Origin of the sequence: Flavobacterium paronense, assembly GCF_030409795.1 — a bacterium.
GTDB classification, from domain to species: Bacteria; Bacteroidota; Bacteroidia; order Flavobacteriales; family Flavobacteriaceae; genus Flavobacterium; species Flavobacterium paronense.
Window position 1 is genome coordinate 519,043 of record NZ_JAUFQN010000019.1, and the last position, 57,671, is coordinate 576,713.

Here is a 57,671-nt window from a genome sequence, read left to right on the forward strand (position 1 = left end):
ATGGAATGACGATGTAGTAGTTCATTATTGCCCGGGTTGATAGGGTAAAAATATAAATTTGAAAGCATAAAAAAAGGATTTCAGTTAAGAAATCCTTTTAATACTAATTATAACTATTTAACTATTCAAACTATTCAGCATTGGCTAACTCTGTATTTTTCTTTTTATTTTTAGTGAAAGCTTCAATGGTGTCATAAATTACCGGAATAACTTCTTTACCTGTTTTATCGATAAATCCAAGTTTTTCTTTTCTGCTTTTTACTAAAGCCCAATTTTTTCTAACATCATCAAATTTCGAAACTTCTGTATATTTTAGTGGCACTACAATGTTTCCATCTTTATCAATAAATCCTTTTAGACCTTGACTTTCAACAAGTATCCATTCTTTTGAAAAGTCACCAAATTTTCCGATTTTATCATAAATTGGCGGAACGATTTCTTTTCCTGATTCATTCATAAAGCCATATTTGCCATCTTTAACTATCATGGCCCAACCATCATTGTATTCATCATAATTATCAATAGTTTGATATTTTGGTTCAACAACAATTTTACCGCTTTTATCAACAAAACCATATAGGTTTTCAAGTTCAACTTTTGCCCAATTTGGATGCATCTTGTCGAAGTCTTCTATTGAATTATATTTTGGTGGAATAACTTCAACACCAGATTCGTTTACAATCCCGAATTTTTCATCGGATTTAACAATAAATAATTTTTGACCGAATGAAAAAGTAAAAACAGTCAACATTGAATAGGTAAATAATTTTTTCATAATAATAGATTTTAGGGTTTTGTTTAATTACATGTCAAACATAATAATATTATCGATTAAAACACAAATAAAGTCGATGAAATACATGTTTTTGATAAAAAAGTAAGAAATACATATAAAATTACTTACAACAACAATGTTTTTTTTAAGCAAGATTTAAGCAATTTTAACACTGACTCTTAACATAAATAATTAGATTTAATTTAATGATTTAACCTATTTTGGAAACAACCCATAAACATAGAATTGGATAGATCTGCAGCACAATCAAACTATGTACAGCTGCAAAATGCTACTTACAGCGCAAAAAAAAATCATCTTACTACAGATGATTTTACGTTATACTTAGAAATCGGAATACTACTTAATTTTTTCCGCATAAACCATATAATATCGTGGGGTAAAAAACCTTAATAAGGGTCGGAAACCTACCTTTTTTACTGGATGAGTGAATTTTTGACGGTCAATTATTTTCCAACCTGTTTTTTCTAAAAGCCAATCCAACTGCCAATCTTCAAATTCGTGATAGTGTCTATCCCATTTATCGGTCTTACTTCTGTAAGCTGAAGAAAACCATAATCGCAACGGAATTGAAATCAATAATTTGTTGCATTTTACATTTTCTAAAATAGTATATGGATTTAACAGGTGCTCAAATATTTCAAAACCAGTGAAGACATCATAGCTTTCATTTTGCAAAGCCTTCTGGTCGTTGTCTAAATCTTCTCCGGTAGTATTGATAACCGTATAGCCGTTTTCTTCCATGATTTTTGAAAATGGATTGGGCACACCAAGGTCAAAAATGGTTTCAGATGTTTGAATGTGTTTTTGTAAAAAGGCTAACGTTAAAGTGAAACGTTTGCTGGGATATGTTTTTTCATACATGATTGAAGAAATTGGATTGCAAATCTACTTTTTTCTTTCCATTACTAACTTCCAACTTCTTTAAATTTTATAAACGATGGCATTGACATTCATTCCGGCACCAACAGAAGCAAAAAGAATGATATCACCTTTATGGAGACTTTGATTTTCAATTTCACCTCTAATAAGAGAATCATATAACGTTGGAACAGTTGCCACGCTAGAATTTCCTAATTTGTGAATGCTCATCGGCATTATTCCTTCGGGAACTTCCTGCTTGTATATTTTGTAAAATCGTTGGATTATAGCTTCGTCCATTTTTTCATTAGCCTGATGAATCAGGATCTTTTTTATGTCACCAATAGCTACACCACTTTTGTCAAGGCAAGCTGCCATGGCTTTAGGAACTTGACTTAAAGCGAATTCGTATATTTTTCTTCCATGCATTTTGATGTATCGAACATCAGGATCATGGCTTTTATTAAAGGAGTTTCCAAAGAACAAATAATAGGCTTCGTCATAAGTGAAAGTAGCAGTTTCATGAGCTAAAATCCCACCTTCTTCCTCTGTTGCCTCAATGATAGTGGCACCTGCTCCATCTGAATAAATCATAGAATCTCTGTCGTGCATATCAACCACACGGGATAGTGTTTCTGCACCAATCACTAAACATTTTTTTGCCATTCCTGCTTTTATAAAGGCTTGTGCCTGTATAACACCTTCAACCCAACCAGGACAACCAAAAAGCATGTCATAACAAACACATTTTGGGTTTTTTATGCGTAAATCAAATTTTACACGAGTTGACAAACTTGGTAATAAATCAGTTTGAATAGTTCCTTTTTTTACGTTTCCAAAGTTGTGAGCAAAGATGATATAATCTAATGTTTCGGGGTCAATTTTGGAATCTTCAATCGCTTTTCTGGCAGCAATTGTCGCTATATCTGAAGTGTTTAAATCATCAGTAACATAACGACGTTCTTCAATACCTGTTATTTCTAGAAATTTTTCAGCTACCACATCATTAGATTGCGGAAAAGGGGTACCGTCTTCATTCAGAAAAACGTGTTGAGCGAAATCTATATTGGATACGATTTGAGTTGGAATATAACTTCCGGAGCCCGTTATTTTTATATTCATTATTTTGATGCTAATTCATTGCGAAATTATAAATAAATGCTTTTTAATGTTATCAAAAGGTAAAGAAACAACATTGAATTATGAATATTTCTATTATTCCTTACAAAAATTATTAAAATCACAGTTTTTGTGCTTTTTCCTGCATAATTTTTACCTGCATAATGGTGGAAAGACTTAATGCCTGGGTTTTTATCTGTTCAGCTTTTTCACCTTCAAAATTCTCATCAACGGTTTGGTTAAAATGATGCAGCCAAATGGTAAACAATTCAGGAGTTAGTGGCTCTTTTGCATTGATGTCTAAATGTATTTGCGTCAGATTTTTAACATAACCGCCTGTTCCCAATATGGCCTGAGACCAAAACGTGACTAAAATGGGCAAGTGCTCTTCGATTCTTATTTTGACAACCTCAGTAAAAATGTAACTTATAGAAGTATCTGATAGCAACTTTTTATAGAACTCATCAACTAACAAATATAAATCGTCTTGGTTTTGGATGTCGCGCATTGTCATAAATTGAGTTGCAAAGATACCTTATAGTATTTTCCCGTAATCTGATTTTAATCATTTTTTTAGTTGAAAAAGAGGTCCAATTCTATTGCTTGAATTGGTATGGTTTTTTTCGGAGTGTGTCCGATGTGTGTGCGATGTGTGTGCGATGTGTGTCCGATGTAAATGAGTTTTAATCGGATACACATCGCATAGAACACGCATACAACCCGCACACACCCCGAAGGAGAATGGCATGATTTATGTATAAAACCAAGCTAAAGCCCTAAGGACAAGTAGATTGAATAGGGCATATTATTTAACTTAAATTTTATACTATCATGGCAATTCTAAATCGAAAACAGCAATTTGTGGGACTTATTGGTCCCGTGTATACCCGTAACCTAAATGGTAAACCAATAATGCAACCCCGACCTGTAAATCCGAAACAAAGTAAGGCTACTCGAGCCAGTTCAGCTGACTTTAGGTATGCTGTTGACCAATCTAAGGCGATTAAAAATGAGTTGCGTCCTTTGTTGCAAGTGGGTACCGATCCGTATGCCAGCCAACGTTTAACAGGGGCATTGCATAAAGCTTTTCATTTTACGCAAGCGAATGAGGTGCACGCTACATTGTTCTCAGCGGACTTATCGGCGCTTGTGGGGTTTGAATTTCATAGGGACACCCCACTGCAGAAATTCCTCCCAATGACATTGCCTTTTAGTATTACGCAAAGTGGTACGATGCAACTACCAACAGTGGCTCTTGCACCTATTTTGTCTCAGTTAGTGCCTTTTCGCTATTTAGGGGCAGAACTGGCTTTAATGGTGATAGGTTTTTCTGCTGAAGCGGAGAAGACTGTTAGTAAAGAGGTTTTTGGGTTTGCCCTAGAGGAGCGTCTTCCAACAACCCTAAGCATAGAAACTCAATCTTTTGCGACAGGTACAAGGATTATTGTAGCGGCCCAGTTGTTATTATGGGATACTCGTACGGTATTAGGTGCTAAGAATTATTGTAATAGTAAAGTGTTTAACCCGGTGCAGGTTATGTTTAGTGGGGTGGTGTAATTATCACGCGAAAGGATTGCTTTGCCAGTAGCTTTGCTCTAGTCGCGTGGGGAGTTTTGCACGAATTGCAAATCCGCTCCATCAGAATAAAGGTTATATTTATTTTTATAAATAAAGAAGTTTCTTTTAATTTGTAAAAAGATAACTAATGAAACATATCTACTCGCTACTGATTTGCTGTTTTTTTTCAATAGCAATCTACTCTCAGAATGATTTGTGTGACAATGCCATCACTGTTACTCCTACACTAACATGCATTAGCCAAATTGCAGGAACATTTAATGGAGCAACTATAAGCAGTGCGGCACCAAGTTGTGCTCCAAATTCATCTCAAGATGTTTGGTATAAATTTGTGGCAACTGATAAAACTATGAATATTTCCGTTGGAATAGCTTCTAACAGTTTTGTAAATATTGGACTCGAAATACTACAAAATAATTGTACTGGGACAAGTATTGCTTGTGTAAATTTGAGTGGTATCAATCTTGGTGAGAATTATTTTAATAATGATTTCATTATTGGAGAAACTTATTATTTAAGAGTGTTTAATGTTTCTTCCGGACTATCTGCAGCCAATTTCACGCTTTGTACTCAAACATTTCCTGCGCCTGCTAATGACGAATGCGCAACTGCTACAACAGTTACCCCAACGCTAAATTGTGTTAGTTTAATTCAAGGTGCGTTTAGTGGAGCCACCATCAGTAGTGCCGCGCCAAGTTGTGCACCAAACTCGTCTCAAGATGTTTGGTATCAATTTGTAGCTACCGATGTGACTATGAGTATCGCACTAGGAGTTGCTCCAAATAGTTTTTTGAATGCCGGAATGGAAGTCTTGCAAAACAATTGTAACGGAACGAGCATACTGTGTTTAAATGCCAGTGGTGTTAATATTGGTGAGACCTATTTTAATAATGATTTTATCATCGGTGAAACCTATTATGTAAGGGTGTTTAATGTGTCAAGTGGATTTACTACAGCTAATTTCACGCTGTGTGTTCAAAAGTTTCCTCCCCCTGCGAACGACGAGTGTATAAATGCTACTACGTTAACGCCGTCAATAAACTGTCTTCCTATCAATGCTACCTATAGTGGGGCAACAATTGGTAGCGCACCTCCAAATTGTGCACCAAACTCGTCTCAAGATGTTTGGTTTAAATTTATTGCTACAGATGCAACCATGAACATTACTCTTGGGCCAACTAGCACCTTAGATATTGGCTTTGAAGTCTTGCAAAACAATTGTACGGGTACGAGTATCGCCTGCGTGAATGCATTGGGAGCCGGATTTGGCGAAAACTATTTTAGTAATGAATTTATAGTGGGTGAAACGTATTATGTTAGAGTGCTAAACGCATCTACCGGTTTTACCACAGCAAATTATTTTATTTGTGTCCAAAAATATCAATCACCAGCCAACGATTTATGTGCTAATGCTATTCAAATTACAGAAAATAATTTGTGCAACGGGACATTGGTAACTATGGGTGGAGCATTGAGAGAAAATACGCTGCCTAGTTGTGCCTTAAATGCCTCTCAAGATGTGTGGTATAAGTTTACTGCATTGACGACTGCTGCTACTATTTATGTTGGACCAGATTTAGGAATTGATAATGGTTTTGAAATCTACGATGGTAGCTGTACCGGAACCGCTATGCATTGTGTAAATCAAGGTGGTTTTAACACTAGTGAATCAAATTCATTTATCGATTTTGTTATAGGAAACACCTATTATATCAGAGTTTTTAATGCCAGTGCTACTATATCAACATCGACTTTTACGGTTTGCGTGTATGATCCTACCTTGGGATTATCAGAGGTTCAAAACTATAGTTTTAAGGTATATCCAAACCCGGCATTCGACTTTGTTACTATTTTAAATGCCACAGAAACAATACAATCGATACAGATTTATAACCAATTAGGGCAATTTATTAAAAACGGGACACTAATCGGTGATCAGCTAGATATAAGAGATTTGCAAACCGGACTTTACTATATTAAAATCAGTAAAGCCGACACATCAGAAATAACTAAGCTTATTAAAAGATAAAGGGACTGTATCGTCTCTTTATCTTATAACTACTTCAGAATAGTTATACATCATGTTATTATAGGTATTCGCTTGTTGTTAATGGATATCCACAAGTTGTTGGGGACTAATGATTACTGTAATAATAAATAATTTAACCTAATACATGTGGTTTAGGGGAGGGAATCATAATCCCAACTCGTACGGTACTATTCGCTAAAAATTACTGTAATAGTAAAGGGTTTAATCCGGTGCAGGTGTTGTTTAGTGGGGTGGTGTAGGGAGTTGCGACCGTAAAAGTACGGATTTCAAATCCGCGCTATCGGGGCCCACTTTTGCCAAACCCATGTTATCGGCTGCCCTTCTGTCTACCAACAAATTTTTCATCGGAGTTTATACCTATACAAGCAACTCCCGCCTTTTTCAGAAGGAAGTTTTCCAGCAGTCCAATAGAGATATTCTTCTTTATCATCAATGGCGGTATTTGAAGTAAATTCAGGTGTTTGAATGTGAGCCAAAAGAATGCCTTTGGGTGAAAAAAACCAAACACCACCACAGCCAGCAGCGATTACAACACCTTCTTTGGAAACTGCCATGCCGTCCCAAGCCTTCCAGCCAATTTTAGTTGATGGAATCATATGCTCCCATACTTGTGGTATGTTAAAAAAGTTTGCGGCTTTTACGATGTCCCCATTAGTGTCTAATTCATAACAATATAAATTTTGCCTGTTTGTTACGTATAATAATTTGTCATTTGGTGATATACCAATCCCATTTGGTCGGTTCAATGTGTCAATTAGTAGTTTTGCTTTTCCGTTTTCGTATTTAAAAACACCATTAAAAGACAACTCTTTTTCCTTATCTGAATCACCATCTTTCAACCCCAAAGGTGGGTCAGTAAAATAAATAGTACCCTTTGAGTTTATGCTAGCATCATTTGGGCTGTTAAATTTCTTTCCTTCATAATTTGTTACAAAGTCAGTTATTGTTTTATTCGATTTAGGGTTAACAATTTTACCAATCTGCCTCTTTGTTTGATGAGTTACATTATGATTCCCCTGCATTAAAAGTAAACTGCCATTCGCATCAAGCAGTAATCCATTTGTGTATCCAGAAGATTCAAGCCAAAGGGACAGTCCTTTCTTTTTATTCCAGAAATAAATCTTGTTTTCATTCATGTCAGTGAATAAAAGACCTTTTAATGATGCTACCCAAACAGGTCCTTCGAGAAATGTTTTGTCCGAAACTATTTTTTCGATTTTGTTTTTGCTTGAAAAGTAATTTTCAAATTCGTTAGAGAATACCAAAAGTTCAGGAAATGCAAGTTTCTCTTTTTGCTTTACAGAAATATTATTTTGTGCAGAAACTTTTGTACACAATATGAATGAAAAGAATAACAGGAATAAGTTTTTCATAATGTGCTATTTTTAAATTGTCTTTTTATTGATGATATTTATTGTCAATGAGGTTTTTCTGTTAGGTCTGTTAGGGTTGCCGATACCTCACAAATTGTCGCAAGTCACTACCCAAAGATAAACTTTTTCTGAATAATTACCTCATTGTGGATAGTTGTTATCCATGCTCTAGTGCACCCGATAGCGCGGATTTGCAACCCGTGCTCAAGTTAATGAGATGCTTCCTGCGTTAGCATGACAAGGTTATTTGTCCGTTGCCATTTTTTGTAAACTGCCGTCCAATACCTGAGTAATTGCCTTTTTTACGTCTTCTAAGGGTATGGCATCCGTTTTCCAGCCATAGGGATAGGTAAAGTGGGCTTCTCCTTTTACTTCAGAAAGCAAGTGCTTAAATCCATTAGCCACCTGGATGGTTTTTTCAACAGTGAATTCCCGGGCTACTTTATCTCCGCCAGGGTTAAACAGTTTAATCTTATAGGTAACATCGAGCACTTCTTTTGGGTCTTCAAGCGCTTTATAAATCGTTAGTTTTTGTTTATTATATTCTAATTCATCAACGGCCACCGTATTAGATTTCATAAGCTCTTTGGGAAGTTCGTTGTTTTTATAGGCGGTTTTCATCAAATCAAAAACAGCATCTGCCTTTGCATACTCTTTTGCCGCATTATAGGCTTTAATGAGTTTGGGGTAATTTTCATAATCCTTTGGCCTTAGTGCAATTGCTTCTGCATAGGCTTTTGCCGATTTTTGGTAATTTTGGGTATACGTATACTCCAATTGACCAATGCATAAAAGGGTATTTACATAATACGTATTTTGTTTAGGTACTTTTTCGGCAGCAACGTAATACAGTTTCAGGGCCTTTTCATACTCCTGATTTCCGTGATAAATGTAAGCCACCCAGAAAAAGGGTTCGCCAAAAGTATTGGGGAAACGGGTGGCTTCCTCAAAATAGTCAAGCGCTTTGTCTTCCTTACCCTGGAATTTATAAATAAGGCCTTTTTGATTCATGTACTCCTGATTGTTGGGTTCCTTTTTTAGAGCCATATCCACTTCAATAAGTGCATCCTGATATTTTCTCAGAAAAGTAAGTGCTATTCCTTTGTAGAAATGGGTAGGAGCATTGTCAAAACCTTTAGCAATAGCCTTATCATAAAAAGAAACGGCCTTGTCATCTTTTTCCAATTGAAAAAAGGCAAAGCCCACCTGGCATAATTCTTCGCCGGTTAGTGCATCAGCTTTGTCCTCTAGTTTAGTAAGTGCTTCATAGTCTTTGTGGTCATATAGCTCAGCAACCGTTTGCCCATAAAATACAGGGTACACAAAAACGGCAATAATAGATAGTATTATTTTCCTCATAGCTTGTGTTTTAAGATTGGCACGATAGTAGTTCAAAGTATCCAGTCCGGATAATCTGCAAAGTAAAGATATAATTTTTTTATCAAAATCACACAAGTATTTGGTTAATAGGATTTTGTGTTGTTTAACACCTAAAAAGTTTATAGTAATTACCACTTAATTCTTTACATTTATAATTAGGGATAAATGGATTCGTCGAACCTTCGGTTTCATGCAGAAGCTGGTAATATTTGTTGCTTTACATTGTTATGATTTCTGAAAGTTCCGCTTCTAATTGTTCGGGATTTTCAAAATGAATGGCGTAAAAACCAAGTTCTAGGGCTGCTTTTACATTGTGGATATTGTCGTCTATAAAAATGCTTTCTTCCGCTTTTATTGAATATCTGTCCAGCAACAATTGATAAATCCTTTTGTCGGGTTTTATTAGTTTTTCTGTTCCGGAAACTATGATTCCTTCAAACTCCTTAAAAAAAGAAAACCTTTTATAGGCAATACCAATGGTTTCCGAAGACCAGTTTGTCAAACCATAAAGAGTATACGTTTTTTTTAGTTGATGCAGTAGTGCAACTGTTCCGGGGATTTCGCCTTTCAGCATCACTTCCCATTTGTCATAGAAAAGCGCAATGGAAGCACTATGTTCCGGGAACTTCTTTTGCAATTCAATAGTGGCATCCGAAAGAGAACGTCCTCTGTCTTGCTCTATATTCCATTCTTCTGTACAAATATTTTTTAGAAAGGACTCCATTTCAGCAGTATCCTGAAAATGACTTTTATATAAATGCCTTGGATTCCAGTCTACTAAAACACCTCCAAAGTCGAAAACAATGTTTTTAATTTTCATATAATTTGTGTTATTGTGACCTTAATCTTGTCATTCATGCTAAGGAGAATCTGTTTATCAAACATAAAAATTAAAATCCCAAACTCTTACTAGGAATTTGGGATTTATGCTATTAGAATTTCAAATTTTACATATACGCCTCAATCGGAGCACATGAACATACTAAATTTCTATCGCCATAAGCATCATCAACTCGACGCACGCTTGGCCAGAATTTATTGTCATGGATATACTCTAAAGGATAAGCCGCTTGTTCCCGTGTGTAAGGGTAAACCCAAGTATCCGTAGTTAGCATGGCTAAGGTATGTGGTGCATTTTTTAAAACGTTGTTAGCATCTTCAGCATTTGTACTATCAATTTCTTTACGGATGGCAATCATTGCATCACAAAAACGATCTAATTCGGCCAAATCTTCTGATTCGGTTGGTTCAATCATTAAAGTTCCGGCCACAGGGAAAGATACTGTTGGAGCGTGGAAACCATAATCCATTAATCGCTTTGCGATATCGGTAACTTCAATTCCGTTTTGTTTAAAGGAGCGACAATCTAAAATCATTTCGTGAGCAGCACGTCCCATTTGGCCTGTATATAACACAGGGTAATGTTCTTCTAAACGCGCTTTCATATAATTGGCATTCAAGATAGCATGCTCCGTTGAACTTTTCAATCCTTCGGCGCCAAGCATCGTGATGTAGCCATACGAAATCAAACATACCAAAGCCGAACCATACGGTGCAGCAGAAATGGCAGAGATGGCTTGATCGCCGCCTACTTGTATTATCGGATTTGTTGGTAAAAACGGAACCAGTTTTTCGTTGACGCATATTGGTCCAACACCAGGTCCGCCACCGCCATGCGGAATAGCAAATGTTTTATGCAAGTTTAAGTGACACACATCGGCACCAATGGTTGCCGGATTTGTTAATCCGACTTGGGCATTCATATTGGCACCATCCATATAAACCAAACCACCATTGTCATGGATGATTTTGGTAATTTCACAAATGGCACTTTCAAAAACGCCGTGCGTGGATGGATATGTAACCATCAATGCTGATAAATTAGCGGCATGTAAGATGGCTTTTTCTCTTAAATCTTCTACGTCAATGTTTCCATTTTCCATAGTTTTGGTCACAATAATTTCCATTCCGGCCATAGCTGCCGAAGCAGGATTGGTACCGTGTGCCGATGATGGAATCAAACATACATTTCTGTGATGGTCACCACGAGATAAATGGTAAGCACGAATGGTCATCAAACCGGCATATTCGCCTTGTGCTCCTGAATTTGGTTGTAAAGTAGTCCCGGCAAAACCAGTCACTACGTTCAATTGTTGCTCTAATTTTTTGAGCATGGTTGTGTAACCTTCTGCTTGTTCGATTGGTGCAAAAGGATGAATGCTATTCCAGTTTGCCATTGATAACGGTAGCATTTCGGCAGCAGCATTTAGCTTCATAGTACAAGAACCTAATGAAATCATCGAATGATTTAACGATAAATCTTTGCGTTCCAATTTTTTGATGTAGCGCATCAACTGCGACTCAGAATGATGATGGTTGAAAACATCATGCATTAGGAAAGCTGATTTTCTTTCTAAACCAGAAACGAAATTATCAGAAGATGTTAAGTTAGTCACTGTTATTTTTTCTTTTCCGGTAGCTTCAGCAAAAGTCGCAATGATTTGATTAATGTCTGATATAGAAGTTGTTTCGTTTAGTGAGATTGAAATTGTTTCTCCATCAACGTAATAGAAATTCACTTCATTTTTCTCGGCAATTGCTTTTACTTTTTGAGCATCAGCTTTAACAGTAATAGTATCAAAGAAAGCCGTATTGGTTTGGTAAACGCCCAATTTATTCAAAGCATCTGCCAAAGTTACTGCTGATGCATGTACTTTATCGGCAATATAGCGCAACCCTTTTGGTCCGTGGTAAACGGCATACATTCCAGCCATGACCGCTAGTAACACTTGTGCTGTACAGATATTAGATGTTGCTTTTTCACGTTTTATATGTTGCTCTCGGGTTTGTAACGCCATACGCAAGGCACGGTTTCCGTTAGTGTCAATAGTCACCCCTATGATTCTTCCGGGCATTGAACGTTTGTATTCTTCTTTGGTGGCAAAATACGCAGCATGTGGTCCGCCATAACCCATCGGAATTCCGAAACGTTGTGTGGTTCCGACAACGACATCGGCACCCATTTCTCCTGGTGGTGTTAGTTTTACCAAGGCTAAAATATCAGCAGCAACAGCCACTTTTATTTCGTTAGCTTTAGCTTTCGCGATAAAACCGGCATAGTCATTTACCTGACCGTATTTTCCGGGATATTGGAGGATTGCTCCAAAATAATCTGCAGAAAAATCAAAGGTTTCGTGGTTTCCGATTACTAATTCGACACCAATTGGCGCAGAACGTGTTTGTAAAACAGATAGGGTTTGTGGCAATATTTCCTCTGAAACGAAGAATTTATTAGTGTTGCTTTTCTTTTGGTCGCGAGTTCTGACGTCGAACAATAATGCCATTGCTTCGGCCGCTGAGGTTCCTTCGTCTAACAATGAGGCATTTGCGATTTCCATTCCGGTTAACTCGATAACGGTGGTTTGAAAGTTTAGAATAGCTTCTAATCTGCCTTGTGCGATTTCTGCCTGATAGGGTGTGTAGGCTGTGTACCAACCCGGATTTTCAAAAATGTTTCTTTGAATTACGGCCGGCACAATCGTTGGATGGTAGCCTAGACCGATGTATGATTTGAATACTTTATTTTTTTTCCCTAATTCCTGTATGTGATTTAGATACTCAAATTCAGTCATTGGGGCATCCAAATTCAGGTCTTCTTTCAGGCGGATATCATTGGGGATTGTTTCATAAATCAGTTGATCAAAATTTTCAACTCCAATCGTTTCAAACATGTGGTTTAGATCGTTTTCACGTGGGCCAATGTGGCGGATTGCAAATGCATCTGTTCTCATTATTAAGCTATGGTATAAAGTAAAATTTGTGTTGTTTTGAGCCACAAAAGTAATTATTAATGTTCTAATTTTATGCTAAACAATGCCCAATATTTTGAGAAATTTTCAACCAAATACTGGTCTTATTAACATTATTATTAGTTTTGTTTTATGAACATTATAAAACGACTTCTTGATTTTTACATTAACAGTAGCCTGCATGTGTCGTTATCTGTGTATGCATTGGTAAGGATGACGGGTTTTTTATATGCTATAGATGCCATTCAACCGGTTGCGAACTTTGCTTTTTTCGGAGCCATTGTCGGTTATAATTTTGTGAAGTATGTTGCCTTGGCACGAACACAAAAAGGGCAAATGCGAACTGAATTAAAGTTAATAGTCATCTTGAGTTTGCTTTCTTTTTTGGCGACAGGTTATTTCTTTTTCCAATTGGGGCCAACTACAAAAATCATTTCGGTTGCCTTATTGCTAGTGACACTGTTGTATACTTTGCCTTTTTTTCCGAACCGAAAGAATGCCCGTAATTGGGTAGGTTTCAAGATATATATCGTTGCATTGAGTTGGGTTGGAGTGACCTTGTTTTTACCAATAGTCAATGCCGGAATTCCATGTTCTGTAAATGTTTTTATAATTGCGATTCAGCGTTTTATTCTGATTTTTGTACTGGTATTGATTTTTGAAATTATCGATTTACAGGTTGATGATCCGAATTTGAAAACGGTGCCGCAGCAAATAGGAGTGGAGCGGACAAAAATTGTTGGTGCCGTTTTACTGTTTGTTTTTGCTCTTTTGGGATTCTTTCAAACTAATTTTCTTTTTTTGACTTTGTTTATTCGTTTGGGTGTCGTCTTTACGCTGTTGCTTTTTTTGTTATTTGCAAACGAAAAGCAATCAAAATATTACAGCTCTTTTTGGGCTGAAAGTATTCCGATTTTTTGGTGGTTTTTGTTGCTGTTAATTCAATAAAAAACCGAAGTGTAAGCTCCGGTTTTGTAAATGAATGCATCATTATTGTTTAATTATTTTGTGTGTGCAAGATTTTCCATCGGCCGTTATATTTACAAAATACATTCCGCTGGCAAAACCAAGATGAATTTCTGTTTTATCTGTGTTTTGATTATTTTGATTGTAGACTTCTCTTCCTTTAATATCAAATACTTTGATGTCTATTTCTGTATAAACTTGTTTAAGTTCGATATTTAAATATCCATCAGTAGGATTGGGATAAAGGACTATGTTTTTTAGTAAATTATTGTCAGATATATTTAACGTGCTCAAGTCAAATTCATTTGTAGCTATGCTGCTCCAAAGGTTTGAGTCATCTTTGAATCGTATATTTAATAAATGTGTTCCAATGCCCAAACCTGAATTTTCCGGAATAATAAATGTATTAATATTGGCCGTTTGTGCTGGTGCTATTGCAACTACTATTTTATTTGAATAATCGTCGTTGAACCAATATTCATATTCAACAATATTTTTTAATACTAAACTTCCATTTTGATTTTTGTAGAAAAAGCTACTCAAAGTACTGCTTGAAAATGTGGAATCATCTTTAAATCGAATATTGAATGTATGAATTCCATTCGCAAGAGTGGTGGGAACGACATTAGTATTTAGGATAAATGTTTCTTGATTGTTTGCCGTTTCCGAAACTTTATTGGCATAATCGTTATCAAACCAATATTCGTAAGTCGCAATTTTTCTATCAAAAGTTGCTTGGTCGGGAACTTTGTAAAAAAAGTTACTCAAAGTACTACTTGAAAATCCTGTATTGTCTTTAAACAGAATATTTAAAGTGTGAATTCCGCTCAAAAGTGAACTTGGAACGATGTTCGTATTTAGAGTAAATGTTTGTTGATTATTAGCCGTTTGCGAAATGTGATTGGCATAATCATTATCAAACCAAAATTCGTAAGTCACGATTTTTCTATCAAAAGTAGCTTGTTCCGGAACTTTATAAAAAAAGCTAGTCAATATGCTGCTAAATAATCCATTCGTATCCCAAGAGCGAATATTGATAGTATGAATACCAGATTCAATACCAGAAGTTGCCACACTAGAATTAATTGTGAGCATTGGAACTGGAGCAACAACGGTGTTCACTTTTTCATTATAATTGTTGTCAAACCAATATTCATAGCCCACAATAGAATTCTGTCCATAAGTCCATGCAAGGGCGAAGAACATAATTAAGGAGTATAAACGTTTCATTTCTATAATTTTTAATTAGTTTGTGCTTTCACTAAAACTTGAATGTTAAGCTCTCCAGTTGTATTAGTTTGGGGTGCAATGGTTTTAGATTCAATATGAGGGTTTGACGGAATCGCTTCTTCTTTATATGGGAATACCCCACCATAAATTCCTACTTGTGTGCCATCTAATCCTAGATAGGAACTTGTGTTTTGAAGATGATAGTCTTCAGAATAGGTAAAAATACTACCTGTACGATTTATAAAAATTGCGCTCTGAGCTATGCCAAAATAGTTTCCAGATATGGTTGGTAAAGTTCCAAAACTTGGTGTTGGTAAAGCACATAGGTTGTTTTTGGCCACATTTCCATTTCCATTAATCAAGTTTCCAAAATTAACTTTTGTAAAAATATTATTGTTTACTTGGTTATTATCGCCATTTATAGGTGCTTCATTGCCATAATAAGCATATTCATCCAAAAGAATGTTGTTATTAAACACATTCCCAATAGAGTTAAATATCCGTCCTTGAAGTATTGAATTTGAGATTAAAACATTTTGTGCATTAGCCAAATCAATATTACCAATAATGACCGATCCAAACAAACCAAAATTGGTTGATGGGATTGATAAATTACCTATAAAATTCAATGTTCCATTAATTTTACATCTTTTTAAAACCACTTGGTTGACTGACTCGTTTTCAGAAAAATAAAAGTTTCCATTTACTTCTACTCCTTCCATATAAAAATTATCGGCATTTTCTTTTAAAGCAATATTTCCATTAATGAATGTTTTTCCTGTTGCTGATGTGGCATTTTCATAATGACCAGTTCCAAAAACCGCAATTCTTTTATCGATGTTTGATGGAGATACAAAAGTTCCACCAGGTAAATAGATAGTGTCATTTGTTACAGCAGCAGTATAGGCATCAATTAATGGATTTGAACCACTAAAGACAGTTGTTGTTCCCAAATGATGCAATGCTACTTTTTGTTGTGCATTTGCTGAAATGCTAATTAAAAAAATCACAACAAAAATGGATTTGATAATTGATTTCATGATTTTATTTTTTAAAAATTAACATTAATTGTTTTGGGCTTTAACTTGAACCTGAAAATTGAGTTCACCGCTAGCATTGGTTTGAGGCGCTATTGTTTTCGAAATGATATTAGGATTTACGGGTATTCCCAATTCTTTATAAGGGAAAAGCCCACCATAAATTCCCACTTGGCTACCTTCTGTTCCCAAATAAGTCAATGGATTAACCAAATGATAGTCGTCGGCATAATCAAAGATATTACTAGTTTGATTTACAAATAAACCAGTCATGGCTATATTGTTATAATTGTTTACAAATGTGTTTGAAGCAACGGATGGAGTTCCTGCAAAAATATTATTAGAGAAAGTGCTAAGTTCGCAACCAATATGAATATAAGTCATCCCTGCATATTGTTGTAAAATAATATTATTTGAAATGCTTGAATTATCTATGTTATTAAAATCATAGGAAAAAGTATTTAGTAAAAAAATATTATTTGAAATACCTAATTCAGTACCATTTGCAATGTAACCTCCTATAATATTGTTAGAAAACAATAGTGACTTGGCATTGCTAAAGTCTATATAAGAATTAATAACACATTCACGTATCGTATTGTTTAAGCACGGTGTAGTCCCATCACCACCATAACCAATAATATTTATTCGGCAACGTTTAATTACAACGCCATCAACTTTATTATTGTTGTTAAAACTTAGCGTGGAAACAATTTCGATACCTTCTAAATGTAAATTATCGGCATTTTCGCCAATAGTCAAACTTCCATTAAGTACCGTTCTATTTGTTGCTACTGTCGCTGCAGGATAATGACCTGCTCCAATAATAACAAGACTTTTATCTATGAATGAAGGATAAGGTAAATTGCCTCCAGGCAGATAAATTACATCACCATTTACAGCAGCATTGTATGCAGCTGTAAAAGGATCGCCACCTCCAAAAATGGTAATTACACTACCATGATGAAGCGCTACTTTTTGTTGAGAAAATCCAACAAAACCTAATAAAAATAACATTAGGAGTAAGACAGAATTTTTCATAATAAATAAATTCAAATTTTGTTAAAATACTGTAAATCAGTATTAATTATCTTTAAATTTACTTTTATTTACTTATTAATTCTATGATTTATGTCACGAACTTCTATGATATATGTCACGGTTTTTATTTTATATTCCTATAGCAATGAGGTGAATTTCTAAAAATATATAAATTTGGGGAATAGAAATAAATTCATGCTATTATAAAAGGTTACAAAATAGAGATTTAACCATTGTTTTAATAACAAAATGCTAAAGGAAAAGTACTATTGCTTTTTTGATTACCAGTTAAGTAAATATGACTATTGAATATTTGTTGTTAACTAATAAAGATTACCTTTCTTTAGAAGGTTTTGAAAACTCATTGTGTGATAAACAGTCTAATGGACAAGTGCCAATTCCCGAAAGGCAAATATCATTTAAAGAAGTTTAAAAGCTTAGCTTTTTGTTGGTGAATAAGGAAAATTTGAGGTAGTGAATTATTTATAACTCTGTCAAAGTTCAAAACTTTGACAGAGTTTATTAATTACAACAATCCCGCTCGTTTTAACAATGCTTCCGGTTTTGGTTCTTGTCCGCGGAAGCGCTTGTATAATTCCATTGGTAATTCCGTACCGCCTTTGGATAATACGTTTTCTTTGAATTTAGTGGCGACTTCTTTATTAAAAATTCCTTTTTCCAAGAAATACGCAAAGGCATCGGCATCGAGAACTTCGGCCCATTTGTAGCTGTAATAGCCTGAGGAATAGCCGCCTTGAAAAATGTGAGAGAACGAGACACTCATGCAATTTTCGGCAACATCAGGATATAAAGATGTTCCGTCGAAGGCTTCTTTTTCAAATGCTTTTATATCGGTAATTGTATTTGGGTTGTTGCTATGGAACGCCATATCTAAAAGTCCGAAACTCAACTGACGGAGTGTAGCCATACCTTCTAAAAAGCTGGCGCTTTCTTTGATTTTATTGACATATTCCTGCGGAATGATTTCTCCGGTTTCATATTGTTTAGCAAACAAAGCCAGTGCTTCCGGTTCGTAACACCAGTTTTCCATAACCTGACTTGGTAATTCCACAAAGTCCCAATAAACAGATGTTCCTGATAAACTTGGATACGTAGTATTGGCTAACATACCGTGTAAGGCGTGTCCAAATTCATGGAATAAAGTCGTCACTTCGTTAAAGGTTAGTAGTGAAGGTTTACTTGCTGTTGGTGGTGTAAAGTTGCAAACAATTGAAACGTGTGGTCTTTCGTTCACACCGTCTTTGATGTATTGTGGTTTGAAAGAAGTCATCCAGGCACCGTTTCGTTTTCCTTTTCTTGGAAAGAAATCGGAGTAGAACACAGCAACCAATTTTCCTTCGAAATCTAAAACTTCAAAGGTTTGCACATCTTCATGGTATTTATCGATATCAAAGACTTCTTTGAATGTAATTCCGAATAACTTTTCGGCTACGGTAAATGCACCGTTAAGTACGTTTTCTAATTTAAAATACGGTTTTAGTTGTTCGTCATCAAAATCGAAAAGTTTTTGTTTTAGTTTTTCTGAATAATAGGCGCCATCCCATTTTTCTAATTGGTCTATTCCGTCCAGTTCTTTGGCGAAAGCAGTTACCTGTGCAAATTCCTTTTCGGCTGCCGGTTTGGCTTTGGCTAACAAATCATTCAGAAACAATTTTACTTTTTCAGGAGTTTGTGCCATACGCTCTTCGAGAACAAAATCGGAATGGGTTTTATAGCCCAATAAATTAGCGCGTTCAAATCGGAGTTTGGCAATTTTCAATGTGATTTCCTGATTATCGAATTCGTTGTTTTGGAATGCTTTTTTTCCGGCTGCGATTGCGATTTCTTTTCGAAGTTCACGATTGTCGGCATAAGTCACAAACGGGATATAACTTGGATAATCTAAAGTAAAAATCCAGCCTTCCAGATTTTTGGACTTGGCTAGACTAGCTGCTGCTTCGATTGTTCCTTCCGGCAACCCTTTTAAATCGGTTTCATTGGTGATATGCAATTGATACTTATTGGTTTCCGCCAATACATTTTCACCGTAAGTAAGTTTTAGTTTGGCTAGTTCGGCATCAATTTCGCGTAGACGTTCTTTTTTATCGTTAGAAAGTAAGGCTCCGTTTCGGGAAAAACTTTTGAACTTTTTATCTAGTAACGTGGCTTGTTCCGGAGTTAAATTCAAACTGTCTTTTTGTTCGTAGACTGCTTTTACCCTTTTGAATAAGTCTTCATTTAGAGTAATATCATTACTGAAAGCGGTTAGTAGCGGAGATACTTCTTGCGCTATTTTTTGCATTTCGTCACTGGTTTCTGCTGAATTCAGATTGAAAAAGATAGAAGATAATCTGTCTAAATTTTCACCGGAATAATCTAGGGCTTCGATAGTATTTTTGAAAGTTGGCGCTTCGGGATTGTTGGTGATGGCATTTACTTCGGCTCGTGCTTTGGCGATGTTTTCTTCGAAAGCGGGTTGGTACTCTTCTAATTTGATTTGACTGAAAGGTGCTGTATTGTGTTTGGTAGTGAATTCTGTTGTTAAGATTTTCATTGCTCGCAAAGGCGCAAAGGCGCGAAGTTTTATGATTAGTAATGGACTTTAATTTGGTGTTGAGTTTACTGATAGTTTAGCCCCGATAGTAGCAAGTATCCTCGCAGAGATACTGCGGATAGCGGGAATAAGCTCCTGTTATTTCTTCATTTCATTTGATGATTTATTCACTGCATCTTTCAGGGATTCTTTGTAGACAAGGATTTTATCGAGAACCAGTTTATCGTGGCTACCTATGATTTGAGCTGCTAAGATACCGGCATTTTTTGCTCCGTTTAGCGCGACAGTTGCTACGGGAACTCCGGCGGGCATTTGCAAAATAGACAAAACCGAATCCCAGCCGTCGATAGAATTGCTTGATTTTACGGGTACGCCAATCACGGGTAGAGGCGACATAGAGGCTACCATTCCTGGTAAATGTGCTGCGCCGCCGGCACCAGCAATAATTACTGAAATGCCACGGGTGTGTGCTTTTTTGCTAAAGTCAAATAATTTTTCGGGCGTTCGGTGTGCTGAGACAATATCGACTTCGGTTTCGATGTCAAAACTTTTTAGGATGTCGATGGCTTCCTGCATGATTGGCAAGTCGCTTTGGCTTCCCATGATGATGGCTACTTTCATATTAATTGATAATTAACAATTGATAATTAATAATTATTTTGTGATTACTCTGATGGTATTCTTCACTTCTTCTGCAATTCGTCTTGCTTCAGTCATATTTTCATTAACGATTGTCACATGCCCCATTTTGCGGAAAGGACGTGTTTCTTTTTTGCCGTAAATGTGTGGCGTTACGCCATCGATGGCCATTATTTTTTCGATGTTTTGATAGATAACTTTTCCGCTATATCCTTCGGCACCGACCAAATTTACCATAATTCCGGCAACTTTACTATCGGTATTTCCTAATGGTAAGTCCAGAATTGCACGCAAGTGATTTTCAAATTGCGAAGTGTAACTGGCTTCGATGCTGTAATGTCCGGAGTTGTGTGGCCTTGGCGCCACTTCGTTTACCAAAATACCTTCATCGTGTGTTTGGAACATTTCTACTGCCAGCAAGCCCACATGATTATAGGCTTCGGAAACCTGTAAGGCAATTTTATTGGCTTTTTTAGCGATGTTGAAATCGATACGAGCCGGACAAATCACGTATTCTACCTGATTGGCTTCGGGATGGAATTCCATTTCAACGACAGGGTAGGTTTTTACTTCACCTGATTTGCTTCGGGCGACAATTACGGCCAGCTCATTTTTGAAAGGAACCATTTGCTCGGCGATGCATTCAACGTTTTGTAGGTTTTCGATATCGTCAATAGAACGAATAATCTTAACGCCATTGCCATCATAACCGAACTGGGCGCTTTTCCATACAAAAGGCATTTCTATTAAGCCATTCTCAATTTCAGAACGCAGTTTGTTTAAATTATTGAAACGTTTGAAAGCAGCGGTTGGGATTTGGTTTTCGACATAAAAATCTTTTTGAACGCCTTTATTTTGAATTAACCTAAGTGTTTTTGGCGATGGATATACTTCAAAACCTTCACTTTCTAAAGTGTCTAAAGCGTCAAGATTTACATTCTCGATTTCGATGGTTAGTAAATCTACTTTTTGGCCAAATTCATAAACGGTATCATAATCCATTAAATCACCGATAAAAAAATGAGTGGCTCCAAATTGACAAGGCGCATCCATGCTAGGATCTAAAACATAGGTTTGAATATCGAACTTTCGGGTTTCGGCCAATAGCATTTTGCCTAATTGTCCACCACCGAGAATTCCCAGTTTGAAATCGGATGAGAAATAGTTCATTGTTGTAGTTGTTGTTGTCGCAAAGATACTAATCAAATATTAATTTGAATTCATAAGTTTATGCAAAAGAAAACAGCAACTTCAAAAGTAGGAAATGGTTATTTTTTATTTGTGAATTTGACAAAACTATTTTCTTTTATCTCCTAATAATAACCTTTTTACCGATGTCTCCATTAACAGTATTTATTTTAAAACTATAAATACCAATCGATAAACTTTGAACATTAATAGTGAAAGTGTTGCTCGTCAAAGGATTTCTATATAATCCAATTTGTTTACCGTCAATCGAATAAATAGCAATAGAATTGATGTTTGCAGTTGAATTTACAGTGACTGTTTCTGCGCTTGGGTTTGGATACACAATAAGTTCGTTTTTAGTGTTAAAAGTATCAGTACTTAGCACTGCATCATTATAACAGGAGGGAAGAACCGTATTTTGTATATTGATTAAGCTTGTAATTTTATTTCCTGTAAATCCGATATTGTTGGTATGGTCATAAAAGGTTAAATCTAAAGTTGGATTGCTTGCGCCAAACCAATCTTGTAGAATTGTGCTGAAAACTCTTCTGTAATCGTGTTGCACGGTTTGTATCTGATAATTATTCCCGTCGACTGCTTCATTCAAATTAACATTTGTCCCTGAGATTCCAACATTTAATGAGCTTCCAAATACAAACATTGGAGCAATTTCTCCATGATCTGTTCCCAGGTTTCCATTTTCTCCTGCTTTTCTGCCAAATTCCGAAAAGGTAACTGCCAAGACATCATTTCCGATGTTCTGATTGTTCAAGTCGGTTATGAAATTGGTTACCGCTTCAGAAACTTGTGTCAACAAATCGGCATGACTGCCAAGATGCGTTGTTGTATTTGAAGCTACCTGCAAATTATGAGTATCAAAACCAGCAATTTTTACTAAATAGACTTTGGTTTGCAATCCGCCGGAAATAAATTTAGCCACTGTTTTTAATTGATTAGCTAGGTTTGAATTTGGATAGGTTACCGAATTTGAACCAGCATTAAACGCAGTGGATATCGATTGAGCATAAGTGTTTGTAGAGGTGTCATTGTCCAATATATATCGAATTAAATCGCCATATTCTGAATTTGCAATTGTTGTTGGGGCAACACCTCCAAGTCCGTTTACAATAGAATAAAACCCTGATGGATCTTGTCCATTTATGTTTAGCGACATTCCATGTTCAACTTCTCCATGAAATCCTAGTGAATTTTCACTACTTCCAAGTTGAATACCCAATGGGAAATTAGCCGTTAAGAAATTAGCGTAATAGTTTTCTAAAAATCGTCCAACCCAACCACTATTTAAAATGTTATTGGCTGGTGTTCCATCACCACCAGTTAACCATAAATCAGTAGATTTGAAATGGGACTTGTCTTGTTCAGGATAACCCACACCTTGGATTAAGCGCATTAATCCATTATCATACAAACTTTTAAATCCGGTCAAAGATGGATGTAAACCAACCTGATTAGCTAGGGGTAATGTGGTATCTAGATTTATGATTCCGGTGCTACCTGTATTGCTTAATTTAATGTTTGGGCGCAAAGCTGCATAAGCATCATATTGGTTAATTGGAACTACAGTATTCAGTCCGTCATTAGCACCAGCTAATTGTATCAGTACAATTTTTTTTCCATTCACATTCGGACACGCATCCATTCCTGCCGATTTGAATAGCGCAAAAACTTCTGTTGGTAATAATGACAATGCGCTTGCAGTAGCCGTTAATTGTATAAAGTTCCTTCTTTTCATCTTGCTTGTACTTAAAAAATTTGAGATTCAGGAGCGCTTAAAATCTTAGTTAACATTAATTTTAAACGTGGTTCAACTATGGCATTGTTATTATCTGAAACAAAAGTATTCCAAGCTGTTGTCCAATAATTAGCAGCATACCCTTGAAGTAAAAATGAATTCATAAAATAATTTATTCTGTCAGCATCCGGTGTTTGAGCAAATAACGAATTGCATAATTCTGAAGTAAGAACATAAGCATCAGAAGCATCTGAAATTAATCCGCCATTTTTTATTACATCAGAAATATTGATTTTCCCTGCAATATTATTATTTCCACTGATTCTATTAAATCCATCTAATAATGATTCCCCTAAACGATATCTTGCAATTAGCGTTGCCGATGAAATCCAGCTTTTGTCATATTCTGGATTTTGATAATACGCAAGATGGCCAGCTACATTTGGCGGACTAAAGATTGGCATATTTGCTCCAGTCATAAAGGTATCATGAACAAAGTTTCTGTAAAAAGTGTTGTAAAAATTTATAGGATCTGATGTTGGATCTGGAATAGTTGCTTGTAAATAGCTGCAAACTTCAGAGATTTGTTGTAAAGGAGATTTAATTATTGCACCAATGGTTTCATCAATAGCACTAGAATCGTCTAAATCATAAAAATGCTTGCTTTCTAATAATCTCCTTAAAACAGGGACAATTTCATATCCGTTAGTATATAAATCTTGAGCCAAAGGTGTTATAATATCAGTTTCGACATCAGCAGTTATGTTACCTTTAACAAAATAGACATACATTTTTCGGCAAATATTTTTTGCTGTTGCCATTTGATTAAAAATCATTTCAACATAAGTATCTAATTCTGTATCCATTGAAGCTGCATCTGTTGCTGAATTAATGGAAACAGAATTAAAAGCGCTACTAAATGTTTTTACAGCTGTATTGTGTTGCCCAAATTGATTGGAGCCTTTTGGTATTCCTGTAGTAGTATCAATAATTGTTCTGTCTGCTATTCGTTGAAATCCTGTTAAAACTTTTGCAGATTGAACAATATCAGTTTCGGTATAATTAGTGTAATTACCTGGAGCAATTTGTTCCCCTTTTCCAATGGTAAACAGCTCTAAAAATTCACGGGCGTAATTTTCGTTTGGAGAATTTGAAATGTTTTCATTGTTATTTAGGTAGAGTAGCATCGAATTACAAAGGGTCATTTTTTTTGCTAACGTTTTGTAATTTCCATAGGAATAGTATAATAGCAATCTCAGATAATCATAAAAATCAGTTGAAGTGCCCGCTGTATTCCCTTTTTCAATGGTAAAACGAGTGGAAAGAAAATGAGATAGTTTGTATTTTAAAGTTGCATCATTAACTGCATTGTACCACCACCAACCCGAAACAATTATATTTTTTCGTTGTTGCCCATTAAATGATGAAGATATAGCAGAAGATTCTGTCCAAAAGCCATCTCCATATGGGTCAAAAGGTAAAGCTAGCGTTAATGAATTATCTACTAATAATAAGTCTAATGCTTGCTGTGGCGTTAGTGTTGAAAATTGATTGATTAAAGTTTTGGTATATTTAAAAGTGGCTCGTCTCAATAAATGTTTAGCGTTTCCATTTCCTAAAACTGAAGTGTTGGGTAGTAATGAAGCCATTTTAAAACTGATTTTTATAAATTAAGACACCTATAAAGTAAAAAGATTTAGAGCTAAAGTATATGTTTTCAACGAATTATTAAAATATTTTATTTTGTTTCACTAATATCCTTATTTCTTCTTTAAATTTGCACCTTATTTAAAATCTCAAAAAATGATACACCTTCACGACAAGACTTTCGAGCCATTTATTTCTTCAGATGAAATTGATTTTGCAATAAAAAATATGGCTAAACAAATGGATGATGATTTTTTTGATGAAGTCCCTGTTTTTATAGGTGTTTTGAATGGAGCTTTTATGGTATTATCTGATTTGATGAAACAATACCGTGGGATGTGCGAAGTGAGTTTTGTGAAAATGGCTTCCTATGAAGGGACTGAAACAACCAATGAAGTTAAACAATTGATAGGATTGAATCAGGATTTAGAAGGAAGAACAGTTGTGGTTGTGGAAGATATTGTTGACACGGGAAACACAGTTGAAGAATTAAAAGCAATTTTCAAACAAAAAAAGGTTAAGCATTTAAAAATTGCTACACTATTCTTCAAACCGGATGCCTATAAAAAAGACATTAAAATTGATTATGTTGGAATCAGAATTCCGAATAAATTCATTGTTGGCTACGGTTTAGACTATGATGGTTTGGGAAGAAATTTACCAGACGTTTATCAATTAGCACAATAACTCATAACTTATAACTCATAATTATTAAAATGATTAACATCGTTCTTTTCGGAAAACCAGGTGCAGGAAAAGGCACACAAGCTGAATTTTTAAAAGAAAAATACAATCTGACCCATCTTTCAACTGGAGATATTTTCAGGTATAATATTAAGAACAATACTGAACTAGGACAACTTGCCAAAACGTTTATGGACAAAGGCGATTTAGTTCCGGATGAAGTTACCATTCAAATGTTGCAAAGCGAAGTGGATAAAAATCCACAATCTGCGGGGTTTTTATTTGATGGTTTTCCGAGAACATTAGCGCAAGCTTCCGCTTTAGATAATTTTTTAGAAGCTAAAAAGCAAAGCATTACAGCAACAGTTGCTTTAGAGGCTGATGACAATATTTTAGTAGCCCGTTTGTTAGAAAGAGGAAAAACCTCAGGAAGGCCTGACGACCAAGATGAAGAAAAAATCAGGAATCGTTATGATGAATACAACCAAAAAACGGCGCCTTTGATGGATTATTACAAGGCTCAAGGAAAATTTCATTCCGTAGACGGCATTGGAACGATTGCAGAAGTAACAGAACGTTTGACTAACGTTTTCGACAAATTATAAGGTTTATAGTTTAGGGTTTATGGTTGTTAGTTAGACTAAACGACAGACCACAAACCACAGACCACAAACAATAAACAAACAAATGGAAATTCTTATCATTCTTTTTTTAATACTGCTTAACGGTGTTTTTTCTATGTCGGAAATCGCGTTGATTTCGGCGCGTAAAAACCGTTTGGAAACCGCGGCCAAAAAAGGAAATACTAATGCCAAAGTAGCGCTTGACTTAGCCAATTCACCAAATAAATTTCTTTCTACAGTTCAAATCGGAATTACATTAATCGGAATTTTGACCGGTATTTATTCAGGAGACAAAATTACTCACGATGTTCAGGCTTACGTTGCAGGTTTTGCTTTTTTGAAACCTTATTCGGTAACTATTGGTGTTGGAATTGTCGTGGTAATCTTGACTTTCTTTTCTTTGGTTTTAGGCGAACTATTACCAAAAAGAATTGGACTAAATCATCCCGAAAATATTGCCAAAGCTGTAGCGGTTCCAATGAAGATTATTTCACAAATAACGGCACCTTTTATTTGGTTGCTAACAATTTCAACGGAAGGTTTACTCAAAATTTTAAACATAAAACCAACAGCTGACGGGAAAGTAACCGAAGAAGAAATCAAAGCCATCATTAAAGAAGGAACCGAAGGCGGCGAAGTTCAGGAAATAGAGCAGGACATAGTGGAACGCGTTTTTCATATTGGCGACAGAAAAATCAATTCATTAATGACGCACAGACAATCCATTGTTTATCTTTCTTATGAAGATTCGATTGAGGAATTGAAAGCCAAAATGCTCAGTGAATTACATTCTATATACCCGGTTTGCAAAGAGAACATGGATGATGTTGAAGGTGTTGTTTTGTTAAAAGATTTATTTGCCAGTTTTGAAAAAGGTAAATTCGATTTAAAATTAATTACCAAAACTCCTGTCTATCTTATTGAACATACTTCGGCATACAAAGCATTAGAAAATTTCAAAAAATCAAAAGTGCATTATGCTTTTGTTACCGATGAATACGGTGTGTTTCAAGGAATAATTACATTAAATGATATCTTGGAAGCATTGGTTGGCGACGCATCCGATTTTGATGAAGATGAATACCAGTTGATAGCTCGCGAAGACGGAACCTGGTTGGTTGACGGATTGTATTCTTTACACGACTTCCTAACATATTTTGATATGGATGATTTAACCAACGATTATGAAGTTACAACTGTTAGCGGATTAATTATGACCGAAATGGGTAAAATTCCAATAACTGGAGAAAAACTAATTTGGAACAAATTAGAATTAGAAATCATCGATATGGATGGGGTGAAGATTGATAAAGTGCTGGTGAAAGCAATTAAGGAATAGTTATCAGTTATCAGTTTTCGGTTTTAAAGTAGTTGAGCTATTGAGGACGGAAAACAGAAAACAGAAAACAGAAAACGGAAATTATGACAGAAGGAAATTTTGTAGATTATGTAAAAATATACGTTTCTTCCGGAAAAGGAGGAAAGGGTTCTTCGCATTTGCACAGAGAAAAATTTATTGAAAAAGGTGGACCCGATGGTGGTGATGGCGGTCGTGGTGGACACGTTATTTTAAAAGGCAACAAAGGACTTTGGACATTGTTTCACCTCAAGTTTGCCCGACATGTCAAAGCTGGTCATGGTGGCGATGGCGGAAGTTCGAGAAGTACCGGTCACGATGGCGAAGATATTACGATTGAAGTCCCGTTAGGAACTGTAGTTCGAGATAAAGAAACCGACGAAATCTTGTTTGAAATAACCGAAAATGGTGAAGAAAGGATCCTTGCTAAAGGCGGAAAAGGAGGATTAGGGAACTGGAATTTCAGAAGTTCGACTAATCAAACACCTCGTTATGCACAACCGGGAATGCCTCCGGAAGAAGTAGATGTTGTCTTGGAGTTGAAAGTTTTGGCAGATGTTGGTTTAGTAGGTTTCCCCAATGCCGGAAAATCGACTTTGCTTTCTGTGTTGACTTCGGCTAAGCCAAAAATTGCCGATTATCCGTTTACTACTTTAAAACCTAATTTAGGAATCGTTGCTTATCGCGAATTCAAATCCTTTATTATGGCAGATATCCCCGGAATTATAGAAGGTGCTGCTGAAGGAAAAGGATTAGGGCATTATTTTTTACGTCATATTGAACGAAACTCTACCCTTTTATTTTTAGTTCCAGCCGATGCTGATGACATTAAAAAAGAATACGAAATCTTATTAGATGAATTGCGTCGGTACAATCCGGAAATGTTAGATAAGGATAAATTATTAGTTGTTTCAAAATGTGATATGCTTGATGACGAACTAAAAGCCGAATTAAAAGCACAACTGAAAAAGGAAATCAAAGGAATTCCGTTCCTGTTTATTTCTTCAGTAGCTCAGCAAGGATTAACTGAATTAAAAGACAAACTCTGGGAAATGCTCAACGTTGACACTGAAGAACCAGAAAATAGTCATGGTCTATAAAACAAAAAATCCAGAAGTAATTCTGGATTTTTTATTTAAAATTTGTTGTTAGTGTATTACTTTTTTGCTGACCACCATATCGTTATCTAAAGTAATTTTAACAATATAAACACCGTTAGGATAATTGAACGCATCAGAAAATTGTTTTTTGATTTCTTTTAACGAAAAGCTATTGATATGTTTCCCGCTAACATCATAAAGATCAATTTCTTTTATAAACTCATTTGACTCTACCAGAATAGTATTATTAGAAATCGTAGCATATGTTTTAATTTCATCAGGGTTGTTTGTTCCTAATGCATTGTTGATATAAACTACTTTAAATCTATTATTTATTACTCCGGGTTCAGAAGTGAATTGATAAGGATTTGTTTTTAAGTCATGCGTTATATTTAGCAAATTATCTTTCACATAAATATCCTGAGAAGTAAATAATCCATCAACTCCGGCAATAGCTATTGAGTAATTTCCTTGTGTTGGGATGTTTACTCCAATTGACACTTCATCATTTGAGTCAAAAGGTAAACTTCTTCCTTGAATAGAATATTTAGTGTCTTCCATTATAGAATAAATTAAAGGGCCACTTGTAATTTCTGTTGCGCAATCATAGAAACTATCCCTACCCATTGTAGCATTTTCGATATAACCAAATAATGTTCTGTGAGATTGATTGTTAGCATTAACGATGTCTAACCAAATTCTATTTCGTTCTATAGCATTTACGTCAATTGCAGCATTGGTAGTTAAATTTGGTGTTTTATAAAAAACATTATTACTAAAGGTTGCGCTTCGTAAACTATTGTTGAAAGTCACATTTTCTAGGCCTATTGACTGTGGACCATCAATCATTTGTACAAAAAATCCTTGACCAGCACCTATGAATAAATCAGCTGGAGCTGCCGGACAACAACTCATTCCTGAATAATTATATTCTAAATAATCTCCAGCGGAATAATTATAAACATAAGTACCATAAAAAGGGCTACCTATATTTGCTGGTAATAGTCCATGAGTCCATAATCTAATGTTTCCTTCAATTTTTGTTTTATTGTCATATAAAAACCGTCCACCACTCATTGCAGATGGATATGGATTTCCTAATAAATTCCAATTATCACTGATGTTTGTTATTGCTACTCCATTAGTACCATAATGAATTACAGGGTTTTCATCTGATCCTCTTTCTATGGGGAACGTTATGGTTCCGTTATTTGGCACACCAGTAAAACTTCCGTAAAGAGTATTGAATGTTGTATTGTTAAAAGGCGAACCGCTAGGAGCTCTTGCAATATATCCTTTTCCGGGAATCATAGTGTTTCCGGCAGCCCATTGCCAATTTCCTTGAGTGCCGTTTGAATTTGCTACAGTTGTGTTCCATTTGTATATTAATCCAAAAGTATAGGGCAATACGATGTTACTCACATTAAAATTGGCAACAGGTGATGACCAATAGCTATAATCTAGGGTTCTAACACTTGGCGACTCTCTTTTGTAAGTTATATTTCCAGAATTTAAAACATCGTTTATTTGAATCAAACTTGCGCTATTATTGATTGTAAAAATACCTCCGGTTTGTACTGTAACAACATCTGTAATAGTTAAATTTTGATTTGAATTAATAGTTAATTGAGCACTAGGATAAACTAGTAAATTGTATCCAACCCCATCAGGAGCTGCTGAAATTATCGGATCATTTGCAACATCAGGTATTACTACACAGTTGGCACTTGTTGGCACACCGCTTGGTGTCCAGTTATCAGCGACATTCCAATTACTATTTGTAGAACCATCCCATATTTTAGTTCCACTAACTGTCACAAGAACATTATCGGTATATTTTAAATTGGTCCCGCTGCAAAGAGCATAAGTAACTTCTGCTGTATACATAGTTGTAACAGAAGGACATACATTTACAACATCGGTTGTTCCTACCACAGCACCTGAAGTGCCGCTTCCTTCATACCATTTTATAGAGGTTAAAGATGGACCTGACGGGGTAAATCTCCAGGCTTCATTTGTAGTTGCCCAATTGGTATCTAATCCATTTCTACCAGATGCAACAACAGCTGCTGTTCCTGTTGAATTTTGAACACCTACAATAGCGTTACCATTATTCCAAGTTCCACAAATGTTTTTTTCTTTTATGTAAACATCTATAACATTAGTATTTTCATATAATACAATCATACCAGTATATAAACTAGAATTACAAGTTGAGGAAAACATTGGGATATTGTCCCAAGATGCTACTAATGCTCTACATCCTGTATTTAAAGTAATTAATTCCCATCCAACTTCTCCTCCTTTACCAGGGTCAATATCATGATAGACCCCAAAAATTGAGTTTTTAAAAAGGGAAGTACTTGGTAAGTTTGTATTGAATGACCATCCTGAATATCCACCAGCTATATTATTTGTAGTATCAAATGTTATTACTCCATTAGAACCGATTAAACATTTTGTGTAATTAGTGCCATAAAAACAGAAGTTAAAAGGTAAATTAATAGTTGGAGACCATTTGTCATCTACGTTAACACTTACTGGGTTTTGTAGGCAAGTATATTGATATGGAGGAGCATATGGAATTGAAGAAACGGTATAATCAGTTGCCTGATTTAATTGCAAATAGGTAGCTTCTAAATTTGTACAAGTTGACGCTGAACAAATTACTGAAGCAGGATCAGCACCACTTAGTCCTTGTCCTCCTGCAATAATAGATGGACATTCAAGTGTAGTTGTGCCTGTTCCGTTTCCAACAGCACAAGGTGAATAATTTGTTGGGCCAAACCATGTACTATAATCAGTACCTCCACAATACGCACGTACCCAAAAATAATAGTCTTGGCCCGTTATTAAACCAGTAAGCGTTACTCCATTCACACCTGCGGATGTTGTACCAGTTGGAGTTGAACTCGCTGTTGGAGGTGTATTAGTGGTCGTTATATAATATTGATAACCGTTAGATGATGGTGGAGACGTATTTGCCCAATTTACCGTCGCGCTAGTTGCTGATATAATAGTGGCATATAAATCGGATGTAGGAGGACAACTTGGAGTGGTTGCACAAATACCAAATGTTCCATTATTGTCATTTCCATATTCCCATACTCTGATGAATATAGTTTGTCCAGGCGTTAAACCAACCATTGAGATATTAGACATTGACCCGTTATTGCTATCATCATCATCACACTCTAGCAAAGTCAATGAACCGCAAGTTCCAGAATAAAATGCCATGCCACTATCAGTCATAACTCCAGATTGAGTATCTACTGTAAGAACTCCTGATGCAGGTACTACTGCTGAGAACCATACATCACCACCAGAATAATTTGCACATCCAGGGGCTGTAACACCACCTGAAGCAGCAGCGCCAGAATTAGTGTAAGTAGAATAACTACAAGTTGTATTGACTGTTAAGGCAATTGCACTACATGGGTCATCATTTGCAAGAGGTGGTGTTGGACAATTAATAGTAAAATTTATATTACCTCCAGACGTAGATTCAGGATCTAATAAAATATAATATTGTACACCAGCTGTTAATGTAAAACTTGGGCTAGTTACAGCACCTGACATTGCATTTATACATGTCCATCCCGAACTACTACATCCTGCTGAAACAGGTTTGAATTGATAGTCAATATAAGTAAATGAACTCGATTGAGTTATGGTAAAATTCCCAGTAGAAGCAGGTGTAAAAGTATAAATTTTTTCTACTCCAGGGGTTATCCATCCACATGAAGAAGGGCTGTAGCCTCCACTACCAGATGCTATCGTAACACTATTGCTTGATCCACAAGCTGCAATATTTGAAATTGATGTACAAGGGTTAAAAGGAACAACACAAGTTCTGGAAATAGTAAATGAGCCAGTGTCAGTGCTTGTTCCTGCTGAATACCAGTTGGCAATGTAAACATAATAGTTAACCCCAACAGCTGTTGTAAATGTGTAAGATTCTGTTCCGCTTGAAAGAACTGAATCTTCACAAGCAATATTTGTTAAACCTGCACAACTTCCACTTGAAATTGATAGTTCAATGTCATTATTAGTAGTGGTCACTGAAATAGTACTTGAATTGCCATCACCTGTAAAAGTGTACCAAACACCATAATTACTCATGATACAGCCAGTACCTTGCGCGTAATTCGCTGCTAGAACCGTTGTTCCTGTCAAATTTGAAGTTCCACATGGCAATAAAGTTGCATTTGCACATTGGTTATTTGAAGGAGGTACAGGTGTAGTTACACAAGCTGTAAAAGTACCAGTATTTGTTGAATTTCCGTTACTATAAATTCTTAGATAATAAGTTGCGCCAATGGTTAAACCAGTTAGCGTTGTGGTTTCAGCATTTGCTCCACCAGTTGCATTAACACATACCCTTGAACTCAATCCAGTACAGATACCATTAAATACTTCAAAAACAACATTGTTAAGTGTTATAGGTGTAACAGTTACTACATGACTAGTTCCAGTCGCAACAAATCGGAACCAGACATCATCATCTGCAGTACCAGTACAGCCTGCTTGTGATTGTGTTGCGCCAGTCGTTGTTCCGGTTGTACTAATTACACAGGTAGAATTTGGATTTACAGTTAATAATACTGCACCCGAACAATTGTCATTTGTTAATGTTGTGGTTACTGTGCCATTTTGATAAGCACTATTACAACTACCATTGCTAGCTCTCACTCTATAATAATATACAGTTCCGCCAGTTAGTCCAGTTAGAGAATAAGATGTAAGAGTCCCGGTTGAAAAAGGAGATCCTGCAATTGGTGTTGAATACCCAGAATCACTATAAACTTCTAAAGTATAATTTATAGTCGCTGCACTTCCTCCAGCTGGTGAAGCTCCCCAAGTTATTGTACAGCCTGTTCCTGTTATTGCTGAGTTTACAGGAGCACTTGATATAGCCGCAACGCATGTAATAGCATTATTAGTTAATGGTGATAATGTGAAATAATATGGTGCTCCAGAACATGCATTGTTATAAGAGAAAATATAGTAATAATATTTAGTGTTACTGGTTAATCCTGTGTCGGAGAACGATATGGCAAGACTAGTTACAACACTGCCTTGTAATACTAGTGTTCCAACTCCAAGAGCAGTTGAATTAACTGCATACGTTGTTCCATTTACAAGTGATGGTGGGGTTGCGCTCGTGCTTCTAACTATTAAATAACCACTTGGTGAAGGACTAGCAGCTGTAAAAGAACCAGCTATTGAAGTAGCTGTTATAGCAGATAAAACCAAAGATGTTGGCTGAGCAGAAGGAGTTGCACATGCCGTTAGCACAGAACCTGTTAAATAACCACTATCACAACTTGTATTATTTGCTTTAATTCTATAATAATAGGTTGTAGATGCATTTAATCCAGTTACAGGATAAGTTATAGCAGTGCCAACAGCAAAAGGAGAACCCGCTACAGGAGTAGTATAACCAACATCGGTATATACTTCAAGAATATAACTAATAGTAGCAGCACTACCACCAGCGGCAGAAGCCGTCCAACTAACAGTAAAACCAGAGCCAGTAATAGCAGAATTTACAGGAGCAGTTGGTGCCAAAGGACACGTTATAGCGTTGTTGGTTAAAGGCGTAGTTGTTAAATAAAATGGCGTTCCAGTACAACTTGCGTTATAGGAGAAAACATGATAATAATATCGAGTGTTGGTAGTTAAACCAGAATCAGAAAAAGAGACTGCATTACTAGTGACTGCACTACCTTGAATAACTCTAGTTGTACCTGGTGCAAGCCCTGTAAACCCAATTGCGTAAGTAGTTCCATTGGTAAGAGATGGAGGTGTTGCACTAGAACTTCTTACAATTAAATAGCCACTTGGAGCTGGGGAAGCTGCAATAAAGGCACCATTTAATGATGTACTGGTAAGTGTATTGAATGTTAGTGAGGTTGGTTGAGCAGATGGAGTAGCACATGTTGTTGGAACAGAACCAGTTAAATAACCACTATCACAACTTGTATTATTAGCTTTGATTCTGTAATAGTATGTAGTTGAAGCATTTAATCCAGTTACAGTATAAGTTAAACCAGTACCAACAGCAAATGGAGAACCTAATACAGGAGTTGTATAACCAGCATCGGAATATACTTCAAGGCTATAATTAAAAGTCGCAGCACTACCACCAGCGGCAGAAGCGGTCCAAGTTACAGTAAATCCAGAGCCAGTTATAGCGGAATTTACAGGGAGAGTTGGTGCAACAGGACATGTTATTGCATTATTGGTTAAAGTCGTTGTTGTTAAATAAAATGGCGTTCCGGTACAATTGGCGTTATAAGAGAAAACATGATAATAATATCGAGTATTACTTGTTAATCCAGAGTCTGAAAAAGAAACGGCATTACTGGTGATGACACTACCTTGAATTACTAATGTTCCCACACCAAAAGCACTGGACCCAACAGCATATGTCGTCCCATTAATGGGAGCTGGAGGCGTTATACTAGTACTTCTGACAATTAAATAGCCACTTGGTGCAGGTGATGCTGCAGTAAAAGCTCCGTTTAAAGAAGTGCTGGTAAGCGTATTAAAGGTAAGAGCAGTTGGCTGTACAGATGGCGTTGCACATCCTGTTAGTACAGATCCAGTTAAATAGCTACTATCACAACTGGTATTGTTAGCTTTAATTCTGTAATAGTAAGTAGTCCCAGCATTTAATCCCGTTACAGTATAAGTTAAGCCAGTTCCAACAGCAAATGGAGAACCTGCCACAGGAGTTGTATAACCAGCATCGGAATACACTTCAAGAATGTAACTAATAGTTGCAGCGCTACCACCAGCGGCAGAAGCAGTCCAAGTTACAGTAAATCCGGAACTAGTTATCGCAGAATTTACAGGAGCAGTTGGAGCAACAGGACAAGTTATAGCATTGTTGGTTAAAGGTGTTGTAGTTAAATAAAACGGAGTTCCGGTACAACTTGCGTTATAAGAGAAAACATGATAATAATAACGAGTATTGCTAGTTAAACCAGAGTCAGAAAAAGCGACTGCATTACTAGTGACAGCGCTACCTTGAATAACTCTGGTAGTTCCCGGAGCAAGTCCTGTAAACCCCACAGCGTAAGTAGTTCCATTGGTAAGTGTTGGAGGTGTTGCACTAGTACTTCTCACAACTAAATAGCCACTTGGCGCAGGTGATGCTGCAGTAAAAGTGCCATTTAAAGAAGTGCTTGTAAGCGTATTAAAGGTAAGCGCGGTTGGTTGAGCAGCTGGTGTCGCACATCCTGTTTGTACAGAACCTGTTAGATAACCACTGTCACAACTAGTATTGTTAGCTTTGATTCTGTAATAATATGTAGTGCCCGCATTTAATCCCGTTACACCATAAGTCAAGGGAGTACCCACAGCAAACGGAGAACCAGCTACAGGAGTTGTATAACCTGAGTCGTTATATACTTCAAGAATATAACTAATAGTTGCTGCGCTACCACCAGCGACAGATGCTGTCCAGGTTACGGTAAAACCAGAGCCAGTTATAGCCGAATTTACTGGAGCAGTTGGTGCAGCAGGACATGTTATTGCATTGTTGGTTAAAGGTGTTGTTGTTAAATAAAATGGAGTTCCAGTACAATTGGCGTTGTAAGAGAAGACATGATAATAATATCGAGTATTACTAGTTAAACCTGAATCAGAAAAAGAGACTGCATTACTAGTGACAGCGCTACCTTGAATAACTCTGGTAGTTCCCGGAGCAAGTCCTGTAAACCCCACAGCGTAAGTAGTTCCATTGGTAAGTGTTGGAGGTGTTGCACTAGTACTTCTCACAACTAAATAGCCACTTGGCGCAGGTGATGCTGCAGTAAAAGTGCCATTTAAAGAAGTGCTTGTAAGCGTATTAAAGGTGAGTGAGGTTGGTTGAGCAGATGGAGTTGCACAAGGAGGAGGAGGAGAGTAGACGCAAATCGAACCAAACATGTCGTTGCTACTATTAAAGCGTTGAATTCTAATTAAATATCTAACGCCAATAGTTGTGGCATATGTAATAGTTTCTGCTATACCTGCACCATTAGCATCAGCACAAGCAAGTGATGTCATTCCAGTTGAACATGATCCAGTAAATAAATGCAGTACTGCATCTCTTGTGGTAGGAGTGTATGTTATTGTTGTCGAAGTCGCGATAGCATCAAACCAACCCCAAGCATCATCATCATCAGATGCATTACATCCAGTGGCGCCATTCCAATAATCGGTAGCAAAAGTTGAATCAAATGTCACAGAAGAACAACTTGTACCAACAGTTAATTGGCCAGCAGCTCCAGTACCACATCCGCTTAATTGAGCATGAGCATTATTAAATAAAAATAAAAATAAAAATAGGAGTAGTCTAATATCTATTTTACCTAAAACAGACGATATAGATTTTTTGTTTTTTGAGTAGTTTCTTTTCATATCATTTATCTTTTAAATAATACTAAATTTATTCGTTAGTATTGCTTTATTGTCATTAGCTACAAATCATTAAGATAGACTTAATTGTTTCAATAATGATTTTCTTCCTACAAAATTAATCTATAATACACTCTACCCAAATTAAATAGATATTAAGCGAGAATAACCGTTGAATTGCAACTTTTAAGATATGTATTAGGGGGTATTTATAAAAAAATCAAGCTTTTAGAGTTTTTTCAGTTTTAGCTCAAAGTAAATAAGTTATTTTATGGTTGAAAATCAGTTGGTTATAAAATATTGATATAACGTTAGCTTATATAGTCTCATGTATTTACTCAACGAATAAAATCTTATATTTGGATTCTAAAAGATTGTTTATTTTTAGTATGAATTTATTTTTGCCATGTATATTGTTATTTGCAACAACTCTCTTCTCTCAAACTAATTTTGAGAAGGCAGAAAAACTATTTAATCAGGGAAAATATGCATTAGCCAAACCACTTTTTGAAAGTGTACTTGTTGACAATCAAAACCATCTTAAAACTTTAGAGTATTTAGGCGATATAGAAGGCATTGATAAATCTTGGGATAAAGGAATGTTTTATTATGGAAAATTAAAAACGCTTAATCCTAAAAATGCTACTTATTTTTATAAATATGGCGGTTGTCTTGGAATGAAAGCCAAAGAGAGTAACAAATTTACAGCCCTTGGAATGATTGGCGATATAAAAAAATCTTTTGAGAAAGCTATACAATTAAATCCAAATCATATAGAAGCACGCTGGGCATTAATAGAGTTATACCTTCAATTGCCGGGAATTGTAGGTGGAAGTGAGCGTAAAGCGGAAAAATATGCCAATGAATTACTAAAAATTTCTCCTGTTGATGGTTATCTTGCTAAAGGCAGCATTGCTGAATATTTTAAAAGATATAAAGATGCTGAGAAAAACTATAACAAAGCGATTGCCATTAGTGGTTCAAAAACGAGTTATCAAAAATTAGCTGATTTATACAAGAACAAAATGAACCTTCCCGAGAAAGCCAAAATAGTACTAGAAAATTATCAAGAAAGAAATAAATCATAATGAGAACTCATTTCATAGCCATTGGCGGAGCAGCCATGCACAATCTTGCTTTAGCATTATACAACAAAGGATATCAAGTAACAGGAAGCGATGACGCTATATTTGAACCATCCAAATCACGATTAGAAAAAAAAGGATTATTGCCAAAAGAAATGGGTTGGTTTCCTGAAAAAATCACTTCCGATATCGAAGCCATAATTTTGGGAATGCATGCCAAAGCAGATAATCCTGAATTGTTGAAAGCACAGGAATTAGGGTTGAAAATCTATTCTTACCCTGAGTTTTTATACGAACAATCTAAAAATAAAACCCGTGTTGTAATTGGTGGGTCACACGGAAAAACTACCATCACTTCTATGATTTTGCATGTGATGCATTACCATACTATTGAAGTTGATTATATGGTTGGAGCACAATTAGAAGGTTTTGATACGATGGTTCATTTGACACACGAAAATGATTTTATCGTTTTGGAAGGTGACGAATATTTATCATCACCAATTGACAGAAGACCAAAGTTTCATTTGTACCAACCTAATATTGCTTTGCTATCCGGAATTGCTTGGGATCACATCAATGTGTTTCCGACGTTTGAGAATTATGTAGAACAATTTGAAATTTTTGTCAATCAAATTACCAAAGGCGGAATTTTAGTCTATAACGAAGAAGACGAAACCGTAAAAAAAGTAGCCGAAGAAACAACCAATACCATCAGAAGGTTGCCCTATACAACACCAAGTTATACAGTTGAAGATGGAATAACTTTATTGGACACACCAGAAGGTCCAATGCCAATTGAAGTTTTTGGAGCACATAACCTGAACAACCTTGCTGGTGCTAAATGGATTTGTCAAAATATGGGCGTTGATGAAGCTGATTTCTACGAAGCCATTGCCAGTTTCAAAGGTGCGTCCAAACGTTTGGAAAAAATAGCCGAAGGCAAGGGAAAAGTAGCTTATAAAGATTTTGCACATTCACCAAGTAAAGTTTCGGCAACGACTAAAGCTGTAAAAGCACAATATCCTAACCGAAAATTAGTAGCTTGTTTGGAATTGCATACCTATAGCAGTTTGAATCCTGAATTTTTGAAAGAATATGAAGGAGCGCTTGATGCCGCTGATGTAGCCGTAGTTTTTTATTCGCCTGATGCAGTTAAAATCAAGCAACTTCAAGAAATAACCCATGACCAAATCGCACAATCATTTAAGCGTGATGATTTGATTATTTATACTGACCCTGCTGATTTTAAGGAGTTTCTTTTTACTTATGATTTGAATAACTCGGCTTTACTCTTGATGAGTTCAGGAAATTATGGTGGATTGAATTTTGATGAGGTGAAGGGATTGATTAATTAAATTAAAATTCTTACATTTATCATTATTTATGTAATGATGAGTGAACAAAATTTTTCTATAAAAAACTGGGCAGAAGATGATAAGCCACGCGAAAAGCTAATGCTAAAAGGCAAAACAGCTCTGAGCGATGCCGAGTTGGTCGCCATTCTAATTGGTTCGGGAAGCCGGAATGAAAGTGCGGTTGGATTGAGCAAACGAATATTAGCAAGTGTAGATAATAACTTAAATGCTCTAGGCAAATTATCCTTAAAACAATTAATGGAATTCAAAGGAATAGGCGAGGCAAAGGCTGTTTCTATCGCTGCTGCTTTAGAGCTGGGCAGACGACGCAGAGCTGAAGAAACTGTAACGCTTCAAAAAATAACTTCAAGCAAAGCCGTTTTTGAAATCATGCAACCTATCATTGGTGAATTACCACATGAAGAATTTTGGGTTTTATATCTTAATAATTCCAATAAGATTACCTACAAATCACAGCTGTCAAAAGGCGGAATCACAGGAACCGTGGTGGATGTACGATTAATATTCAAAACCGCTTTGGAACAGAATGCAATTTCTGTAATTTTGACGCACAATCATCCTTCGGGCAAACTTCAGGCAAGTGATGCCGATAAGGATATTACCAAAAAATTAAAAGTAGCAGGCGAACAATTAGACATCAAAGTCCTCGACCATATTATTATCACTGAAACCGGTTATTTCAGTTTTCAGGACGAAGGCATTTTTTAAAATGAAAAATATAACAGACATTTTCTTTGATTTAGATCATACCCTTTGGGATTTTGACGCGAATTCTATATTGGCTTTTGACAAAATATTCGCAACACATCATCCAACTATTGATACCAATACTTTTATTGAGATATACGCACCTATAAATCAAGCGTGTTGGAAGTTGTATCAAGTAGATAAAATGACACACGAAGAATTGCGCTATTCCAGATTAAGGCAATCTTTTGATGCTATGAATTACACGATTTCTGATAACGATATTGATTATATATCGGAAAAGTATATTGAGTTTATGCCCGATAATAATAAATTGTTTGATGGTGCTATTGAAGTCTTGGAATATCTAAGTGCAAAGTATAAACTGCATATTATAACCAACGGCTTTGCAGAAGTGCAAGGTAGAAAAATGAATAATTCCGGCTTGAATACGTACTTCAAAACGATTACCAATTCGGAAATGGCAGGCGTAAAAAAGCCCCATCGGAACATTTTTGAATATGCGCTCTCTTTGGCTAAAACCAATAAAGAAAACTCAATAATGATTGGTGATTGTATCGATGCTGATGTACGTGGTGCTATAAACTTTGGAATGAAAGCCATTCTGTTTGATGAAAAAGGAATCTATGCAGATGAAGGACTTCATACTATAAATCACTTATTAGAATTAAAAAAAATATTGTAAAATGAAATCGAAGATTATTGCATTAGTTCACCGCCAAGGCAGTTCGGGTCACGAATACCTATTAAAAACAACCCGCATGAGTAAGAAAATAGTATTGTTGTTTATTTTAATCTCAAGCTATGCATTTTCGCAAAGTGTAAACAATTATCAATATGTAATTGTGCCAGTAAAGTTTGATTTTTTTAAAAAAGATGACCAATACGGACTCAATACATTAACTAAATTATTATTGCAAAAATATGGTTTTAAAGCGTATTTAGCCACAGATAAAATTCCGTCTGAAATAGAGAATCAAAGATGTGATTTTTTGTATGCTGATGTTATAGAAAACAACGGTATGATGATGACTAAATTGAAATTAACTTTGAAAGACTGCAAAGGGAAACTTCTTTTCGAAACTCAAGTTGGTGGCAGTCGGGAAAAAGAATACGCAATTTCATATAATCAAGCATTACGTGAAGCCGGAAAATCCTTTGATAAATTGAATTATAAATTTAATGGGAACAGTGGAGGCAAACACGAAGAAGTAGCGGTCAAAACTGAAGCTACAATTCCAAAAAAACCTATTGAGGCAACTGATATTTCTAATCTTTATATTGAACCGCTATTTGCTAAACCTTTCGGAGAAAATGGATTTCAATTATTGACAAATAATACTGATGTTCCCACATTTGTAATGACAATTTATAAAACATCATCACCAGATTGTTATCTTGTAAATAATGGTGTTTTGCTTCGAAAATCGGGCAAATGGTTTTTAGAATACTATAAGGAAGACAAGTTAGTTTCTGAACTACTAACTGTAGTAAATTTAAATTAATACCCATATTTATCTTTCCAGCGATTCTTCAGGAAGTTGCGCAATTCGTTTTCACGAGCATTGTTTCCGGGTTTATAGAAAGCTGTGTTTTTGATTTCATCGGGTAAATATTCCTGCTCCGAAAAATTGTTTTCATAGCTGTGTGAATATTGGTATTCTTCGCCATAACCCAATTCCTTCATCAACTTGGTTGGCGCATTTCGAAGGTGAATTGGCACCGATAAATCACCTGTTTGTTTTACCAATTGCTGTGCATCTCCAATAGCCATATAACTCGCATTACTTTTAGCCGAAGTTGCTAGGTAAACCGCACACTGACTCAAAATAATTCTACTCTCGGGATAACCAATGGTTGAAACCGCCTGAAATGTATTGTTTGCCATGATAAACGCTGTTGGATTAGCATTGCCAATATCTTCACTGGATAGAATTAGCATACGTCGGGCTATGAACTTTACATCTTCGCCGCCTTCAATCATGCGGGCCAACCAATATACCGCGCCATTTGGATCGCTTCCTCGAATAGATTTTATAAAAGCGGAAACAATATCATAATGCTGTTCTCCGGTTTTATCATACAGCACCGTATTTTGTTGCACTAATTCCAATACTTTTTCATTGGTTATCATAATTGGACCTTCAGGACTTGCGTTTACCACCAGTTCAAAAATATTTAATAGCTTTCGTCCATCGCCACCAGAAAGTCGAAGTAAGGCTTCGGTTTCTTTTAGTTTTATTTTTTTGGATGCCAAAAAGGTATCTTCTTTCATCGCTCGATTTAATAAAGCCAATAAATCTTCTTTAGAAAACGGATTCAAAATATAAACCTGACAACGTGACAAAAGCGCCGGAATGACCTCAAAACTTGGGTTTTCGGTTGTGGCACCAATCAGTGTTATCCAACCTTTTTCTACAGCTGCCAAAAGTGAATCCTGTTGCGATTTACTAAAGCGGTGAATCTCATCGATAAACAGTATTGGATTTTTCACTGTGAATAATCCGCCACTAAGCTTGGCTTTGTCAATCACATCACGAATATCCTTTACACCACTATTTATAGCACTCAGTTCGTAAAACGGACGATTACTTTGTTTGGCAATAATCTGAGCCAATGTTGTTTTTCCGGTGCCGGGTGAACCCCAAAATATCATAGATGGAATTATACCATTAGCCAATTGTTTTGTCAAAGAACCATTTTCACCAACAAGGTGAAGCTGACTAATATAATCTTCTAATCGCTGTGGTCTGATGCGTTCGGCAAGTGGTGCTTCCATGTTGTAAATGTAAATATTTCTGCCAAAATATCATTATTTTAAATTTGGCTGTATTTTTGACAAGAGCAAAACGTATTTTTAATTTTACTATGAACGATTATCATCATTTTAAGTTTACTCCATCTGTATGGTTAGTGCCGGCACTGCTAATAATTATGATGTGGTCCGTTTTCTTTTTTGAAAATAGTTTTAATGTTGATTTGATTTCATATGGTATTTTGCCTAGAACTATTTCGGGTTTGCAGGGTTTAATTTTCAGTCCGTTTCTTCACGGAAGTTTAAATCATATTGCCAACAATTCTATTCCGTTGTTTATATTAACTACAGCCTTGATTTATTTTTATAGAAACATTTCATTAAAAATATTGATCTATGGCGTTTTGCTTTCTGGATTAATAACATGGGTTATAGGTAGAGAATCCTATCATATTGGAGCCAGTAGTCTTATATATGTTTTGGTTTCTTTTATTTTTTTTAAAGGGATGATGACACAATATTATCGCTTGATGGCTTTGTCAATGGCCGTTGTGCTATTTTATGGCGGAATGATTTGGTATGTTTTCCCGGATATCGACAAAACGATTTCTTGGGAAGGACATTTAGCAGGTTTGATAACTGGATTTTTCTTTGCCGCTTATTATAAAACACCCGATTATAAAAAGGACATTCAATACAATTGGGAAAAACCAGATTTCAATCCGGAAGAGGATGCTTTTATGAAGCATTTTGATGAAAACGGAAACTTTGTCAATACACCTGAACCTGAAGAGAAGGCTGAACAAGATATTCCAACAACTACAATCAATTATGTATATGATTTTAAAGAGAATACCAATTTAAACCATTAAGAAATTAAGTTCCATTAAGTCTTAATTTAACTTAATTTCTTAATGTTTAAAAAAGCAAGTTATTATTGTCTTTGTCTTACTGTTTCATAAAGAAAAGCACCACAGGCAACAGAAACATTTAGTGAACCAATACTTCCAAACATTGGCAGTTTAGCTTTTTCATCAACAATTTTTAATACGGATGGATTTATTCCACGGTCTTCGCTTCCCATAATAATGGCGACAGGTTCGTTTAGCGAAATATCGTAAATGTTTTGGTCTGTTTTTTCGGTTGCTGCAACAGTTTTTATACCGCTACCCTGAAGGTAAAAAATGGCATCTTTAATATGGTCAACTTTGCAAATGGGCACATTGAATACTGCACCAGCCGAGGTTTTTACCGTATCACCATTAACAGGCGCAGAACCAGTTTTTTGAACTATTATTCCATCAACACCAGTACATTCGGCAGTTCTGATGATAGCACCAAAGTTACGCGCATCACTTAATTGGTCAAGAATTAGGAATAATGGAATTTTGCCACTTTCTACAACCGTATCTACCAAGGTTTCCAATTTGACAAAAGTAATAGGAGCAATGGTTGCTACAGCACCTTGATGATTATTTGGAGTTAGTCTATTCAATTTTTCAACGGGAACATACGAGAAATTGATACTATTTTTTTTCATCGCTTTCATCAATTCCTGCATCAAATCGCCTTGAGCATCAGATTGAATAAAGACTTTGTCAATTTCTTTCCCAGCTGTAATGGCTTCAATTATTGCTCTAATTCCAAAAATTTGGTTTTCTTTTTCCATGGCGCAAAGATATAAAAAAACCACCCCGTTTTTAACGAGATGGTTTTAGATTATAAAAATAGTCTAAGATTAATTAACGTCCCAGAATAATTTTGTTGTTAAAGTATTTCCACCGATTGCAGTAGAAGCCGCTTCAAGGTTTGAAGCATTTAATGTTTCTTCTCTTGCAGGATAAGTGTATCTTGTTGGAACTTGATTTACTTCAGCATCATCAGGAGCAGTTAAAACTGGGAAATCCAATCTTCTGTATGATGTCCAGCATTCAAATCCACGGTTGTATAATCCAAGGTAAGCTTGTTCACCTATTTTTTGTTTCCAATTACCGGTAGCAGTTGCATAAGCCACACTTGGTTGCGCTAAATAAGATGCAATATCCTCACTAGAAACACCCCAGTAGTTCATAGAAGCAGTAATGGCAGCATCATAATGAGACGTTGAAGTACCGCCTACAGCAATACCTCTTTCAACAGCTTCAGCTAAAAGGAATTCAACTTCAGCGTTGTCCATAATTAAACCTTCAAAAGTTGGTTCTAATAACATATCTCCAATATGAGAGAAGTTGTCAAAATTATTACTTGATCCAGGAGTTCCTCCTTCATAGATATCTCCAATTTGAGTAAAGAACTTTGCTCTTCTTGGATCGTTTAATCCATTCATTTTCTCTATTACAGTACTTGTTGGAACAAAGTCATTTCTTCCGCTTGCTACAACATCAACAAATACAGGGTTTGCATTTGGTTGTGCTGATAAGTATTTTAATGCGGCGTTATCACTATTGCTAGAGATTACCCCATCAGCTACTGCTGCTAAAGCTTGAGTAGTTGCATAAGCATGATCAACATCGTCTAAATTAATAGCTAATTTTAATCTTAATGAATTAGCAAATAATTTCCATTTTCCTGCATTACCACCATAAACTAGATCAGCAGTTCCAAAACTATCATAACCTGAATCTAAAGATGCTGAAGCAGCAGTTAATTTAGCAATTAAGTCTTTGTAAATAGTTTCACCATCATCATATTTTGGATTAGGAAAAGCTTCAATATCTAATGATTCAGTGTAAGGTACATCACCAAAAGTATCTACTAATACAGAATAAGAATAAGCAGTAAGAATGTCAACTATGGCAATTCTGTTGGCGTTTTCAGCTTCTTCAGCCGGAGTTGCTGGTTCGTATAGTTGTAAATAACTTTTAGATTCTTTCAAATCTCTTAATACATCTCTATACATAACCGCCCAATGATTGTCTGGAATTGTTCTTGTTCCGATATCATAGTTACTTTCGTCAGTATAAGTTGTTTCGGTCCATTGTTGTGTGAACAACCTAAAAACATTGAAGTTTACACTAGTGCTTACCATTTGGTCAACAACGTTCTTTTGAGCGTTGGTAAAGAGGTAAGCTGCAGGTACAACAGTGGCATCTTTTGTATTTTGGTTTAGCCCTGTTATATCGTCAGTACAGGAAAATATACCTGTAAGGACTACAATCGTTAATAATATCTTTTTCATTTTTTTTAGAATTTAAATGTTAAGTTACATCCTATATTTCTTGTTGTAGGTAAAGAACCAACAGAATATCCAGATGATAAATTACCTGAACCTAAACCGCTTTCAGGGTCTGCATCCGGTAAGTTTTTCTTGATTATCCATAGGTTGGTACCAACTACACTAAATTTTATACCATCAATTGATAGTTTGTCTGTCCATTTTTTAGGTAAATCATAACTAATAGCAACTTCTCTAAGTTTAATATAAGAAGCATCATATACAAACGCTTTGTTAGGTTGTCTTCTGTATCCAAAGCTATTTCCAAAATATTGAGGTCCTGGAGCTCTAGTGGTGTTTGGAGTTCCGTCAGCAAGTACACCAGGAAGAATAATACCTCCTGAATCAGCACCACTTGTAACAGCATCTCTAATTGGGTTACCAAGGTCATTAAGAGCAGCAGTTTCATCATACAAACCAGTTGCTAAACCATAAGATCTGTCAAGAGAGAAGATATCTCCTCCTTTTTGCATATCAATTAAGAAACTGAATGAAAGATTTTTGTAGTTGAATTTGTTTCTAATACCACCAATCCAATCTGGAGTAACATTACCAATATTGTTGTTAGAGCTATTGTTTAGAACATATCTACCATTAGCACCTACAACTCTTTGACCGTCTAAATAAGTAAAATCAGTTCCTTTAATTACTCCGTATGGCTGACCTACTTCAGCATTAATCGTTACACCACCTTGAAAACTACCTAATTGTAAGTTTGTAATACCCTCATTTAATGAAATAACCTCATTTCTGTTGCTAGACCAGTTTAATGTTACATCCCAAGAGAAATCTTTAGTTCTTACAGGTGTACCAGTTACTTGTAACTCAAATCCTTTGTTTTGAACCGAACCAGAATTAACTACTCTAGAATTATATCCTGTAGAAGTTGAAAATGGCACATTGAATATTTGATCAACAGTTAACGATTTGTACATAGAAAAATCTACAAATAAACGTTTGTTAAACATATTCAATTCTATACCAATTTCTTTAGTATCTGTTTTTACAGGTTGAAGGTTTGGATTGTTTTTGATAGAGTTTACAGAGTATAAATAAGAGGTGTCAAATGGATCTACCCTATCATAAGTATCGATTAACGATTGAGTTGGGTTTTCAAGTGGGCTTTCTGCATAAGCTACTCTTATTTTTCCGAAATTTAACCAGCTTTGTTTAAGTAATTCTGAGAATATTAAACTTCCACTAATTGATTTAGTTGTTAATACGTTATTGTCTATTGGTAACGAAGCAAAGGCATCTCTTCTTACAGTACCTTCTAAATAGGCTAATTTTTTATATCCTAAAGTAAGTTGTCCATAGTAGCTATTTACACCACCACCGTTAATATTTCGTTCAACTGGCGAAGGTAAAGTTCCAACAGAGTTTGAAAGACTATAAATACCTGGTAACAATAAACCACCTTGAGTAGATGATAAAATACTGCTTGAACCTACTCTTTTAATAGTTCCTCCAGCTAAAGCTCTAACATCAAATTTGCCATAATCTTTGTAGGCATTGAAAATTAAATCATAGTTGTTTTCACGATAGGTTCTGTTGTATCTTTGGTATCCTGATGCTTCATCCAAACGGTTAATTCCAAATTCAGCAGCTACTGAACCTTGAGCTCTTCTTTCTTCTTGAAGTTCAGAGTAAGAATCATTTGATATTCTGGTTAAAGCAGATAACCAACTATTAATTTTATAATCTAAATTAATATATCCCAAAAATCTATCTCTACTATCACTTGAGTAGTTTTTATATCTTTGGAAGTAAGGGTTGTCCCAATAGGCCGGAGTTAAATCGGTTGGAGATTTGATATTCCAAGTAACGTTTTGACCACCTGAAGCATTATAAACTTGCTCTAATGATTTTAAATCAACGTTAGTTTGCCACCATTGACGGAAATTTGACATGATGTTGTCATTGTATCCTGTAGAGTTTCTTCCTACGGTGTTTTGAGAAATAAAACTAGCAAAAACAGAGGCGCTTAATTTTTCAGTAAATTTATGATTGAATTTAGCACTGAAATTATTTTTCTTTAATTCACTATTTGGCATTAAACCATTTTGTTTCAAATTAGAAAAGTTAATCAAAAAGTTTGATTTATCATTTCCGTCTTCAAGAGATATTGAATTATTTAAAGAAACAGGAGTTTCAAAGAAAGAGATAGGACCATTTTTTGCATTTTTCCACTCTGTTTTTTTCCCAAAGTTTGGAGAGTAAGGAGTGAAAGCATCCCATTGGTATACTAAATGATTGTCAAATGGAGCACCAAAAGAAGCATCTTCGTAAAACGGAACTAAATCGTCTTGTGTTCCATCTCCGTCAATATCTGCTTGGTTAAAGTAAGCATCTTCATCTGGACCATAATACAATCCATAACCAGCACCATATTTATTTTGGTATTTTACGAAAGTACTTTTATCAACACTTCCTACAATTATTTCACTTGAAACGGTAACGCCCATTCCTTTTTTGCCTGATTTTCCTTTTTTAGTTGTAATCATTAAAACGCCATTTCCAGCTTGATACCCATAAAGAGCACTTGCAGCTGGTCCTTTTAAAACGTTCACCGATTCAATATCTGCAGGGTTAATGTCAGAAGCGGTACTTCCATAATCAAATGATGTTCCTCTACCATTTCTTTGACTTGTTGTATTTGTATTTGAATTGTTAACAGGAACACCATCAATAACGATAAGCATTTGATTTCCACCTGTTAAGTTTCTGATACCTCTTCCAACAACGTCAGTAGAACCTCCGAAGTTATTGTTTCTTCTGATTTGAACACCGGCAACTTTACCAGATAAATCATTTAAAACATTCCCTCCCGTACCACCAGCATTAAGGTCGGTACCTTTTACTTCTTGTGTGGCATAACCAAGAGATTTTTTATCTCTTTTTACACCCAATGCAGTAACAACTACACCCTCTAGTTCAACAGCATCGTCTTTCATCTTTACATTAACAGTTGAAGCTGAAGCCACAATTTCTTGTGTTTTCATTCCAACAAAATTAAAGACAAGTGTTTGTGTTGGGGTTGCTTTGATGGAGAATTTCCCGTCAAAATCAGTTTGAGTACCCAACTTAGTTCCTTTTACAAGAACATTTACTCCAGGAATAGGTAAACCACTGTTGTCAGAAACAACACCAGAAACAACCCTGTCTTGTGCAAAGGAAATTTGCACCAATAACGCTATAAAAAGCGTTAAAAATCCATGTAACTTTGTTTTCATTTTTAATTTGGTTATAATTAGTAAGCCAAAAGTCTTAAATATTTCTTAAAAAACCTAATAAAATATTAATTTTTAGTGTTAAAATTTTAACTAATTAAAAAACAGCTTTAAAGCTTATGTGTACTATGGAATTAGAAAGTTTTATAGCTTGGTTGTTTGTGCTTCCATTGGCATAGACAAGATTGAATAGCCCGTTCTTAGAAAGTATCCCAAAACCAAAACCAAAGCCGAATAGGTTTTCGTTGCTTTCTGAAGTTTTGTCTTGAAGATATCCATAATCAATGATGGAATGAACATAAAGATTTGGAGTAAGGACATATCGATATTCAGACAGAATTGAACTAAACAAATTTCCCTGCAAACTATTTTCATTAAAACCCCGCATAGAATTTATGCCTCCAAAACGTTGCAACTCGTTTACGATGTAATTGCTGCTTTGAAGATAAAAATTTTGAGATTTAATGTTTACAATGTTTTTCTGATTCAGATAGAAATTGTGTTTAACGAACAGACTTCCGAAAAATTGATTGTCAGAAAGTAGTTTAGCATTTCTTTTGCCTGAGCCAATTTTTAAATCAAAAGAAGTTTTTTCAGGAAAAAGAAAGTCATCATTCTTAAAATCTAAATATTCTAACGAGGTTGTTAAATAGGTATTGTTAAAATCACTTAAAGTCGAAGAATTCACATTTTGAATGTCACTCGATTCTGTTGATTGGTATCCAAGATAAAGCCGGGTATTATAATTAAAATAATAACCCAAGTCTATGGCTGTTTTTGTGTTTTGAAAAGTGCTGTCCTGTTTGAATATATTTAATTGCGCTTTTAGTCCTAATGGACTTTTAAAAATATAGGGTAGTTCAACACCAAGATTAAATGTTTTTTGGTCCTGCCCGTCGCTTTTCCAATACAAGGATAATTTTTCTCCTGAATTTAAAATATTATTTAAAACCAAATCGACATAACCGCTAAAAACAACTTTTTTGTTTTCGTCGTTAGAGAAGCCTACGTAACCGTCAAAAGTATTGGGTTTTGTTTTTTCTAAATAGACGTAAATTTTAGTCGAGTCTTTTGTAAAAAGAATTTCAGGATATTTAGTTTGTTTGATAAATCGGAATTTTTCAAAATCATTATACAGCTTATCTAAATTCTTTTGATTGAAAACTTTATTGCGATATAGTCGTATGATGTTCTTTTTATGTCCTTCGGGAAATTTATCATAACCGTTAATGACAATATCGTTTACCTGCCTTTTGATTTCTGTTGTAATTGACAAGTCGGCAGTCAGAAAATCTTTTGATTTTTGAATATTGACAAGCTTTACTTTTGCCATGGAAAAACCATTGGTTTCCAATTTCTTTAAAGTTGCATTTAAAAAGCTTTCGGTTTCCTCATAAGGAAGCGTTATGCTGTCGTTTTTTATATTGTAATTTCTGGCGATATTTTCTTGTGATTTTATACCTATATATATGCGTGCATAATTTATTTTTTTTCCAAGCTTATATTTGAAGTAAAAAGTAGAGTCATTAGGCTTGAAATTTTCTGTAAGCTGACATTCCAAAAATCCCTTAGTGGTAAGTTTTTCGTAAAAGGAATTATTTTCATCTATGATTGATTTGGCATTTTTGTGTATGGAAATATAACCAATACTGTCAATAACTTTAGTCTCTTTTTGATTTTGTCCAACAATTTTCAGATAGAAATTTTGTGCAGAAACGTTTCTGCTAAAAATAAGGAGCATAAAAAAAAGGAAAGACTTTTTCAATAGTTGGGATTATAGGCTTCAAAAATAACGCAAAAAATCCGTTTTTATTATAGCTAACACTGTTTAAAGCAATTTTAAAATAGAAGGTGTACTTGTTCGTGAAAAGATCTAGTGGGAAGTAGTTTTGTTTTTAGCAAGTCCATAGCTAGTCCATAGCTAGTCCATAGCAAGTCCATAAAAACATTGTTTTTTATGGACTTGCTATGGAGTGAGTATTGAGTTGCTATTGATTCACTAGGAACAATACTTAAGTAGTATTCCAGTAGTAGTTAATTTGGGTTTTTCGTTTAGCGGTATAGAAGTGTTTTTAAAGTCCAAAAAAAAAGTTGATGGTTGCTTTTTTTTTGATTGTAGCGCATCATAAAAAATCGTTTTTAGAATAATTTTCAAGGTCAAGAATCAACAAAAGAGAATGAAAATGTTTTTTCAGTAGGCTTTTCTATAGCGTAAAAAGTACTAAAAACCTGTTTTTTGTGTAGTTTATCGAATCTGAAAACAATTTGTTTGAAATAGCCATTTGCGGGGCTTCGGTTTTTAAAGGCATAGGTAATTTAATGGCTATTCTTTATCTCATTAAAAGACAAATATTTAATTGATGAAAAAATTAATTAATTACGATTTGTTTCATTGAAAATAATTACTACATTTGCAACCCCTAAAAAAGCGGGAATTTAATAAATAAAAGAAAAATTAGTATTTAATTATGCCAACAATTCAACAATTAGTAAGAACAGGAAGAACTCAGATCACTAAGAAGAGTAAATCGGTTGCTTTAGATTCTTGTCCTCAAAGAAGAGGTGTTTGTACGCGTGTTTACACTACTACTCCAAAAAAACCAAACTCAGCCATGCGTAAAGTTGCGCGTGTACGTTTGACTAATGGAAATGAAGTGAATGCTTACATCCCAGGAGAAGGACACAATCTACAAGAGCACTCGATAGTATTAGTGCGAGGCGGAAGGGTAAAAGATTTACCAGGAGTTAGATACCACATTGTGCGTGGTGCGCTTGATACATCAGGTGTAGCAGGAAGAACACAAAGAAGATCTAAGTATGGTGCTAAACGCCCAAAAGAAGCAAAAAAGTAATTTAAAAACTTTTAAAGTAAAGACATGAGAAAAAGAGCGGCAAAGAAAAGACCACTTTTACCAGATCCAAAATTTAACGATCAGTTAGTAACACGTTTTGTGAACAACCTAATGTGGGATGGTAAGAAATCGACAGCTTTCAAAGTATTTTATGATGCTATGGAAATTGTAGAAACAAAAAAGAACAATGATGAAAAATCGTCATTAGAAGTATGGAAAGATGCTTTAACAAACGTTATGCCTCACGTAGAAGTACGTAGCCGTAGAGTTGGTGGAGCTACATTCCAAATCCCTATGCAAATTCGTCCGGACAGAAAAATCTCTATGGCCATGAAGTGGATGATACTTTATGCTCGTAGAAGAAACGAGAAATCGATGTCAGGTAAATTAGCTTCTGAAATTTTAGCTGCGGCTAAAGAAGAAGGCGCTGCTGTTAAAAAGAGAATGGATACTCACAAAATGGCAGAAGCAAACAAAGCATTCTCTCACTTCAGATTTTAATATTTAAGAAATGGCTAGAGATTTAAAATTAACAAGAAATATTGGAATTGCTGCTCACATTGATGCTGGTAAAACAACAACAACGGAGCGTATATTATTCTACACTGGAAAATCACACAAAATTGGTGAAGTACACGATGGTGCTGCAACAATGGACTGGATGGCACAAGAGCAGGAAAGAGGTATTACTATTACTTCTGCTGCAACAACTTGTGAATGGAGTTTTCCAACAGAACAAGGTAAGCCATTACCAACTTCTCAGGATTATCACTTTAATATTATTGATACACCAGGACACGTTGACTTTACCGTAGAGGTAAACCGTTCGTTACGTGTATTGGACGGATTGGTTTTCTTATTTTCTGCAGTTGATGGTGTTGAGCCGCAATCAGAAACTAACTGGAGACTTGCTGATCAATATAGAGTTCCACGTATGGGATTCGTAAACAAAATGGACCGTCAAGGTTCTAACTTCTTAATGGTATGTCAACAAGTTAGAGATATGTTAAAATCTAACGCTGTTGCTATTACTTTACCAATTGGTGAAGAAAATGACTTTAAAGGAGTTGTAGATTTAGTGAAAAATCAAGCTATTGTATGGCATGATGAAACACTAGGAGCTACTTTTGATATAGTGCCTATTCCTGCTGATATGTTGGCTGAAGTAAAAGAATATAGAGATATCCTTATTGAAGCAGTGGCTGATTATGATGAGAACTTGCTTGATAAATACATGGAAGATCCGGATTCTATTACTGAAGACGAAATCAATACAGCATTAAGAGCTGCTACTATGGATATGGCTATCATTCCTATGATTGCTGGTTCATCATTCAAAAACAAAGGTGTTCAATTTATGTTGGATGCTGTATGTAAATATTTACCATCTCCTTTAGATAAAGAAGGTATTGAAGGAATTCATCCTGATGATGCTGATTTATTAGAAGAAGATCAAACTAAAATCTTACGTCGTCCTGATGTAAAAGAGCCGTTCGCAGCTTTGGCATTTAAAATTGCTACTGACCCTTATGTTGGTCGTTTGGCTTTCTTCCGTGCGTATTCAGGTCGTTTAGATGCAGGTTCATACATCTTGAACACTCGTTCAGGAAACAAAGAAAGAATTTCTCGTATCTACCAAATGCACGCTAACAAACAAAACCCAATCGATTACATCGAAGCAGGTGATATTGGAGCAGCAGTTGGATTTAAAGATATCAAGACTGGAGATACCATGTGTGATGAAAAACACCCAATTATTCTTGAGTCAATGAAATTCCCAGCACCGGTAATTGGTATCGCTATCGAGCCAAAAACTAAAGCTGACGTTGATAAAATGGGTATGGCTTTAGCAAAATTAGCTGAAGAAGATCCAACCTTTACAGTAAGAACAGATGAGGCTTCAGGTCAAACGATTATCTCGGGAATGGGTGAGTTACACTTAGACATCCTTGTAGATCGTATGAAACGTGAATTCAAAGTTGAAGTAAACCAAGGTGAGCCTCAAGTTGAATACAAAGAAGCTTTTACAAAATCTGCTCAACACAGAGAAACGTACAAGAAACAATCAGGTGGTCGTGGTAAATTCGGTGATATCGTATTTATCCTTGAACCAGCGGATCAAGTGGATGGTAAAACTCCAGTTGGATTGCAGTTTATAAATGCAGTAAAAGGTGGTAACGTTCCTAAGGAATATATTCCTTCTGTTGAAAAAGGTTTCAGAGAAGCTATGAAAACAGGTCCATTAGCTGGATACCAAGTGGATAGTTTAAAAGTAACTTTATTAGACGGATCTTTCCACCCTGTGGATTCTGACGCTCTTTCTTTTGAATTAGCAGCAAGAATGGGATATAGAGAAGTTGCGAAAGCTGCCGGAGCTGTTATCCTTGAGCCTATCATGAAAATGGAAGTTATTACACCGGAAGAAAACATGGGAGATATCGTTGGTGATATAAACCGTCGTAGAGGTCAGGTGAATGACATGGGTGACAGAAATGGTGCGAAAACTATTAAGGCTGATGTGCCTTTATCTGAAATGTTTGGTTATGTAACTACATTGAGAACATTGTCATCAGGTAGAGCAACCTCTACAATGGAATTTTCACACTACGAACAAACGCCTTCTAATATTTCAGAAGAAGTAATCAAAAAAGCAAAAGGTAACGCTTAATTCTTATCAAGATGAGTCAAAAAATTAGAATAAAATTAAAGTCTTACGATCATATGTTGGTTGATAAATCAGCAGAAAAAATCGTAAAAACTGTGAAAAGCACAGGTGCTGTTGTGACAGGTCCAATTCCGTTACCTACGCACAAAAAAATATTTACTGTTCTACGTTCTCCACACGTTAACAAAAAAGCGAGAGAGCAGTTCCAGGTTAGTTCATACAAAAGATTGTTAGACATCTATAGTTCTTCTTCGAAAACTATTGATGCTTTAATGAAACTTGAATTGCCAAGCGGAGTTGAAGTAGAAATCAAAGTATAAGTATACTTTAAATAAAAGCCAAGAATTAAGTGTTGGATTTTGTCTAACACTTAATTCTTTTAAGTGAAAAATAAATTTATTAATTAATAATTAGTTTAATATGTCTGGGTTAATAGGAAGAAAAATCGGCATGACTAGCTTATTCGATGAAAACGGGAAGAACATTCCTTGTACAGTAATCGAAGCTGGACCTTGTGTCGTTACCCAAGTCAGAACCATTGAGGTTGACGGGTATGAAGCGCTTCAACTTGGTTTCGATGACAAAACAGAAAAACACGCCACTAAAGCTGACTTAGGTCACTTTAAAAAAGCGGGAACTTCTGCAAAAAGAAAAGTCGTTGAATTCCAAGGTTTCGAAAGTGATTTTAAATTAGGTGACAATGTTACCGTGGGAGTATTCAGCGAAGGAGAATTTGTTGATGTACAAGGTGTATCAAAAGGAAAAGGTTTCCAGGGTGTTGTTAAACGTCACGGTTTTGGTGGTGTTGGACAAGCAACTCACGGACAACACAACCGTTTGAGAGCGCCAGGTTCTGTAGGAGCATCTTCTTATCCATCACGTGTATTCAAAGGAATGCGTATGGCAGGAAGAATGGGAGGAGACAATGTGAAAGTACAAAATCTTAGAGTTTTAAAAGTAGTGGCTGAAAAGAACCTACTTGTTGTTAAAGGAGCTATTCCTGGATGCAAAAACTCTTATGTAATCATTCAGAAGTAATGGAAGTAAAAGTTTTAGATATCAACGGAAAAGAAACTGGAAGAAAAGTTCAACTTTCTGATTCAGTTTTCGCAATTGAGCCAAATAATCACGCGGTTTATCTTGATGTTAAACAATATTTAGCAAATCAAAGACAAGGAACGCACAAAGCTAAAGAAAGAGCTGAAGTTGCTGGTTCTACGCGTAAGATTAAAAAGCAAAAAGGTACTGGTACAGCTCGTGCTGGTAGTGCAAAAAACCCTTTATTCAAAGGTGGAGGAACTGTTTTTGGACCACGTCCAAGAAGTTATTCATTCAAATTGAATAAAACGGTAAAGAGGTTAGCAAGAAAATCAGCTTTCTCTATTAAAGCAAAAGAATCCAATATAGTAGTTGTTGAAGACTTCAAATTTGAAACACCAAACACTAAAAATTTCATCAATGTTTTGAAAGCATTGGGGTTAGAAAACAAAAAATCTTTGTTTGTGTTGGGTGAATCAAATAAAAATGTATATTTGTCGTCACGTAATTTAAAAGCCTCTAGCGTCGTAACCAACTCAGAATTAAGCACTTATGCGATATTAAACGCAAATAACTTAGTTCTTTCAGAAGGTTCGTTAGAAGGAATTGAAGAAAATTTAAGCAAATAACAGAGTCATGAGTATCATAATTAAACCTATCATAACAGAAAAAATCACCAAAGAAGGTGAAGTTTTCAATCGTTTTGGTTTTGTTGTTGACAAAAAAGCAAACAAAGTTCAAATTAAGAAAGCTATCGAGGCTGCTTATGGAATTACTGTTGTTGATGTAAACACGATGAACTATAGAGCTGACAGAACTACTAAATATACAAAAAGTGGTTTGATTAGCGGAAAAACAAATGCTTACAAAAAAGCAATTGTTCAAGTAAAAGAAGGAGAAACAATAGATTTTTATAATAATATCTAATAGAAAATGTCAGTTAGAAAATTAAAACCTATTACCCCGGGTCAGCGTTTTAGAGTTGTGAATGGTTTTGACGCCATCACGACTGATAAGCCGGAGCGTTCATTGATCGCACCGATAAAAAACTCAGGCGGTAGAAATAGTCAAGGAAAAATGACCATGCGTTATACAGGCGGTGGTCACAAGCAAAGGTATCGTATGATTGATTTCAAAAGAACTAAAGATGGTATTCCAGCTTCAGTGAAATCAATAGAATATGATCCAAACAGAACGGCGTTTATCGCATTATTGTGGTACGCAGATGGAGAGAAAACGTATATTGTTGCTCAAAACGGATTGCAAGTTGGTCAGACAGTTGTGTCTGGTGTTGAAGCTTCTCCGGAAATTGGGAACACGTTGCCATTAAGTAAAATTCCTTTGGGAACAGTTATTTCTTGTATTGAGTTACGTCCGGGTCAAGGAGCAGTAATTGCTCGTTCAGCTGGAACATTCGCTCAATTAATGGCGAGAGATGGAAAATACGCTACAATTAAAATGCCATCAGGTGAAACAAGATTAATCTTGTTGACTTGTTCAGCAACTATTGGAGCTGTATCAAATTCTGATCATCAACTTATTGTATCTGGT

General features: G+C 35.6%; 44 protein-coding genes (2 of these 44 only partly in view). 21 read left to right on the forward strand and 23 right to left on the reverse strand.

What is annotated here, in order from left to right:
- The 5 genes from QWY90_RS03900 to QWY90_RS03920 all read right to left on the reverse strand — a co-directional run.
- Window positions 1-25, reverse strand: the 5' portion of a protein-coding gene (locus tag QWY90_RS03900; RefSeq protein WP_290284548.1) for a glycosyltransferase family 2 protein. Its footprint begins 824 nt before the window's first position; the window shows 25 of its 849 coding nt (coding positions 1-25); the start codon lies at window positions 23-25; its stop codon lies beyond the left edge, outside the window.
- A 105-nt stretch (window positions 26-130) separates the two neighbouring features.
- Window positions 131-775: a WG repeat-containing protein gene (locus QWY90_RS03905; protein WP_290284549.1), complete on the reverse strand. Its 645-nt coding sequence runs from the start codon at window positions 773-775 to the stop codon at window positions 131-133.
- A gap of 360 nt (window positions 776-1,135) precedes the next feature.
- Complete coding sequence (locus tag QWY90_RS03910) at window positions 1,136-1,660, reverse strand: class I SAM-dependent methyltransferase (protein WP_290284550.1); 525 nt, start codon at window positions 1,658-1,660, stop codon at window positions 1,136-1,138.
- A gap of 60 nt (window positions 1,661-1,720) precedes the next feature.
- Window positions 1,721-2,779 carry a 3-oxoacyl-ACP synthase III family protein gene (locus QWY90_RS03915; protein WP_290284551.1) on the reverse strand — a complete coding sequence of 353 codons (1,059 nt, stop codon included), beginning with the start codon at window positions 2,777-2,779 and terminating at the stop codon, window positions 1,721-1,723.
- A 118-nt stretch (window positions 2,780-2,897) separates the two neighbouring features.
- Window positions 2,898-3,284, reverse strand: a complete 387-nt coding sequence (locus QWY90_RS03920) for a group III truncated hemoglobin (protein WP_290284552.1) — start codon at window positions 3,282-3,284, stop codon at window positions 2,898-2,900.
- Between the two features lie 323 nt (window positions 3,285-3,607).
- Between QWY90_RS03920 and QWY90_RS03925 the strand changes: the two genes are divergently transcribed.
- A complete protein-coding gene (locus QWY90_RS03925) occupies window positions 3,608-4,333 on the forward strand; it encodes a hypothetical protein (RefSeq protein ID WP_290284553.1) in 726 nt (241 codons plus the stop codon).
- A 148-nt stretch (window positions 4,334-4,481) separates the two neighbouring features.
- Window positions 4,482-6,383 carry a T9SS type A sorting domain-containing protein gene (locus tag QWY90_RS03930; protein WP_290284554.1) on the forward strand — a complete coding sequence of 634 codons (1,902 nt, stop codon included), beginning with the start codon at window positions 4,482-4,484 and terminating at the stop codon, window positions 6,381-6,383.
- Window positions 6,384-6,745: 362 nt separating this feature from the next.
- Here the strand turns inward: QWY90_RS03930 and QWY90_RS03935 are convergent, their stop codons facing one another.
- From QWY90_RS03935 to gcvP, 4 genes are all read right to left on the reverse strand, one after another.
- Window positions 6,746-7,777, reverse strand: a complete 1,032-nt coding sequence (locus QWY90_RS03935; RefSeq protein WP_290284555.1) for an SMP-30/gluconolactonase/LRE family protein — start codon at window positions 7,775-7,777, stop codon at window positions 6,746-6,748.
- A gap of 243 nt (window positions 7,778-8,020) precedes the next feature.
- A complete protein-coding gene (locus tag QWY90_RS03940) occupies window positions 8,021-9,136 on the reverse strand; it encodes a tetratricopeptide repeat protein (protein WP_290284556.1) in 1,116 nt (371 codons plus the stop codon).
- A gap of 238 nt (window positions 9,137-9,374) precedes the next feature.
- Entirely contained in the window at window positions 9,375-9,977 is a 603-nt protein-coding gene (locus tag QWY90_RS03945) for an HAD family hydrolase (protein ID WP_290284557.1), read from the reverse strand.
- 127 nt (window positions 9,978-10,104) lie between these two features.
- Window positions 10,105-12,948, reverse strand: a complete 2,844-nt coding sequence (gene gcvP, locus QWY90_RS03950; RefSeq protein ID WP_290284558.1) for an aminomethyl-transferring glycine dehydrogenase — start codon at window positions 12,946-12,948, stop codon at window positions 10,105-10,107.
- A gap of 150 nt (window positions 12,949-13,098) precedes the next feature.
- Between gcvP and QWY90_RS03955 the strand changes: the two genes are divergently transcribed.
- Window positions 13,099-13,914: a UbiA prenyltransferase family protein gene (locus tag QWY90_RS03955; protein WP_290284559.1), complete on the forward strand. Its 816-nt coding sequence runs from the start codon at window positions 13,099-13,101 to the stop codon at window positions 13,912-13,914.
- Window positions 13,915-13,956: 42 nt separating this feature from the next.
- On the opposite strand, the gene QWY90_RS03960 is transcribed toward QWY90_RS03955, so the two are convergent.
- The 8 genes from QWY90_RS03960 to QWY90_RS03995 all read right to left on the reverse strand — a co-directional run bounded on the left by QWY90_RS03960 (window position 13,957) and on the right by QWY90_RS03995 (window position 25,023).
- A complete protein-coding gene (locus tag QWY90_RS03960; RefSeq protein ID WP_290284560.1) occupies window positions 13,957-15,162 on the reverse strand; it encodes a T9SS type A sorting domain-containing protein in 1,206 nt (401 codons plus the stop codon).
- A gap of 11 nt (window positions 15,163-15,173) precedes the next feature.
- Window positions 15,174-16,202 (reverse strand): hypothetical protein, encoded by a 1,029-nt coding sequence (locus QWY90_RS03965; protein ID WP_290284561.1) that lies wholly within the window; start codon window positions 16,200-16,202, stop codon window positions 15,174-15,176.
- Between the two features lie 24 nt (window positions 16,203-16,226).
- The gene (locus tag QWY90_RS03970) at window positions 16,227-17,240 is read right to left on the reverse strand and encodes a right-handed parallel beta-helix repeat-containing protein (protein WP_290284562.1); all 1,014 of its coding nucleotides are present in this window, start codon (window positions 17,238-17,240) and stop codon (window positions 16,227-16,229) included.
- 526 nt (window positions 17,241-17,766) lie between these two features.
- Window positions 17,767-19,794, reverse strand: a complete 2,028-nt coding sequence (locus tag QWY90_RS03975; RefSeq protein ID WP_290284563.1) for a M3 family metallopeptidase — start codon at window positions 19,792-19,794, stop codon at window positions 17,767-17,769.
- Between the two features lie 138 nt (window positions 19,795-19,932).
- Window positions 19,933-20,415 carry a 5-(carboxyamino)imidazole ribonucleotide mutase gene (gene purE / locus QWY90_RS03980; protein ID WP_290284564.1) on the reverse strand — a complete coding sequence of 161 codons (483 nt, stop codon included), beginning with the start codon at window positions 20,413-20,415 and terminating at the stop codon, window positions 19,933-19,935.
- A 33-nt stretch (window positions 20,416-20,448) separates the two neighbouring features.
- On the reverse strand, window positions 20,449-21,603 hold the full coding sequence (locus QWY90_RS03985) for a 5-(carboxyamino)imidazole ribonucleotide synthase (RefSeq protein ID WP_290284565.1): 1,155 nt from the start codon (window positions 21,601-21,603) through the stop codon (window positions 20,449-20,451).
- 136 nt (window positions 21,604-21,739) lie between these two features.
- Complete coding sequence (locus QWY90_RS03990) at window positions 21,740-23,374, reverse strand: DUF1501 domain-containing protein (RefSeq protein ID WP_290284566.1); 1,635 nt, start codon at window positions 23,372-23,374, stop codon at window positions 21,740-21,742.
- Between the two features lie 11 nt (window positions 23,375-23,385).
- Window positions 23,386-25,023: a DUF1800 family protein gene (locus QWY90_RS03995; protein ID WP_290284568.1), complete on the reverse strand. Its 1,638-nt coding sequence runs from the start codon at window positions 25,021-25,023 to the stop codon at window positions 23,386-23,388.
- 154 nt (window positions 25,024-25,177) lie between these two features.
- On the opposite strand from QWY90_RS03995, the gene hpt reads away from it, so the two are divergent.
- The 4 genes from hpt to obgE all read left to right on the forward strand — a co-directional run bounded on the left by hpt (window position 25,178) and on the right by obgE (window position 28,785).
- Window positions 25,178-25,708, forward strand: a complete 531-nt coding sequence (hpt, locus tag QWY90_RS04000; RefSeq protein ID WP_290284570.1) for a hypoxanthine phosphoribosyltransferase — start codon at window positions 25,178-25,180, stop codon at window positions 25,706-25,708.
- 29 nt (window positions 25,709-25,737) lie between these two features.
- Window positions 25,738-26,310, forward strand: a complete 573-nt coding sequence (locus QWY90_RS04005; RefSeq protein ID WP_290284572.1) for an adenylate kinase — start codon at window positions 25,738-25,740, stop codon at window positions 26,308-26,310.
- An 82-nt stretch (window positions 26,311-26,392) separates the two neighbouring features.
- Window positions 26,393-27,667: a hemolysin family protein gene (locus QWY90_RS04010; protein ID WP_290284573.1), complete on the forward strand. Its 1,275-nt coding sequence runs from the start codon at window positions 26,393-26,395 to the stop codon at window positions 27,665-27,667.
- 83 nt (window positions 27,668-27,750) lie between these two features.
- The gene (gene obgE / locus QWY90_RS04015) at window positions 27,751-28,785 is read left to right on the forward strand and encodes a GTPase ObgE (RefSeq protein ID WP_290284575.1); all 1,035 of its coding nucleotides are present in this window, start codon (window positions 27,751-27,753) and stop codon (window positions 28,783-28,785) included.
- A 48-nt stretch (window positions 28,786-28,833) separates the two neighbouring features.
- Here obgE and QWY90_RS04020 read toward each other — a convergent pair whose 3' ends face one another.
- Window positions 28,834-37,197: a RemA C-terminal-like gliding motility protein gene (locus QWY90_RS04020; protein WP_290284577.1), complete on the reverse strand. Its 8,364-nt coding sequence runs from the start codon at window positions 37,195-37,197 to the stop codon at window positions 28,834-28,836.
- Between the two features lie 356 nt (window positions 37,198-37,553).
- Between QWY90_RS04020 and QWY90_RS04025 the strand changes: the two genes are divergently transcribed.
- From QWY90_RS04025 to QWY90_RS04045, 5 genes are read left to right on the forward strand one after another with little or no spacing between them, the layout of a single operon-like run.
- Entirely contained in the window at window positions 37,554-38,282 is a 729-nt protein-coding gene (locus QWY90_RS04025) for a tetratricopeptide repeat protein (protein ID WP_290284578.1), read from the forward strand.
- Window positions 38,282-39,637, forward strand: coding sequence for a UDP-N-acetylmuramate--L-alanine ligase (locus QWY90_RS04030; RefSeq protein WP_290284579.1), 1,356 nt, complete (start codon window positions 38,282-38,284; stop codon window positions 39,635-39,637). Before QWY90_RS04025 ends, QWY90_RS04030 begins: the two co-directional genes overlap by 1 nt.
- 36 nt (window positions 39,638-39,673) lie before the next feature.
- Window positions 39,674-40,366, forward strand: a complete 693-nt coding sequence (gene radC, locus QWY90_RS04035) for a RadC family protein (protein ID WP_290286925.1) — start codon at window positions 39,674-39,676, stop codon at window positions 40,364-40,366.
- 1 nt (window position 40,367) lies between these two features.
- Window positions 40,368-41,051, forward strand: a complete 684-nt coding sequence (locus QWY90_RS04040) for a YjjG family noncanonical pyrimidine nucleotidase (protein ID WP_290284580.1) — start codon at window positions 40,368-40,370, stop codon at window positions 41,049-41,051.
- Between the two features lies 1 nt (window position 41,052).
- Entirely contained in the window at window positions 41,053-41,871 is an 819-nt protein-coding gene (locus QWY90_RS04045; RefSeq protein WP_290284582.1) for a hypothetical protein, read from the forward strand.
- On the opposite strand, the gene QWY90_RS04050 is transcribed toward QWY90_RS04045, so the two are convergent.
- Window positions 41,868-43,145 (reverse strand): replication-associated recombination protein A, encoded by a 1,278-nt coding sequence (locus QWY90_RS04050; RefSeq protein WP_290284583.1) that lies wholly within the window; start codon window positions 43,143-43,145, stop codon window positions 41,868-41,870. The two genes, QWY90_RS04045 and QWY90_RS04050, sit on opposite strands and share 4 nt — an antisense overlap.
- Window positions 43,146-43,234: 89 nt before the next feature.
- Between QWY90_RS04050 and QWY90_RS04055 the strand changes: the two genes are divergently transcribed.
- Window positions 43,235-43,993 (forward strand): rhomboid family intramembrane serine protease, encoded by a 759-nt coding sequence (locus QWY90_RS04055; protein ID WP_290284584.1) that lies wholly within the window; start codon window positions 43,235-43,237, stop codon window positions 43,991-43,993.
- 62 nt (window positions 43,994-44,055) lie between these two features.
- Here the strand turns inward: QWY90_RS04055 and rlmB are convergent, their stop codons facing one another.
- From rlmB to QWY90_RS04075, 4 genes are all read right to left on the reverse strand, one after another.
- Window positions 44,056-44,790: a 23S rRNA (guanosine(2251)-2'-O)-methyltransferase RlmB gene (gene rlmB, locus QWY90_RS04060; protein ID WP_290284585.1), complete on the reverse strand. Its 735-nt coding sequence runs from the start codon at window positions 44,788-44,790 to the stop codon at window positions 44,056-44,058.
- Window positions 44,791-44,859: 69 nt separating this feature from the next.
- Window positions 44,860-46,299 carry a SusD/RagB family nutrient-binding outer membrane lipoprotein gene (locus QWY90_RS04065; protein WP_290284586.1) on the reverse strand — a complete coding sequence of 480 codons (1,440 nt, stop codon included), beginning with the start codon at window positions 46,297-46,299 and terminating at the stop codon, window positions 44,860-44,862.
- 5 nt (window positions 46,300-46,304) lie between these two features.
- Window positions 46,305-49,568, reverse strand: a complete 3,264-nt coding sequence (locus QWY90_RS04070) for a SusC/RagA family TonB-linked outer membrane protein (RefSeq protein ID WP_290284587.1) — start codon at window positions 49,566-49,568, stop codon at window positions 46,305-46,307.
- A 94-nt stretch (window positions 49,569-49,662) separates the two neighbouring features.
- Window positions 49,663-51,306: a BamA/TamA family outer membrane protein gene (locus tag QWY90_RS04075; RefSeq protein WP_290284588.1), complete on the reverse strand. Its 1,644-nt coding sequence runs from the start codon at window positions 51,304-51,306 to the stop codon at window positions 49,663-49,665.
- Window positions 51,307-52,033: 727 nt separating this feature from the next.
- Between QWY90_RS04075 and rpsL the strand changes: the two genes are divergently transcribed.
- The 8 genes from rpsL to rplB all read left to right on the forward strand — a co-directional run.
- Window positions 52,034-52,417 (forward strand): 30S ribosomal protein S12, encoded by a 384-nt coding sequence (gene rpsL, locus QWY90_RS04080; RefSeq protein WP_007136570.1) that lies wholly within the window; start codon window positions 52,034-52,036, stop codon window positions 52,415-52,417.
- A gap of 24 nt (window positions 52,418-52,441) precedes the next feature.
- Window positions 52,442-52,918 (forward strand): 30S ribosomal protein S7, encoded by a 477-nt coding sequence (gene rpsG, locus QWY90_RS04085; protein WP_136151630.1) that lies wholly within the window; start codon window positions 52,442-52,444, stop codon window positions 52,916-52,918.
- Between the two features lie 10 nt (window positions 52,919-52,928).
- The gene (fusA, locus tag QWY90_RS04090; RefSeq protein WP_290284592.1) at window positions 52,929-55,085 is read left to right on the forward strand and encodes an elongation factor G; all 2,157 of its coding nucleotides are present in this window, start codon (window positions 52,929-52,931) and stop codon (window positions 55,083-55,085) included.
- A gap of 11 nt (window positions 55,086-55,096) precedes the next feature.
- A complete protein-coding gene (rpsJ, locus tag QWY90_RS04095) occupies window positions 55,097-55,402 on the forward strand; it encodes a 30S ribosomal protein S10 (RefSeq protein ID WP_136151632.1) in 306 nt (101 codons plus the stop codon).
- Between the two features lie 100 nt (window positions 55,403-55,502).
- Window positions 55,503-56,120 (forward strand): 50S ribosomal protein L3, encoded by a 618-nt coding sequence (gene rplC / locus QWY90_RS04100; RefSeq protein WP_290284593.1) that lies wholly within the window; start codon window positions 55,503-55,505, stop codon window positions 56,118-56,120.
- Window positions 56,120-56,749 (forward strand): 50S ribosomal protein L4, encoded by a 630-nt coding sequence (gene rplD / locus QWY90_RS04105; RefSeq protein ID WP_290286926.1) that lies wholly within the window; start codon window positions 56,120-56,122, stop codon window positions 56,747-56,749. Before rplC ends, rplD begins: the two co-directional genes overlap by 1 nt.
- Before the next feature lie 7 nt (window positions 56,750-56,756).
- Window positions 56,757-57,047 carry a 50S ribosomal protein L23 gene (gene rplW, locus QWY90_RS04110; RefSeq protein ID WP_290284594.1) on the forward strand — a complete coding sequence of 97 codons (291 nt, stop codon included), beginning with the start codon at window positions 56,757-56,759 and terminating at the stop codon, window positions 57,045-57,047.
- A 6-nt stretch (window positions 57,048-57,053) separates the two neighbouring features.
- On the forward strand, window positions 57,054-57,671 hold the 5' portion of the coding sequence (gene rplB, locus QWY90_RS04115; protein ID WP_290284595.1) for a 50S ribosomal protein L2. It continues 207 nt past the right edge of the window; 618 of the gene's 825 nt are visible here — the first part of the coding sequence; its start codon is at window positions 57,054-57,056; the stop codon falls past the right edge of the window.

Excerpts from the sequence above, each read along its gene's own strand:
- QWY90_RS03905 (WP_290284549.1), bottom strand. The coding sequence starts at position 775 with ATGAAAAAATTATTTACCTATTCAATGTTGACTGTTTTTACTTTTTCA.
- QWY90_RS03910 (WP_290284550.1), bottom strand. The coding sequence starts at position 1,660 with ATGTATGAAAAAACATATCCCAGCAAACGTTTCACTTTAACGTTAGCC.
- QWY90_RS03915 (WP_290284551.1), bottom strand. The coding sequence starts at position 2,779 with ATGAATATAAAAATAACGGGCTCCGGAAGTTATATTCCAACTCAAATC.
- QWY90_RS03920 (WP_290284552.1), bottom strand. The coding sequence starts at position 3,284 with ATGCGCGACATCCAAAACCAAGACGATTTATATTTGTTAGTTGATGAG.
- QWY90_RS03925 (WP_290284553.1), top strand. The coding sequence starts at position 3,608 with ATGGCAATTCTAAATCGAAAACAGCAATTTGTGGGACTTATTGGTCCC.
- QWY90_RS03930 (WP_290284554.1), top strand. The coding sequence starts at position 4,482 with ATGAAACATATCTACTCGCTACTGATTTGCTGTTTTTTTTCAATAGCA.
- QWY90_RS03935 (WP_290284555.1), bottom strand. The coding sequence starts at position 7,777 with ATGAAAAACTTATTCCTGTTATTCTTTTCATTCATATTGTGTACAAAA.
- QWY90_RS03940 (WP_290284556.1), bottom strand. The coding sequence starts at position 9,136 with ATGAGGAAAATAATACTATCTATTATTGCCGTTTTTGTGTACCCTGTA.
- QWY90_RS03945 (WP_290284557.1), bottom strand. The coding sequence starts at position 9,977 with ATGAAAATTAAAAACATTGTTTTCGACTTTGGAGGTGTTTTAGTAGAC.
- gcvP (WP_290284558.1), bottom strand. The coding sequence starts at position 12,948 with ATGAGAACAGATGCATTTGCAATCCGCCACATTGGCCCACGTGAAAAC.
- QWY90_RS03955 (WP_290284559.1), top strand. The coding sequence starts at position 13,099 with ATGAACATTATAAAACGACTTCTTGATTTTTACATTAACAGTAGCCTG.
- QWY90_RS03960 (WP_290284560.1), bottom strand. The coding sequence starts at position 15,162 with ATGAAACGTTTATACTCCTTAATTATGTTCTTCGCCCTTGCATGGACT.
- QWY90_RS03965 (WP_290284561.1), bottom strand. The coding sequence starts at position 16,202 with ATGAAATCAATTATCAAATCCATTTTTGTTGTGATTTTTTTAATTAGC.
- QWY90_RS03970 (WP_290284562.1), bottom strand. The coding sequence starts at position 17,240 with ATGAAAAATTCTGTCTTACTCCTAATGTTATTTTTATTAGGTTTTGTT.
- QWY90_RS03975 (WP_290284563.1), bottom strand. The coding sequence starts at position 19,794 with ATGAAAATCTTAACAACAGAATTCACTACCAAACACAATACAGCACCT.
- purE (WP_290284564.1), bottom strand. The coding sequence starts at position 20,415 with ATGAAAGTAGCCATCATCATGGGAAGCCAAAGCGACTTGCCAATCATG.
- QWY90_RS03985 (WP_290284565.1), bottom strand. The coding sequence starts at position 21,603 with ATGAACTATTTCTCATCCGATTTCAAACTGGGAATTCTCGGTGGTGGA.
- QWY90_RS03990 (WP_290284566.1), bottom strand. The coding sequence starts at position 23,374 with ATGAAAAGAAGGAACTTTATACAATTAACGGCTACTGCAAGCGCATTG.
- QWY90_RS03995 (WP_290284568.1), bottom strand. The coding sequence starts at position 25,023 with ATGGCTTCATTACTACCCAACACTTCAGTTTTAGGAAATGGAAACGCT.
- hpt (WP_290284570.1), top strand. The coding sequence starts at position 25,178 with ATGATACACCTTCACGACAAGACTTTCGAGCCATTTATTTCTTCAGAT.
- QWY90_RS04005 (WP_290284572.1), top strand. The coding sequence starts at position 25,738 with ATGATTAACATCGTTCTTTTCGGAAAACCAGGTGCAGGAAAAGGCACA.
- QWY90_RS04010 (WP_290284573.1), top strand. The coding sequence starts at position 26,393 with ATGGAAATTCTTATCATTCTTTTTTTAATACTGCTTAACGGTGTTTTT.
- obgE (WP_290284575.1), top strand. The coding sequence starts at position 27,751 with ATGACAGAAGGAAATTTTGTAGATTATGTAAAAATATACGTTTCTTCC.
- QWY90_RS04020 (WP_290284577.1), bottom strand. The coding sequence starts at position 37,197 with ATGAAAAGAAACTACTCAAAAAACAAAAAATCTATATCGTCTGTTTTA.
- QWY90_RS04030 (WP_290284579.1), top strand. The coding sequence starts at position 38,282 with ATGAGAACTCATTTCATAGCCATTGGCGGAGCAGCCATGCACAATCTT.
- radC (WP_290286925.1), top strand. The coding sequence starts at position 39,674 with ATGAGTGAACAAAATTTTTCTATAAAAAACTGGGCAGAAGATGATAAG.
- QWY90_RS04040 (WP_290284580.1), top strand. The coding sequence starts at position 40,368 with ATGAAAAATATAACAGACATTTTCTTTGATTTAGATCATACCCTTTGG.
- QWY90_RS04045 (WP_290284582.1), top strand. The coding sequence starts at position 41,053 with ATGAAATCGAAGATTATTGCATTAGTTCACCGCCAAGGCAGTTCGGGT.
- QWY90_RS04050 (WP_290284583.1), bottom strand. The coding sequence starts at position 43,145 with ATGGAAGCACCACTTGCCGAACGCATCAGACCACAGCGATTAGAAGAT.
- QWY90_RS04055 (WP_290284584.1), top strand. The coding sequence starts at position 43,235 with ATGAACGATTATCATCATTTTAAGTTTACTCCATCTGTATGGTTAGTG.
- rlmB (WP_290284585.1), bottom strand. The coding sequence starts at position 44,790 with ATGGAAAAAGAAAACCAAATTTTTGGAATTAGAGCAATAATTGAAGCC.
- QWY90_RS04065 (WP_290284586.1), bottom strand. The coding sequence starts at position 46,299 with ATGAAAAAGATATTATTAACGATTGTAGTCCTTACAGGTATATTTTCC.
- QWY90_RS04070 (WP_290284587.1), bottom strand. The coding sequence starts at position 49,568 with ATGAAAACAAAGTTACATGGATTTTTAACGCTTTTTATAGCGTTATTG.
- QWY90_RS04075 (WP_290284588.1), bottom strand. The coding sequence starts at position 51,306 with ATGCTCCTTATTTTTAGCAGAAACGTTTCTGCACAAAATTTCTATCTG.
- rpsL (WP_007136570.1), top strand. The coding sequence starts at position 52,034 with ATGCCAACAATTCAACAATTAGTAAGAACAGGAAGAACTCAGATCACT.
- rpsG (WP_136151630.1), top strand. The coding sequence starts at position 52,442 with ATGAGAAAAAGAGCGGCAAAGAAAAGACCACTTTTACCAGATCCAAAA.
- fusA (WP_290284592.1), top strand. The coding sequence starts at position 52,929 with ATGGCTAGAGATTTAAAATTAACAAGAAATATTGGAATTGCTGCTCAC.
- rpsJ (WP_136151632.1), top strand. The coding sequence starts at position 55,097 with ATGAGTCAAAAAATTAGAATAAAATTAAAGTCTTACGATCATATGTTG.
- rplC (WP_290284593.1), top strand. The coding sequence starts at position 55,503 with ATGTCTGGGTTAATAGGAAGAAAAATCGGCATGACTAGCTTATTCGAT.
- rplD (WP_290286926.1), top strand. The coding sequence starts at position 56,120 with ATGGAAGTAAAAGTTTTAGATATCAACGGAAAAGAAACTGGAAGAAAA.
- rplW (WP_290284594.1), top strand. The coding sequence starts at position 56,757 with ATGAGTATCATAATTAAACCTATCATAACAGAAAAAATCACCAAAGAA.